Below are 57,436 nucleotides of genomic sequence, written 5' to 3' on the forward strand. Positions count from 1 at the left end.
ACCGGGCCGCGTTCGACGCGTACCTCGACCCCCGCATCACTATCTGGGAGAGCGACGCCGACCGGCTGCTGGACGGCCTGCCTTCGCTGGATGAGCTGCGCGACCGGCGGGCCGCGCGAGCGTCGGGTCCGTCGCCGGTGTCGGTCGCGCCCGAGGACATCCGGGCGGACGTCTGGGGCGACACCGCCGTCGCCCGGTACCTGCTGCGCGCCCGGTTCCCCGCGCCGTCGGCCGACCGCTGCTTCCGGGTCACCGACGTGCTGCGCCGCGACGACGAGCACGGCTGGCGGATCGTGCACCACCACGCCGAGGCGCTGTCGCTGCTCGACCGGTCGGTGCCCCCGCACGCCGGCGGGACGCTCACCTACGGCGGCTACCTGCGCCTGGACGAGCTGCTGGCCTGCCAGACCCCGCTCACCGACGCGCACGACGAACTGCTGTTCGTGGTGATCCACCAGGTCTACGAGCTCTGGTTCGCGCAGATCCTGCACGAGGCGGCGCTGCTGCAGCGGCGGCTGGAGGACGGCGACAGCACCGGCGCGCTGCACACCGCCCGCCGCATCGCCAAGATCCTCAAGACCATCGTCGGCCAGCTCGACGTGCTGGAGACGATGACCCCGCGCCAGTTCGCGTCCTTCCGCCCCGAGCTGGGCTCCTCCAGCGGCTTCCAGTCCCACCAGTTCCGCGAGCTGGAAGCGGTGCTCGGCCGGCGAGGGTTCGCCCGCGACGTGCTGGACGAACGACTGCGCGCGGCGACCACCCGCCGCTCGGTGTTCGACTCGCTGCTGCGCTACCTGGCCGGCACCGGGCTCGCCGTCCCGCCCGACGCGCTCGACCGCGACCCCGCCCAACCCTGGCGGCCTCGGGCCGACGTGCGCGCGGTCCTGGCCACCGCGTACGCCGACGAGCGCAACCCGGCGGCCGAGGTGTGCGAGGCGCTGGTGGACATCGACGAGGGCGTGCAGGAGTGGCGCTACCGCCACGTGAAGATGGTCGAACGGATCATCGGCAGCCGGACCGGGACCGGCGGCTCCTCCGGTGCGGACTACCTGCGCTCGACGCTGTTCCGCCCGGCGTTCCCCGAGCTGTGGGAGGTCCGGGGCGCCTGACCGGCCGCACCGGCCCATCGACGCAGGGTGGCGTCGAGGCCGGTGCCGTCGGGGATGTCGGTGGCCCAGGCGACCACACCGTCCGGGCGTACCAGCACCCCGGTCGGTGTCGCGGGCTCGTCCGTCACGCCGTGCACCCGCCCGGCCCAGGCCGAGGCGAGGCGGGCGAACGCGCCGTCCGGGGTGCGGTCGAGCAGCACGAACCCGCCGCCGTGAGCGTGGAAGGCCAGCCGCGAGCCGTCCGCCAGCCGCAGGTCGGGGACGAACCCGCCGACCAGCGGATGGTCGCCGGGCAGGTCGATGCGCTGGGTGACGCCGGAGATCTTCTTGACCGCGTGGGTCGTGCCGTCCCGGGTGCCCAGCAGGTCGGCGACGACCCCGCGCAGCGCCCCCGACTTGGCGTCCCCGCGCAGCACCCCGATCTGTGCCCGCGTCCAGTCCAGCACCCAGGCACCGATCGGACGGCGCTCGTCGTCGTAGGTGTCGAGCAGCCCTTCGGGCGCCCACCCGGCGACCACCGCGCCGAGCTTCCACCCGAGGTTCACCGCGTCGCCGACCCCCAGGTTGAGCCCCTGGCCGCCGAACGGCGAGTGCACGTGCGCGGCATCGCCGGCCAGCAGCACCCGCCCCGACCGGTAGTTCGCGGCCTGGCGGGCGTTGTCGGACCAGCGGGTCGCCGGGCCGCGCAGCGCGGTCAGCGTGACGTCCGTGCTCGACACCCGCCGCAGGCTGGCCTGCACCTCGTCCAGCGTGACCGGTGCCGACCGGTCGTTGACGCGGTCGAACTCCAGGGTGGTCACCCGCCCGGGCTGTGGCCCGCAGCGGTACACCCCCTGGGGAGACCACGTCCATCCGCTCGCGAGCTTCTCCGGATCGGCGATGTCGACGTTCGCCAGCAGCCCGGCGAACTCGGGGTCGGTGCCGGGGAACTCGATGCCCGCGAGGCGGCGCACCGCGCTGTGCCCACCGTCGCACCCGACCAGCCACCCGGAGCGCACCGTGCCGTCGGTGGTGCCGACCAGCACGCCGTCGCCGGTGTCGTCCAGCGCGGTGACCTCCACCCCGCGACGCACCGACACGCCGAGCCGCGCGGCATGGCCGGCCAGCAGCTTCTCCAGCTCACGCTGCGGCACCATCCGCGCCCCGGCGGCCTCGGTGTGCGCGGCCAGGTCGGGATCGGACCAGTCCACCAGGTCGGCGTCGAGGACCATGCCCGCGAAGTGCCCGGTGAACCGCCCGTCGGCCGCCCGGGAGAACGGCCCCAACCGCCCGAGCGTCTCCCGGTGCGCCCGTTCGGCGGCGGGCAGCAGGCCACGGCGGTCGAGCGCCTCGGCCGTCGGCACGTTGATCGACATGGCCTTCTCCGCCTCGTCCGGCTCGGCCCGCCGCTCGAGTACCCGCACGCTCGCCCCGCACAGCGCCAGCTCCGCCGCGAGCATCAGCCCCACCGGCCCGGCCCCGACCACCGTCACGTCCACGTCGTTCGACACGAACAGTGTTCTACGTACGAACGCTGTTCGTGTCAAGCTAGAGTGACCGGGTGGACCCGAGACAGCGCCGCGCCGCGCGCCACCGCCCGCCGGACCCGGAGGCCGAGCCCGACCCGAGGCCGCGGCGCCGCAAGGCCCCGATCACGCCCGAGCAGGTCGTCGACACCGCGCTCGACGTCGTTGCCAAAGAGGGCTACGAGGCGCTGACCATGCGACGGCTGGCCGCCGCGCTCGACACCGGACCCGCCTCGCTCTACGCCCACGTGGTCAACAAGGCCGACCTCGACGAGCTGCTCATCGGCCGCCTCTGCTCCGAGCTGGACCTGCCCACCCCCGACCCGTCCGCCTGGCGGGAGCAGGCCCGCGCCGTGTGCGCTCAGATCCGCGACCAGTACCTGAGGTACCCCGGTATCTCCCGCGCCGCGCTCGCGATGGCCCCCACCGACCTCGAGATCGTGCGCGTCAACGAGGGAATGCTGGCCATCCTGCTTGCCGGCGGCGTCCCCCCACGGGCCGCCGCCTGGACCGCCGACGCCCTCTTCCTCTACGTGGCCGCCTACTGCCTCGAGCTCTCGATCGCCCGCCGCCGAGCAGCCCATGACGACGCCGCCTGGGTGCACGACCGCGCCGAACTGCTCCGCCGCCTCACCGCCCTGCCCGCCGCCACTTTTCCCCACACCACCCGCCACGCCGCCGAGCTCACCGCCGGCGAGGGCCACGACCGCTTCGACTTCACCCTCACCCTGCTCATCGACGGCCTCGCACACCGCCAGCGGCCCGGTCGCCGGAGCAAAACCCCAGGTCACCACCCGTGAGTGGTTAGCGTTGCCATAGCAACGCTAACCACTCACGGCCTCTGACCAGGCGCGACGGTCGCCGGTCAGGTTGTCCGTGCCGATGGGGCCGGCGCAGGCCTGTGCGATGTGCGTCGATGCGGCCCGCAGTGCGTCGATGTGCTGGGTCAGCGTCGAGGCGCGGCTCATCGGGACCAGCGCGGCGACGCTGGCGATGACCCGGCCGGCGCGGGTGCGGACGGGCACGGCCAGGCCGTAGACGCCGTCCTGCAGCTCGTCGTGGGACAGCGCGTAGCCGAGCTCGCGCACGGCGTCCAGCTCGCGGCGCAGTGCGTCGGGGCGGCCGGTCCGCTCGGTGACGTGGGCGACCACGGCCGGGTCGAGGAAGGCGAGCAGCGCGCGGCCGCTGGCGCCGGTGCCGAGCGAGTGCCGCGAGCCGATCCGGTGCTCCACGCGCACCACGTGGTGGGTGGACACGACCTGCTGCAGGACGACGGCGTCCTCGCCCTCCGCGATGTGCAGGACGATCGTCTCGCCGACCGCCTCCACCACGTCCTTCATCACCGGGGTGGCGGCCACGCGCAGGCCGGGGCGGACGCGCTCGGCCATCCGCACCAGCAGCGCGCCGAGGGCGTACCGGTCGTCGTACCGGCTGACGAAACCGCGCCGCAGCAGCGTCGAGAGCAGCCGGTGCACCACCGTGCGGTTGAGATCCAGCGCTCGGGACAGCTCGGCGGGTTTCATCGGACCGCGGTCGGTCAGCATGACCAGCGCGGCGAGCGCCTGGTCCGCGGTCTTCGAGATCTCGGCCACCGGGTTCGTCCTATTGTGAGTCGAACGGGCCCGGCAAGCACCGGGAACAACAATTCTTTCTAGATCCGAACGTATTGTCCGAATAACGGACGTGACTTTCAGTGTTCCATGCGGCGCATCGCTTCCCGGTAGTACGGGCGGCGGTGCACGACGTGGCTGGCGGCGACGCGGAAGTCCTGGTAGAGCTGCTCCCACGGGCGGGCGGTGTGGATCGCGTCGGTGCCGACCAGCTCCAGAGCCTGGTCGACCGCGCGGCGGCACAGCTGGGCGAGCGCGACGCCGACCAGCGGGAGCTTCGCGTTGTGCTCGCGGGTCAGCGGCCGGTCCTGGAAGACGATCTCGTCGGTGGCGCGCGCGTACTCGTAGACGTAGGCCCGGGCGGCGCCCCACATCGCCTCGGCCTCGGGCACGCCGGTCAGCACCGGGTACTCCTCCTTGATCGGCTGGCGGGTCGAGGTGGACACCCTGGTGCGGGCGGCGGCGTTCAGCTCGTCGAGGATGTGCCTGGTCAGGCCGAGGATGACGCCGAACTGGCTGAGCACGAGGTGGTGGTGGTACCGCGACAGCGGCGGCCGGTCCTCGATCACGGCGGCCTTGTCCAGCCGGCACATGTGGCGGCTCGGCACCAGCAGGTTGTCCACCGAGTAGTCGGTGCTGCCGGTGCCCTGCAGGCCGATCGTGTGCCAGGTGTCGTGGATGGTGACCCGCTCGCGGGGGACGAAGAACAGCGCGAGCACGGGCTTGCCGTCCTCGTCGAGCAGCAGCCCGTCGCCGTCGGGCAGCATGGTCGGGCAGACGAACATGTCGGCGTTGTACGAGCCGCTGCCGAACTTGAACCGCCCGGTGACCCGGTAGTCCTCGCCGTCGCGCACCGCGCGCCCCGGCGGGTACTCGCTGACCGCCGTGGCCATGTCCATCGAAGGGTAGATCTCCTCGGCGATCTCCCTGGGGAACTGGCCGGCGAAGAACCCGCTGTCGAACAGGATCATGCAGGCCCAGCCGACGGACGCGTCGTGCCTGGCCAGGCCCTCGATCAGGGTGACCTGGTCGACGAAGCACATCTCCGGGCCGCCCCAGGCCGCCGGGAACGCCGCCCGGAACACGCCGGCCTCGCGCAGGCTCGCCATCAGTTCGTCGGGCAGCTTGCCGGCCTCCCGGATCGCCGGCACCTGCGCGTCGATCATCGGGTACAGCCGCTCGGCGGCGGCCAGGATGCCGGGGGCGCTCACCTCGCGGCCGGGGTATCCGACGGTAAGCGTTTCGAGGGCGGTCGAGCTCATGAGGTGTCCTCCGTGACGCACCAGAGAAATGGTCCGTTTATCGGACTTAAGTGTTCGAACTTCGATCTGAGACTAACTATGCGGTTCTGGAATGTCAAGGTTCTCGGTGATTTCGAATGATCAGGGAAACGGGAATTTCGAATCGTCCATAAGGCGATCCGGAATTGAGGCGGGGGTCGTGGTGGTGGTGTGTGCGGCGGCGTGCAGGCTCGGGGCGGCGGCCAGCAGCCGCTGGGTGTAGGCGTGCTCGGGCGCGTCGAGCACGGTGGCGGTGGGTCCGCGCTCGCGGATCCGCCCGTGCTCCAGGACGAGCACCTGGTCGGCGATGGTGGCCACCACGCCCAGGTCGTGGGTGATGAACAGCAGGCTCAGCCCGAGCTCGGCGCGCAGCTCGGCGAGCAGCTCCAGGATGGCCGCCTGCACGGAGACGTCCAGCGCCGAGGTGATCTCGTCGCAGACGATCAGGTCCGGGTTGGCGGCCAGGGCGCGGGCGATGCCGACGCGCTGGCGCTCGCCGCCGGACAGCTCGCCCGGGTAGCGGTCGGCGATCCGGCGGGGGAGCCGGACCTGGTCGAGCAGGCGCCCGACCTCGGCGTCGGTGCCGGCCCGGCCCAGGCCGCGCAGCTGGCGGATCGGGCGGGCGACGATGGCCCGCACGTCGTGGCGCGGGTTGAGCGCGTCGGCCGGGTTCTGGAACACGATCTGGATGCGTCGGCGCTGGTCCAGGGTGCGGTGGCGGGCACGGGCGGCCAGCGGGGCGTCGGCGAACCGCAGCGAGCCGCCGTGCGGCGGGTGCAGGCCGGCGATCACCCGGGCGATCGTCGTCTTGCCCGAGCCCGACTCGCCGACCAGCGCGACGCAGGCGCCCCGGTCCACGGCGAAGCTCACGTCCTCGGCGACCACGACCCGCTCGCGGCGGGACCTGTGCTCGGCCCGCAGGCCAGCGACCTCCAACAGCGCGCCGGCCCGGCCGTTGGCCACCGGCGCGGCCTTGAGCGCGGGCAGCTCCAGCGGCTTCAGGTCCCGCCAGCGGAAGCAGCGGGCGTCGTGTCCCGGTCCGACCGGCTCCAGCACGGGAACCGCGGTGGCGCACCGGTCCACCCTGGCCGCGCAGCGCGGCTCGAACGCGCAGCCCGACACGGCGTCGCCGGGGCCGGCGGCGACCCCGGGCATGGCCTGGAGCCGTCGCGGGGCCGTCAGGTCCGGGGTGGAGGTGATCAGCCCCCGGGTGTAGGGGTGCCGAGGCCGGGTCAGCACCGAGGCGACCGGCCCCTGCTCGATGATCCGGCCGCCGTACATCACCGCGACCCGGTCGGCGACCTGGGCGATGACCGCGAGGTCGTGGGTGACGTAGACCATGGCCACCCGGTGCCGGGCGCGCAGGTCCTCGATCTGGGCCAGGATGCGCTCCTGGGTGAGGACGTCCAGGCCGGTGGTGGGTTCGTCGAGCACCAGGACCCTCGGCCGGCAGGCCAGCGCGGCCGCGATGCAGACCCGTTGTTGCTGGCCGCCGGAGAGCTGGTGCGGGAAGCGGCGGGCGAACTCCGGCTCGGTGGGCAGCTCGGCGGCGCGCAGGGCGCTCTCGACCACCTCGGCGGGCGGCTCGCCGTCGCGGGCGTGCGCGCAGACCACGTCGGCGAGGGCGGCGCCGATGCGCGAGGACGGGTTGAGCGCGCCGCCGGGGTCTTGCGGGACGTAGGAGATGAGCCGGCCGCGCGGCGCGCGCAATGCCGCCTCGTCCCGGCCGTCGAGGCGCTCGCCGGCCACCGAGATCTCCTCGGCGCGGATGCGCGCGCCGGGGCGGGCGTAGCCGAGCAGGGCCAGCGCGGTGGTCGTCTTGCCGGAGCCGGACTCGCCGACCAGCCCGAGCACCTCGCCCGCGGCGACGTCCAACGACACCCCGTCCACGATCGGCGCCCCGTCGGTGAGGGAGACGGACAGTTCGCGCACGCGTAGCACCGGCGGCACGTTCATCCGATGACCTTCCGGGCCGAGCGGCCGAGGCCGCGGGCGTAGGCGTCGGCGACCAGGGTGACGCCGATGGTCAGCAGGCCGAGCATCAGCCCGGGCGCGAGCACCGCGTACGGGTTGAGGTCGATCACCTGCCGGTTCTCCGAGGCCATCAGGCCCCAGTCGGGCGTGGGCGGGCGCAGGCCCAGCCCGAGGAAGTTCACGCTGGCGATCAGGATGATGGCGTACGCGAACCGCAGCCCGAGCGTGGCGAGCATCGCCTCCACGATGTTGGGCAGCACCTCGCGGCGCACGATCGTCCACGGGCGCTCGCCGCGCGCGACCGCGGCCTCCACGTAGCCGCGCGCGACGACCTCCAGGGTGGCGGTGCGCACGATGCGGCTCATGCCCGGTACCAGGACGATGGCCACCCCGAGCACGAGCACCGGCACGCCGCTGCCCAGGCCGGTGACCAGCACCAGCAGCACGATCAGCGGCGGGAACACCACCAGCACGTCGACCGCGCGCATGAGCAGCGGGTCGAGCCAGGAGCGGGCGAAGCCGGCGGTGAGCCCGATCGCGGTGGCCGCGAGGTAGGCGAGCACGGTGGTCAGCGCGCCGAGGCCCAGCGCGGTGCGCCCGCCGTGCAGGGTGCGGCTGAGCACGTCGCGTCCGACCTGGTCCAGGCCCAGCAGCGCCTGCCCGGACGGGCCGTCGCCGGGGATGCCGATGCTCGCGGTCGGGGAGTGCGGCGCGAGCAGCGGCCCGAACACCGCGATGCCCACCACCACGAGCACGATCACCGGTCCGGCCACGCCCAGCCGGTGGCGGACCGCCGCCAGCGCCGCTGTCATGACAGCTCCGTGGTGCGTAGTTGGGGTACCAGGAACACGACGATCAGGTCGGCCACGATGTTGAGCGCGACGGCGAACGCGCCGATCAGCACGGTGATCGCCTGCACCTCGGTGAAGTCGCGGGCGGTGACGGCGTCGACGAGCAGCTTGCCGACGCCGGGGTAGGCGAAGACGACCTCCACCAGCACGATCCCGCCGAGCAGGTACTGGACGTTCTGGGCGATCATCTGCACGCTCGCGGCCAGGCTGTTGCGCACGATGTAGCGCCAGACCACCCGGCGTTCGGCGATCCCGTTCAGCCGGGCCATTGTGACGTACTGCCGCCGCGCGACCTCCGCGACGCCGGCGCGCACCTGCCGCATGCCGACCGCCACACCGATGATCAGCAGCGTCAGTACCGGCAGCACCAGCGCGGTCGGGTCGGCCAGCGGGCTCTCCCCGGGCGCGACCAGCGCGACCGGCGGCAGCACCTGCAGCCCGGTGAAGAACACCAGGATCAGCAGCGAGGCCAGCACGAACTCCGGGACCGACACCAGCGCCAGCGACACGGTGGTCAGCAGGTGGTCGGCGGTCCGCCCGGCGCGCAGTCCGGTGAACACGCCCAGCGCCAGGGTCAGCGGGATCGTCAGCACCAGCGTGATCAGGGCCAGCATGGCGCTGTTGAGCAGCGGGCCGGCGATGACCGCCGAGACCGGGGCGGACTCCGCGCCGCCGGCCAGCGCGACCGCCGAGTCGCCCAGGTCGCCGCGCACGAAGTGGGCCAGCCAGTCCGCGTACTGGGCGACGATCGAGCGGTCCAGGCCGAGCCGGTGCCGCAGCGCCGCCACCGCCTCCGGGCTGGCCGCCTTGCCCAGCACCGCGCTGGCGGTGTCGCCGGGCAGCAGCTGGGTGGCCACGAAGATCAGCATGGACGCGACGAGCAGCGTGGCCACCGCCCCGGCCAGCCGGCGGGCCAGGAACGCCAGCACCGGATGCGCGCGGCGGGCGGTCCTTTCGACGACAGCGCTGGTCACGTCGCGAGCCAAGCGTCTTTGAACGCCCAGTTGCCGGCGTTGGCGAACTTGTCGGGGGACAGGCCGTGCACGTTCTTCGCCATCGCGTCCAGGAAGTCGGGCTGGCCCCACATGATGTAGCCGCCTTCGGCGTGCTGCTGGCGTTGGATCTGGTTCCAGAGTTCCTGTGCTCGCGCGCCGGTGGACCCGATCGCCTCGTAGAGCATGGCGTCGGTGCCGGGGTTGTACCAGTGGGTGCCGTTGGCGGGCCCGTCCCGGGTCAGGTCGAGCATGCAGATGCTGGCCAGCGAGGAGATCGGGGCGTTCATCTCCTGGAAGAACGGCATCTTCCGGTAGAGCTGCGACGGGTCGTGGTAGGCGCTCGGGTTCTCCTGCTTGACCAGGATCGTGACGCCCGCGGCCTTCGCCTGTTCGGCGAGCAGCTGGGCGGACTCGACGAAACCCGGCGACGCCGTGTTGGTGTGCAGGGTGACCGTCAGGTTCTCTTTCCCGGCTTCCTTGAGCAGGGCCTTGGCGCGTTCGATGTCCCTGGTGCGTTGTGGCACCGAGGTGTCGTAGTGCGGCAGGCCGGGGCCGGGCAGGTCGTTGCCGATCTCGCCGAAGCCGAAGAAGACGGTGTCGACCAGCGCCTGGCGGTCCACGATCAGGCGCATCGCCTGGCGCACCCGGACGTCGTCGAACGGCGGCCGGTCGACGGCCATGGTGAAGATCGTCGACGCGGGCTGCTTGGTGACCATCAGCTTGAGCCGCGCGCTGCGCTGCTTGATCGCGCGCGCCTGCAGGAATGGCACCGCCGGCATCAGGTCGGTCTGGCCGCCCTGCAGCGCGTTGAACGCGGCGGTGGCGTCGGAGAAGGACAGGATGCGCAGCTCGTCGACGTACGGCTTGCCCTGCGCCCAGTAGTTCTCGTTGCGGACCATGGTGCTGCTCTGGCCGGGGGTGAACGCGGTGAGCTTGAACGGCCCCGTCCCGGCCGGCTTCGTGAAGTCCTTCTCGCCGTCCTGGTAGACCATGCACGGCGGCGAGGCCAGCGCGCCGTGCGGCTCGGCGAACGGGATGGTGAACGGCAGCTCCACGGTGTGGCTGTCGCGCTTGCGCAGCCGGGGCAGGTCGACGAACTTGCCGATCTGGGAGAAGGCGTCGTTGCCCGGGTCCGCCCAGCCCCGGATCGTGTAGAGCACGTCGTCGGCGGTCAGGTCCTTGCCGTTGTGGAACGTCACGCCCTGGCGCAGCCGCACCGTCCACACCCGGAACTCGGGGTCCGGGGTGAGCTCCTCGGCCAGCGCCGGCACCGGCGCGGTCATGTCCGGGTTGAAGCCGACCAGGCTGTCGAACAGCTGCCGCTGGCGGACGATGCTGATGTCGGAGGTGTAGTGGTTGACGTTGAGCGTCTCCACCTGGCCGCCGCCGACCATCCCCACCCGCAGCGCACCACCCCGGCGCGGTGGGCCGGCGTCCGCGTCGTCCCCGGAGCCAGAGCCAGAACCGGGCACGGAGCCCGCCGGGCCGCACCCCGCGACCGTCCCGACGCCCGCCGCCAGCACACCGACCGCGCAACCACCGAGGAATCCCCGCCGCGAGACGCCGACCGCCGCGCGTGACCGACCGAACAAGCCAACCACCTCACACCGCCCCTGCCGGACGAGCGGGGCCAGAACGCCGACTTTTCCGTATATCGGACATATAGTTCCGAAGTGAGTTGGGACACTACGGTCGCCGGAAAGCCCTGTCAACCGTGCTTGCGGGCGCCCTACCAGGGCCGTCACGCGCTATCAGGGTCATCGATACGGCCTGACGAGGGCAAAGTCGGTTCGATAGATCCGTTATTCGGAGGACCGCTGCCGGGGGTCGGCCCCACCCCGGGGTAGGGGCCGCACCGGGTGCCTCGGGGGTGCGCACCATCGTCATTCCGCGCCCGGATGGGCAGGCTGGGCGCCGGACGACGCGGTCGCTGACGAGGAGGCCCAGCCGTGGACGGTGGACACCCGACCCGCACCGCCGCACCCGCCCGGCACCGCGCGCCCCGGCTGGCCGGCGTCGACGTGGCCAGGGGGCTCGCGCTGCTCGGCATGATCGCGGTGCACGTCTTCGACCAGTTCACCAGGCGCGGCGAGCCGACGGTGGCCACCATGATCGCGGGCGGGCGGGCCGCGACCACGTTCGTGCTGCTCGCCGGGGTCGGCCTGGCGCTGCTCAGCGGCGGGCGCCACCCGGTCGAGGGGCGGGTGCGCGGCGCGGTCGCGGTGCGGGCGGTGCTGGTCGGGGCCATCGGCCTGGTGCTCGGCGGCCTGGTCGGCAAGGCCACCGAGGTGGAGGTGATCCTGCCGTACTACGGGCTGCTGTTCCTGCTCGCCATCCCGCTGCTCTACGCCCGCCCGCGTACCCTCGCGCTGGCCTGCGCCGCCCTGGTCGCGGTGTCCCCGGTGGTCATCCTGTGGGCGGTCGCGGACGGCGGCGGGGCCGACCTGTCCGCCGGCGGCAACCTCACGTTCGGTGCCCTTGCCGAGGACCCGGGCGGGTTCCTGGCCGCGCTGTTCGTCACCGGCTCCTACCCGGTGCTGGCCTACTTCGCGTTCCTCTGCGCCGGCATGGCCATCGGCCGGCTCGACCTGTCCTCGGCCAAGGTTGCCGGCGCGTTGCTGGGCGGCGGTCTCGCGCTCGCGGTCGGCGCCCGGCTGCTGTCCTACCTGTTGCTGGTGCGGGCCGGCGGGCTGGCCCGGCTGCTGGACCTCGACGACGGCGGCTCGGTCCGCCGGGCCACCAACAGGCTGTTGTGGAGCTCCGACGACCCGGTCGGGTCGTGGTGGTACCTGGCGGTGCCCGCGCCGCACTCGAACACCCAGATCGACCTGATGCACACGCTCGGCTCGGCGATGGCGGTGCTCGGCGCGGCGCTGCTGGTGTGCCGGGTCCCGGCGCTCGCCCGGCTGCTCGGGCCGCTGGCGGCGGCCGGCTCGATGACGCTGACCCTCTACGTCGGCCACCTGCTGGTCCTGGCCACCGGGCTGATCGACAACGAGCCGGCGCTGTTCGCGCTGCTCGCCGCCGGCGCGCTCACGTTCGGGCACCTCTGGCGCCGCCGCCTGGGCCAGGGACCGCTGGAGCGGATGGTGTCCACCGTCTCCGCGCGCTTCTAGAACGGGCCGTCCAGCGCGGCGTCCTTGTGGGTGTGCAGGTCGGTGGGGGTGAACACGTCCCGCTGGACGGTGGGCGGGATGCCGGTGCCTTCGAAGCTACGGCCGTCGGGCAGGTAGAACTCCTCGTTGCCCAGCCCGAAGGACAGGCCGTTGGGCAGCCCTCGGTGCATGTCGTCGGCGAACACGCCCTGGGTGGTGGTGCCGACCCGGGCCGGCGCCGGGGTGCGGCCCATCAGTGCCATGGTGAACGTCTCGCCGGCGCTGACGGTCAGGTCGCTGGTCAGCAGCCGCAGCGGCCCGGTGTACCTCGGCCCTTCGCTGGGGGTGACGGTGATCGTCAGCAACCGGCCGTGGCGGGTCTGGTCGTTCGGGTCGTTGCGCGCCTGCTTGGTGTACGCGGGGTAGGCGCGGTCGGTCAGGTGCCCGGCGATCTGGATGCCCAGCGCGTCGGAGCCGCCGGAGTTGTGCCGCAGGTCGATGGTGAGCCCGCGCCACTTCGCCACCCTGGCCTGGGTGAACACGGCGGCCAGCGCCCTGTCCAGCTCGGCCCTGTCCGCCAGGTACGCGGAGTCCTCGCCCTGCCAGTCCTGGAAGGAGGTGATCCGCAGGTAGCCCAGGTCGCCGGGCAGGTCCGCGTAGGCGATGTGCCCGCCGGCGAACCGCTGGATGTCGGACACGCCGAGGTCCGCGCGCAGGTGGGCGTCGATGGACGTGGTGACGGTCTTGAGCGGGACGGCGTCCTCGCCCCGGGTGCCGGCCCGCAGGCCTTCGAACTCGAGGTCGCCCTTCCCCTCGACGGAGGTGTGCGCGTCGCCGAGCGGGGCGAGCATCGCCGTGAAGATCGTGAACAGCTCCGCGCGCGAGGTGCGGGGGGTCACCTGTGGCCGGTACCGCTCGCGCACCGCCGCCCAGTCGACGTGCTTGCGTCCGAACGAGTTGTAGTGCTCGGCGAACGTGGTCCAGAAGATGTCGAAGTTGGTGACCGGATCGTTCGGCACCGGCCGCGAGCACGACTCGGGCAGCCCCGGCAGCGGCAGCAGGTCGATCTCGGAGACGGTGCCGAGCGGGTGCAGCACCGCCCGGCCGTCCGCCGTGCGACGCACCGTCCGGCGTGCCACGCCGTCGGTGCCGTACCGGACGGTGCCGTCCGCCCCCGGCGGCCCGATCTGGTCCAGGGTCTCGGCCGGCAGGCAGCTGATCGCGGTGGTCTCGAAGGTCCGCGCCCGCCCGCCGCCGACCGCGATGACCCAGCCGTAACCGTCGGAGCGCCACACCCCGTCCGGTGGGGCCGTCGCCTCGCCGGCGCCGTCGGGTGCGGCGCCGGCGCAGGCGGTCATCGCCGGCACCAGGACAGCCGTCAGTACCAACGCGACCGCCCGTGCACCCTTGATGATCATGTCGACCCCCCAGTCGTTCGTCCCCGACGCCCGCCGCAGCGAACCAGGGCCGAGGCGCGTCGCAGAACCCCCGAGGGGCGGAGAAGGCGCGGCCGAGGACGGGCACCAACCCCGCCGGAAGTACTTGCCGAGCGGGAAAGTGAGGCGTACTTTCCGTATTGGAAAGTACTTGAGCGGGGAGCAAACGATGGGCGAGAGGCCGAGGCCGGACGAGGCAGCCCGGGCGCTGGACGAGATCGACAGGCGCGCCGACCAGGTGATCACGCGATCGCTGATCCCCTGGTGGTACTGGTGGGCGGTGGCGGTGTTGACGGTCGGCCTGGTGGCGGCGGTCGAGTCGCGCGAGCCGCTGGTGATCGGCGTCGGCACGGGCGTGTTCGTGCTCGGCGTGCCGGCCGCGACCTGCGCGGTGGTCTTCGGCGCCCGCCGGCACGCCCAGCCGCGCGGCGACCTGCTCGGCCCCGGCGGTGCGCTGGCGATCGTCGGCTTCGTCGCGCTGGTGCTCGCGGTGACGCTGCCCGCCGCGTTCGCCCTGCAAGCCGCCGGCGTCCGCTATCCCGCCACGCTGGCCACCGCCCTGGGCGGGGTCGTCATGGTCGTGGGCGGGCCGGTGCTGCGGCGGCTGCTGCGCCAGATCATGTGGACCCACCGCGCCGGCACCCAGCGATGATCGAGCCACGCTTCGACGAGCTCATCCACGCGCCGACCCGGCTGTCCATCGTCGCGTTGCTGGCGTCCTCGGAGTGGGCGGCGTTCGCGTTCATCCGCGACAGCGTCGGGCTCTCCGACTCCGCCCTGTCCAAACAGCTCACCACGCTGGAGGACGCCGGCTACATCGAGCTGCGCAAGGCGTTCGTGGGCAAACGCCCGCGCACCTCGGCCCGGCTCACCACCGTCGGGCGCGCCGCGTTCGAACAGCACGTCGCCGCCCTGCAACGGATCGTCTCCTCCGCCGGCGTCTCGGTCCTGCCGGAATGAGCCGCTCAGGGCGCGGCGGCACCGACTCAGCGCACCGGCGTCCTCGTTCGGCGTCGAGATCAGCACCACGGGGGTCAGCGGTTGATGCTCCGCCAGAACCCACACCGGTGCTCGGCGCCGAGATCGACCGGTCGGATCCCCTCCGGTGACGGCGCGAGCGACAGCACGTCGCCCACGGACCTGTACGCCGGCCAGTTCGGCGTGGGGCCGCCGTTCGGGTCGCCGGCGCGCGCGAACCGGGTCCAGTAGTCGATCATCGCGTCGGACAGCTTCTGTTGGTCGGCCGAGAGCGGGCCGGGGAACTCGGGGTTGTTGAACAGGTACTGGATCTCGCCGATGTGCATCGCGCCGGTCGGGAAGTTGGCCTTGGGCATGTCCTTGCCCCACGGCGGGTTCCGGTCGGCGAACTCGTAGGCGTACGTCGGCACGTGCTTGCTGAGTTCGTCGGCGGTGGTGACGGCCGGGCAGCCCCAGCTGTAGTCGCTGAACAGCGTGGACAGCGCCAGGCTCGGCGAGCTGTAGTCCGTCAGCGGGTACTGCGCCAGCACCCGGTTCGCGTTCGGGCCGAAGAACTCGGTGATCAACTGGCGGTAGTCGTCGGCGTTGTAGGAATGGCGCGTGAACGTCTCGATGGCCCAGATGAACGTGCTGTGCTCGTCGCGGGTGATGCCATGCATGACCGGCACCCTGTTGAACGCGCCGGTCCGGATGGCCTCCGCCGGCCCGATGGGAAGCACGTCGCCACCCCCGCCGTACATCGGGCCGTAGCCGCCGCCGTCGGAGGCGGCCAGCACCTTCTCGGTCGGAACGGTGCGCAGGCACTCCACGGCGGTCTTCGCGTCCGCGCAGCCCAGCGTCTTCGCCAGCGCCAGGCCCTGGGCCTCGGCCCGGCCCCGGGGCCGGGCGAACCAGTAGCCGTCATCGTGCGGCCATTCCTTCGTCTCCGCGCACGGCCCGCTCTGCACGATCGCCCGGGCGAACAGGCCCTCGGCGGCCGGCGAGGCGACCTGGGCGCAGGTGCTGACCCCGCCGGCGGACTCCCCGAACACCGTGACGTTGTCCTCGTCACCGCCGAACCGCTCGATGTTGCGCCGCACCCAGCGCAGCGCGGCCTGCTGGTCCTGCATGCCGTAGTTGCCCTCGAGATCCTCTCCGAGCTTGCCGAACTCGGGATGGGCCAGGTAGCCCAGCGCCCCGAGCCGGTAGTTGAGCGTCACGACGACCACGCGCCCTCGGGTGGCCATGCGCAGGGCCTGGTAGGCGTGGCCGGAGCCGAAGTAGAACCCGCCGCCGTGAATCCAGAACATCACCGGAAGCTTCTCGTTCTCGGCATGGTCGGGCGTGGTGACGTTGAGGTACAGGCAGTCCTCGGTGTCGCTGGCGGGGTCGTCGAGCAGGCTGGCGCTCTGCGGACAGGTGTTGCCGGGCCTGGTCGCGTCCCGAGCCTGTTCCCACGGCGTGACAGGGGCCGGCGGCGCCCAGCGGAGCTTTCCGACCGGCGGCGCCGCATAGGGAATGCCCTGGAACGTCCGGTAGCCGTCGGCGACCGTCCCCCGAACCGGGCCGTCGTCGGTGCCGACGACGGCCGGCCCCCGCCGCGGTTCGCCGTTCCCGTCGGTGCCGGACGAACAGCCCGCCAGCGTGGTCGCGCCCAGACCGACGACCGCGGCGACAACCACCACGGCACGCCCCCATCTCCCCACGCCGGCCGCTACCCGATGACCCAACAACGCAACTCGCCTCGATTCCTCACACGGTTACTCGGCGACGGCCGCCGAACACCTCGCCGATCGACGAAAACGGGGCGTGGCGATCGCGCCGGTCCCGGCGCGGCAATGGTCGTCACCCCCCACGTCCCGGGACCGTACGTTTCGGCAACCGTGCGTCCCATCGGCCCGACGGGCGGGTACCGCTGGACATAAAGTGCCGGCGCCTGCGACTTTCGGTGGAGCCCGCCCATCAACCGCGGCGGTGGGGCCTACGGCGTCGCAGGCGAGGTGGCCGGGGCCGCGGAGTCCGGCAGCCCGGCGTAGTCGGGCAGGTCGACGCCGTTGATCGCGCGCTCGACCAGCTCGGTGACCCACTCGCCGTCGAGGTCCGGGCCCGGCTCGGCGTCCGGCGCGGAGGCGTCGAGACTCTGTACGTGCAGCCGGCCGATCTCCTGGTTGGCCTCCACGAACGGGCGCATCTGTCGCTCGTAGGCGGCGAACCCGGCCTTCGGGTCCCAGCCGGCGGCGGCCAGCTCGCCGGCCAGCAGGTAGGCGCCGACCAGGGCCAGCCCGGTGCCGCCCCCGGACATCGGCGACGAGCTGAACGCCGCGTCCCCGAGCAGCCCCACCCGGCCGCTCGACCAGCTGTCCATCACGACCTGGGCGACCTGGTCGAGGTAGAAGTCCGGGGTGTCGTCCAGGTGCGCGAGCAGGCGCGGGGTCAGCCAGCCCAGGCCGGCCATCCGATCGCGCAGCAGGCGTTTCTGGGCCTCGACATCGCGGTGGTCGACGTCGTGGTCGGGGGAGGGAAAGGAGAACATGGCCATCGCCCGGGTGGCGTCCTGGATGGGCCGCAGCATGGCGGAGCGCCCGGACGGCCGGTCCTGGTACTCGACCAGCCAGCGGTCCAGCCCGTACTCGTTGGGCACGCTGTAGAACGCCAGCACGAGCCCGAGGTGGCGGACGAACCGCTCGCGCGGGCCGAACACCATCGCCCGCACGCCCGAGTGCAGCCCGTCCGCGCCGATGACCAGGTCGAAGCGCCGCCGGTCGCCGCCCGCGAAGGCCACGTCGACCCCGTCCGCGTCCTGGGTGAGCTCGGCGATCTGGTCGCCGAAGCGGTACTCCACGCCGTCGCGGGTGTCGTCGTAGAGCACCTGGGCCAGGTCCCCACGCAGGATCTCGATCTCCGCGATGTACCCGTCGCCGCCGTGGTCGTCCGCGCGGTAGGTCTCCAGCACGTTCCCGTCCACGTCGACGGTGTGCGCGCCGGCGGTGTCCGTGCGGGCCGCGCGCACCGCCGCGTCCAGCCCCATCCGCCCGATGACCTCCTTGGCCACCCCGCGCGCGTCCACCGCCTGCCCACCGGGACGCAGCCCGGTGGCCCGCTCCACCACCGTCACCTCGGCGCCCCGCCGGCGCAGCCAGTGCGCCAGCGCGGGTCCGGCGATGCTCGCCCCCACCACCAGTACCTTCGGGTTGCCAGGACTCTGCGTGTTGCCGGTGAGGTTCATGGGATGCCTTTCCGTGGGGTGACCGACCGGGGAGCGTTGCTCTCTCACCGGGGCGTCGAACGCGAGTGGTCCCGATCGACAGGTCCGGCAAAAAATATCCGCGGGGTGGCCATACCCGCCGGTGAGGTCAGGGCAGGGTGCGGCGGTAGCGGGCGGTGAGCTGGTCGGCGGCCTCGTGCAGGGCGCGGGCGACCTGGGGGACGTCGAACATCGGCAGCCGCGACGCCGGGGCGCTCTGGCTGAGGGCGACGTCGAGGCCGATCGGCAGGGGCACCGCGACGCAGCGGCCGTCGGGTTCGTTCTCCATGTCGTCGATCGCGTACCCCTCGGCGCGGACCTTCTCCAGCTCGGCGAGGTAGTCCTCGGGCGAGGTGATCGTGTGGTCGGTGAGCCGGGGCAGCCGGGGGTCGAGCAGGGCGCGGACCTGGTCCTCGGGCAGCTGGCTGGCGATGGCCTTGCCCATGGCGGTGGAGTGGATCGGGTCGCGGGTGCCGGGGCGGGCGGAGAGCCGGACGCCGCTGCGGCTCTCCACGATGTCCAGGTAGATGACGTGCGAGCCCTCCAGCCGGCCGAGGTTGATCGTCTCGCCGAGCAGGTCGCGCAGCTTCTCCAGGTACGGCCGGGCCATGGCGATCAGCCGGTCGAGGTGGGAGGCCTGCAGCGGGGCGACGGCGCTGCCGAGCCGGTAGGTGCCGTCGTCGTGTTCCACGTAGCGGAAGGACTCCAGGGTGGCCATATAGCGGAACACCGAGCTCTTCGGCAGGCCGGTCAGCTGCGCGATCTCGCCGAGCGTGACCCCCTGCCGGGCGGCGGCGAGCCGGTTGAGGATCTCGCACACCCGGGCGACCGCCCTGATCTGGTACGCCGAGTCCTGTTCGCTGCCCATCGCGGTCCTTCTCTCGGTCATCACGGGTGGTCGGTCACAAGGATGCAGCTCGGGCTCGGTGACGGTGCCACCGCGGCGGCGGCCGGCTCGTCGAGCGCCACGGCGCAGACCGTGTCCGAGCGTTGGTTGGCGACGTAGAGGTGGCCGTGCGGGCCGAGGGCCAGGTGGCGCGGCCATCGCCCGTGGGCGGGCAGGTCGGCCACCGGGCGGACGACCGTGCCGACCGTGCCGACTGTGCCGTGGACGTCCAGCACCGTGATCCGGTCGGCGCCGCGGTGGGACGCGTAGAGCCGCCGCCCGTCCGGTGCGGCGACCAGCGCGGCGGCGAGGCTGCCGGGCGGGAGGGGGCCGGCGGCGGCTCGAAGCGACGCGGTGGTGCCCGGAGGCGGCCACGCGCCGGCCGTGATGGATCCGTCCAGCTCGCCCAGGACGTAGGCCGTCCGGCCGTCGGGGGAGAACACGACCTGGCGCGGTCCGCTGCCCGGCGGGGCGACGAGCGGGGGTCCGAGCGCGGAGAGCCGGCCCGTTTCCGCGTCGAGTGCCAGGCGCCAGACCCGGTCGGAGCCGAGGTCGGCGACGGCGACCTCCCGCCCGTCCGCGCCCGGCGTGACCATGTGCGCATGCGCCCGGTCCTGCCGCCTCGGGTGCGGTCCGGAGCCGGTCAGCTCGACGAGGTCGGTGAGCGCCCCGATCGCGCCGTCGGCGCCCAGGCGGTGCACGGCGACGCTGCCCGAGGTGTAGTTCGCGGTGAGCAGGTAGCGGCCCGACGGGTGAACCACCAGGTGGCAGGGGTGGGCGCCGCCGGTGGTGGCCCGGCCGAGCGGCGCGAGCACCGTGCCGTCCAGGCGGAACGCGCTGACCGCGCCGTGGTCGAGCTCGTTCACGGCGTACAGGGTGCGACCGTCGGGCGACAGGGTGAGGAACGACGGCGACGGCGTCTCGGCGACGGTGCCCAGCGGCGTCAGGCTCGCCCGGTCGGGGTCGTGCTCGACGATCGAGATCCCGGCGGCGGTGCCCTCCGGCGGACCGTAGGCACCGACGAACAGCCGAACCACCACCCTCACCACCCCCCGTGCCAGCCGCCGATGATCGCATCGGCTGAATCACCGGCCGGTTCCGCTCCGTCAAGGGCCATGAAGTCGAAGTCGCAGCCCTGGTCGGCCTGGGTCACATGACGCTGGTACAGGCCCTGGTACCCGCGCGCCGGCAGGGTGTCGCCGAGCGCGGGTGGGCGGCGGGCGAACTCCCGGTCCGGGATGTCGACGGCCAGCAGCCGGCGCGCCACGTCGAGGACGACGGGGTCACCGGTGCGCAGCCGCGCGAGCGGGCCGCCGGCCGCGGCCTCCGGGGCGACGTGCAGCGCGACAGTGCCGAACGCCGTGCCGCTCATCCGGGCGTCGGAGATGCGCACGATGTCCCGGACGCCCCGGCGCAGGAGCTTCTCCGGCACCGGAAGCTGAGCCCACTCGGGCATGCCGGGGCCGCCGACCGGCCCGACCCCGCGCAGCACCAGGACGGTGTCGGCGTCCACATCGAGATCCGGGTCGTCGACGCGATGCGCCAGCTCGTGGACGTCGTCGAAGACCAGCGCCGGCCCGCGGTGGCTCAGCAGGGAGGGGTCGGCGGCGCTGGTCTTGAGCAGCGCCCCGTCCGGCGCGAGGTTGCCGCGCAGCACGGCGATGCCACCGGTCGCCGCGAACGGCCGCTCCAGCGGCGCGACCACTGTCTCGTCCGCGGTCTCGGCCGCCGAACCGGCGCCGGCTCGGTGGACGAGGTCGGCGAGCGGCCGCCCGGTCACGCCGGTGGCCGACAGGTGCAGCAGCGGGGCGAGCCGCGCGAGGACCCCCGGGACACCGCCCACCGCGTCGAGGCGGGCGAACAGGTCCTCCCCGCTGGGGCGCAGGTTCGTGACGACGGGCGTGCGGGCGGACAGCTCGTCGAACCGGTCCAGGCCGAGCGCCACCCCTGCCCGGCGGGCGATCGCGAGCAGGTGGATCACCGCGTTCGTGGATCCGCCCAGCGCCATCAGCGTGGTGATCGCGTTGTCGAACGCCTCCCGGGTCAGCACGTCCGACGGACGAGGCCCGTTGCGCGCCAAGGCGACGGCGCGCTCACCGGTGGTCTCCCCGAGCGCGTAGCGGCGGGCGTCGGTGGCCGGGACCGTCGCGCTGCCCGGCAGGCTCATGCCGAGCACCTCGGTGAGCGCCGCCATGGTGGACGCGGTGCCCAGCTCCGGGCAGTGCCCGACCGACGGCATGGACGCCGCCTCCAGCTCGGCGAAGTCGTCGCGGCTCATCCGCCCGGCCCGCAGCTCGGCCACGTAGTGCCACAGGTCGGTGCCCACGCCCAGCTCGCGTCCCCGGAACACGGCCGGGTTGGCCGGGCCGCCGGTGAGCGCGATGGCCGGCACGTCCGCGCTGGCCGCGCCCATGAGCTGCGCCGGCACCGTCTTGTCGCAGCCGCCGAGGAGCACCACCGCGTCGAACGGGTACGCCCGGATGGACTCCTCGACCTCCATCGCGACCAGGTTGCGGTACAGCATGGCCGTCGGCTTCATGAGGTTCTCGCCGAGGCTCATGGTCGGGAACTCCAGCGCGAGGCCGCCGGCGCGGGTCACGCCCCGGCGCACCGCGTCGGCCACCCCGCGCAGGTGGAAGTTGCAGCTGACCAGGTCCGACCACGCGGTGCAGATGCCCACCACCGGCCGGCCGTCGAGCGCCTGCCTGCCGACCCCGGTCGCGGTGATCGTGGAGCGGTGCAGGAACCCGGCAAGGTCGTCGCGCGTGAACCACCGGGCGCTGCGCAAGGAGGGTGTGGCCATGATCAGTAGATCCTGGCCAGCAGGCCGCCGTCCACGACGACGTCGATCCCGCTGAGGTAGCTGGCCCGGTCCGAGGCCAGGAACACCGCGACCTCGGCGACGTCGCGGGGCGAGGCCAGCCGGCCGAGCGGGTACTTCCGCTCGACGTCGGCCCTGGCCTGGTCGGGATCGGGCTGGTAGTCGAAGAACTCCCGCACCATCGGGGTGTCGACGTCGCCGGGGCAGATCGTGTTGCACCGGATGTTGTCGCGGCCGTACGCGGCGGCGACCGAGCGGCACAGCGCGCGCAACGCGCCCTTCGTGGCGCCGTACATGGGCAGGTCCGCGTCGCCGGTGAGGGCCAGCAGCGACGCCGTGACCAGGATCGTCCCGCCGCCGCGCTCGCGCAGGTGGGGGACCACCTCGCGGATGCCCGCCGCGACGGCGCGCTGGTTGACCTCGTACATCCGGTCCCAGTCCGCGGCGGTGGTGTCGGCCAGCCCGCCCATCACCTGGACGGCGGCGTTGGCGTGGAACACGTCGACCCCGCCGAACGCGTCCCGCGCGGAGCCGAACGCGGCCGCCATGGCGTCCGGCGCGGCGATGTCGACCGCGAACGGGCGCACCCGCGAACCGGCCGGGAGCCCGGCGAGGACCCGGTCGAGCCCGCCCGCGTCCCGGTCCACGGCCAGGACGGCGGCTCCCTCCTCGGCGCACCGGCGCACGACCTCGGAGCCGATGCCACCGGCCGCGCCGGTCACGACGACGACCTTCCCTGTCAGCAGACCCTGCATGCGTGATCCCGTCTAGCGAAACGATCTGATTCAGTCAGTGAACCATAATCGCGAAGACTATCGGTTGACCAGTCGACGATGGCTGCCTATGGTGCCGCTAGTCAATGGAACGTTATATCTCGCTAGATGAAACGAGGTGACCGTGTCCGCCATCGAGGGTTCCGCAACGTCGCACCCGGCGGTCGCGTCAGCGCCCAGCACGTCCCTGCGCAAGGACGCCGTGGGCACCGGCGACATCGTGTTCTTCGTGGTCGCCGCGGCGGCCCCGCTGTCCGGCGTGGTGCTGGGCTTCCCCGTCATCGTGGCAACCGGCAACGGCGTCGGGGCGCCCGGTGCCTACCTGGTGGCCACCGCGGTCCTGCTGGTCTTCGCGGTGGGGTACACGGCGATGAGCCGGCGGGTGGTGAGCGCGGGCGGCTTCTTCGCCTACATCGCCCACGGGCTCGGGCTGCCGGCCGGGCTGGGCGCTGCCACCCTGGCGATCCTGTCCTACGGCCTGGTCCAGCTCGGCATGTACGGCGCGTTCGGCGTCTACGTGGCGGACGCGTCGGCCCGCTACCTCGGCGGTTCCCCGCCGTGGTGGGTGTGGGCGTTCCTGGCCATGGCGCTGTGCCTGTTCCTCGGCGTGCGCCGGGTCGAGGTCGGCGCGAAGCTGCTCGGGATCGCGCTGGTGCTGGAGACCTCGGTGATCGTCGTGCTCGACGTGGCGATCCTGGTCACCGGGGGTGCGAGCGGTGCCGGGCCGGGCGGCCTGTCGGCGCTGCCGTTCGCCCCGGCGGTGGTGTTCAGCGGCGCCGTGGGCATCGCGGTGATGTTCGCGCACGCGGCGTTCATCGGGTTCGAGGCCACCGCCATCTACGGGCAGGAGGCCCGCGACCCCCGGCGCACGGTGCCCAGGGCCACCTACATCGCGATCACGACGATGGGCGTGTTCTTCGCCGCCTCCACCGCGCTGATCATCAATGGTTTCGGCACGTCGGCCGCGACCGAGGTCGCGACGGCGTCCACCGAGCGGTTCGCGTTCCTGGCCATCGAGCGCTACCTCGGGCACCTGGTCTCCGACGCGGCGGCCGCCCTGATCATCACCAGCGTGTTCGCGGCGCTGCTCGCGTTCCACAACTCCGTCGCCCGCTACCTGCACGCGATGGGCCGCCACGGCGTTGCCTGGGGCTGGCTGGGCACCACCCACGGCACGCGCAAGTCCCCGTACGCGGCCTGCCTGGTGCAGACGCTGTTCGCGGCCGTCGGGGTCGCGGCGTTCGTGGTGTTCGACCGCGACCCGTTCCGCGAGCTGTTCGTCTGGGCCACCGGCCTCGGCGCGATCGGGATCATCGCGCTGCAGGCCATGACGTCGGTCGCGGTGGTCGCGTTCTTCCGCCGCGCGGGCGGCGGCGAGGGCGTGCTGCGCACCTGGGTGGCGCCGGTGCTCAGCGGGATCGGCCTGTTCGCCTTCCTCGCGCTGGCGCTGGTCAACTTCTCGGCGCTGGTCGGCACCGACGACCCGGCCATGGTCATCACGATGAACGTGCTGCTCTGGGGGACCGCCGCGGCCGGCGTCGCCAGGGCGGTGCACCTGCGGCGGGCTCGTCCGGCCGCCTACGAGTCGGCGCGGGTGGCCGTCACCCACCCCGTCGACGGACGGGAGAACTGATGTCCACCGTCGATGCCGTCGTCATCGGCTCCGGCCACAACGGCCTGATCGCGGCCAACTACCTCGCCGACGCCGGCCTGACGGTGCGGGTGCTGGAGCGCCGGCACATCGTCGGGGGCGCCACCGTCACCGAGGAGGTCTTCCCCGGGTACCGCGCGTCCACGGCGTCCTACCTGTCCGGGCTGCTGCACCCGAAGATCCTCGCCGACCTGAGGCTGGACGAGTGGGGCCTGCGGTTCCTGCAGGGCGACGCGGGCACCACGAACATCTGGCGCGACGGCCGGCACGTCACGCTCTTCAACGACCTCGGCGCGACCCTGCGCGAGCTGGAACGGGTCGGCCCGGGGGAGGGCGAGCGGTTCCTCGCCTTCGGCCTGCAACTGCAGAAGCTCTACCGCGTGCTGTCCCCGTTCCTGATCACCACCCGGCCGCCGTCGCTGGCCGAGGTGGTGGCGGCGTTCGCGGACGCCGGCGTGCCCGAGGTGTTCACCGACTTCTTCACGCTCAGCGTCGCGGAGATCCTGGACAGGCACTTCGGCTCGGACATCCTGAAGGGGCTGCTGGCGTTCACCGGCACGGTGAGTGTGTACGGCGGGCCGACGACCCCGGGCTGGGCCTACGTCTACGGCCACCACGCCATCGGCGAGTACGACGGCCACATGGGCCAGTTCGCGTTCCCGCGCGGCGGCATGGGCGCGATCTCCGGCGCGCTGGCCGACCGGGCACAGGCGCGCGGCGCGGTGATCAGCGTGGACAGCGAGGTCGCGCGGGTCCTCACCCGCAACGGCCGGGTCACCGGCGTCGTCACCACGTCCGGCGAGGAGGTCGCGAGCCGTGTCGTGCTGTCCAACGCCGATCCCCGCACCACCTATCTCGGCCTGGTCGCGCCGGAGGATCTCCCGGACGAGCTGCTCACCAGGATGCGGGGCTACGACGTGCGCGGCGCCATGGCGCGGTCGATCTTCGCGCTGGACCGGCCACCCACGTTCGTCGGCCTCGGCGGTGTGGGGCCTCGGCACAGTGGGTTGACCCTGTTGGGCGCGGACGTCGACCTGTTCACCCGGGTCGGCGAGGCGCAGGCGCGGGGCCGGATCGCCGAGGACTTCCCGATCGAGCTGATCATCCAGACGGTCCTGGACGACAGCCTCGCGCCGGCCGGCAAGCACATCCTCACCACCGGCATCCAGCAGGTGCCCTACGAGCTCGCCGGCTCGGACTGGGCCACCGAGAAGAAGGCGTTCGAGGAGCGCGTCGTCGCGGTGCTGGAGACCTACGCGCCGGGGATCCGGGACTCGATCATCGCGTCGAAGACGATCACGCCGGCCGAGTACGAGCGGGACTTCGGGCTCGCCGGGGCGAACATCTTCCACGGCGCGCTGACCCTCGGCCAGCTGTTCGACGCGCGGCCGGTGCCCGGCTACGGCGGGTACCGGGCGCCGCTGCACGGGCTGTACCTGGGCGGTTCGGGCACCCATCCCGGCGGTGGCGTCATGGGGGTGCCCGGCCACAACGCCGCGCACGCCGTGCTCGAGGACCGCTTCGCCACCGCCGCGCCACCCGATCGCCCCGCCCGGCCGATGCGCACCCCGCTGGTCGAGCGCGCGCTGGCCCACCCGGCGCTGCGCCGGATCGGGGCGCGGGCGGCGCGGGACCCCCGGCTGGCCCGCATCGTCAACTACCTGAGCTCGCACCGCTGACCTGGAGAGGACACCGCGTGAACCTGTCCGACGCCGGGCTGGACGGCTACCCCGTCCGGCTCGTCACGCTGGAGAACGAACACTGCACGGCCGTGCTCACCGACCTGGGCGCGCGGCTGCTGGAGCTGCACGTCCCCGACCGCGACGGCGTGCGCGCCGACGTCGTGCTCGGCCGCCCGGACCTCCGGGCGACCTTCTCCGACCCCCACTACATGGGCTCGACGGCCGGTCGCTACGCCGGCCGCATCCGGGGCGCGACGTTCACCCTCGACGGGCGGACGCACCACCTGGCGCGCAACGAGGGAGCCAACCACCTGCACGGCGGGGCTCGCGGGTTCGACAGGTACGCATGGAGCACGGCGGTGCACCCGGGCGAGGAGGCGGTGACCTTCTCGCGGGTGTCCCCGGACGGGGAGGAGGGCTTCCCCGGGGCACTGACCGCCGCCGTCACCTACCGCCTGGACGGTCCCGGCCTCGTGGTCGGCATGTCCGCGACCACCGACGCCGCCACCGCGGTCCGCCTGGTGCACCACTCGTACTGGAACCTGGCCGGGCACGACTCCGGCCACGTCCTCGACCACGTGCTGCGGCTGCGCTCCGGGCACTACGTCGCGCTCGACGACGAGCTGCTGCCCACCGGCGAGGTTCGCGCCGTCGACGCGACCCCGTTCGACTTCCGAGACCCCACACCGCTCGGGCGGGGCAACGCGCGCGTGCACAACCGAGGCGCCGGCAGGGTGTCGGGCGACGGCGGGGGCTACGACCACGTCTGGGTGCTCGACGGCACCGGCATGCGGGTCGTCGCGGAGTTGTCGGATCCGGCCAGCGGCCGCCGGCTGGAGCTGGCCACCGACCAGCCCGGCCTGTGCCTCTACGCCGGCGGCTACCTGGGCGGGACCAGCGCGAAGGGCGGCGGCGAGTACGGCGGCTTCGCCGGGGTCACCCTGGAGACCACCGGTTTCCCCGATGACGTCAACATCGCCCACTTCCCGTCCCCGGTGCTGCGCGCGGGCGAGACCTACGCGCACGAGATGCGGCTGACGTTCTCCACGACGTGATCGACGAAACAGGAGACATGGACATCATCGACACCCCGAACGACCTGTCCAGCGCGCTCGCCGCCGACGCACTGGACACCCTCGGCCACCGCGCCCAGTGCCTCGGCCCGGACGTCCGGCCGCTGACCCTGAGCCAGCGCGTGGTCGGCCGCGCGCACCCGGTTCGCGCGGTGCCCGCCGAGGACATCGCCCCCGCCCGGCCCTACGCGGGCCTGCTGGCCGCGCTCGACGTCGCCCCGCCCGGCTCGGTGTTCGTGTTCGCCACCGGCCGCTCGGACGCCGCCGGCGTCTGGGGCGAGCTGATCACCACCGCCTCGCGGGCCCGTGGCCTCGCCGGGGCGCTGACCGACGGGCTGATCAGGGACGTCACGTCGGTGGCCGGGTCCGGGTTCCCCGTCTTCAGCAGGGGCGCGACGCCGTACGACAGCAAGGGCCGCGTCGACGTCGTCGAGCACGGCCGCCCCGTCGTCGTCGACGGCGTCACGATCGGCCCCGGCGACCTCGTGGTGGGCGACGCCGACGGGGTGTGCATCGTCCCGGCGGCGCTGGTGGACGACGTGCTCGACATCGTGCGCCGCAAGCGTCTCGGCGAGAACGAGTTCCGGGAGGCGGTCGCGGGCGGCATGCCGGTCAGCGAGGCGTTCCGCGCGTTCGGGGTGCTCTGACTAGTGTCGTGTGAACGGGGTTCCTTGCCCGGATTCGGTGATCCAGGTGCTGTGTCCCCGCGGGACACCCGCACCCGGGCAACCGCAAGGCTGTGTCTGATTCGGAGTCCCCGATACCGGGTTTGTATCGGGGGCGACGACCTTCGGTCGACGACGCTGTGCCTTGCGGGGACACCCCGCACCCCGGGGACGGGGCGCCGCCTGGGCGCCGAAGACGGGTAAGACGACCTCGTTCACACGGCACTAGGTTCGGCGCATCCCGGTGACCTTCCAGATCTTGCCGTTCGCCTTGGCAAGGACGTACAGCTCGCCACGGGCATCGGAGCCGAACCGGAGGTCGACCTTGGGCTGGCCGGCCAGTTCGACGTTCGGGTTGCTCGCCAGTCCCTGCATGGTGACCGGCCGCCCCTGGCCGTCGAACAGCGCCAGCTCGTGAATCGGCGCCAGTTTCTCGTCGCGCCGCATGTCCTGGACGTTCGTGTAGAAGATCCGCCCGGTGACGCCGTCCCCGAACACGAACTTTCCTTGCAGTTCGGGGATGTCGTTGCCCCGGTAGACGAAACCGGCGATCACCGCGTATCCGCTGTCCTCGCAATGAGGCCAGCCGGTCGGCCGTTTGTTGTGCCCGTAGGCCGCCACCGGATAGGTGAAGCCGTTCTTCTCGTCGTCGGCGGGCACCGGCTGAATGTCGCAGGAGTTCGGTCCCTCGCCGAGCTTGACGACGAACGGGCCCTCGCGTTCGCTCCACCCGTAGTTGTCCCCGGGCCGGACCTCGTAGATGGACTCGACCTCTTCGTTGCCGATGTTGCCGAGGAACATCCGGTGGTCCTCGCCGGGGTCCCAGCTGAAGCGGTACGGGCCGCGCAGCCCGGAGGCGTAGATCTCGCCCAGTGCCCCGGCCTTGCCCACGAACGGGTTGGTCGCCGGGATCCCGTACCTTCCGCGCGGGCCGTTCGTGCCGGTCGGGTCGATCCGCAGGATCTTGCCCTGCGGAACCCCCTTGTCCTGCGGGACCGTCGTCTTCAGGCTGTGCTCCGCGTCGCCGGCCGCGCCACCGTCGCCGACGGCCAGGTAGAGCAGCCCGTAATCCTCGCCGCCGGGCCGCGCGGTCGGGTTGAACCCGATCTGCAGGATCCCGTGAATGTCGTTCACGAAACCGATCCTGAGCACCTCTCGGCGGGTGCCGGCGAAGGTGTTCGCGGCGGGGTTCGACGCCGTCCATTCGGTGACGACACCGTGGTTGTACGTTTCTTTCGGGAACGGCAGGTCGGGCGTCTGGGTCTTGAGCGCGTCACGGCCCTCGGTGTGGACCGTGTAGAACTTGCCGTTCCGCTTGAAATCCGGATGGAATGCCACGAAGCCGAACCCGGTCCCGATTCCTTCGTGGTTCCAGAAGTTCGGTCCGACCTGGGCGCCGACATCGAGATAGACGCCGGAGCCGCCGTCCTTGATGGTGTAGAGCTTGCCGTTGAGGTCCGGCACGTAGAGCCGCCCGGAGCCGTCCGGGATCTCGCCCAGGTAGTTGATCCGAGCCCACCTGTCGAGGTTGTCGCCCGACTCTGGCGGCGGGTTCGGCGTCGACTGGGGAAGCATCATGAAGTCCGAGAGGACCAGCCCCGACCCCGAGGGGACGGGATCCGGGAGCGGAGGCTGCACGATGACGCGCTCGCGCGGCGGAGGCGGCGGCGCGGCCGGCGGCGCCGGGGACGAACAGGCGGCCGCCGCCAGCACCACCGCGACCGTCAACAGACAACGCCCGTACCACCGCATGGACCCCCCCGGATCACGTCGACCGGACGTCGGATCGTAACGATGATCCACCCCGCGTCGCGCCCCTACGAAAGGACCCAATGATCTCCGGCAACCCGCGCGGCCTCAGATCTGTGCCGGATCGAGGTATTCCTCGGCGCGGGTGACCTGTCCGTTCGACACGGCGATGTGCAGGGCGGCGTGCGCGGCTATCTCGGTGCCGTCGCGCCGCCGGCCTCGCAGGACGTGCTGTTGGAAGACGCCATCCGGGACGGCGACGCGCCGCACGATCTCGTACCTGGGTTCGGACACCGTCCGATGCAGCTCGCGCAGCACGTCCAGGCTCTCCTGCGCGGTCAGCTCCCGGAGCAGGTGGTTGTGCCAGATCCGGAAGTCCGGGGCGTAGATGGCGGCCACGGTGTCGAGGTCGGCGTTCTCGATGGCCGCGAACAGCCGCTCGACCAGGCGCTCCGCCTCGCCGGTGGGTTCGATCTTCATACGACGGGACGTTAGGCGCCGGCGACGGGGGCGAGGAGTAGCTGAACTGCCAGGTTTCAGCGGGTTCTCGCCAGGCGTCGGCCGGGAGCCGCCGAACTGCGCGCGCGGGGACAACCGTGCTGCCGTGAAGGACAACGCGCCGGCTCGTCGGTTCGAGAACACTGGGCGCCGTGAGTGCCATCGGAACGGACCCGAACCGGCCTGTCGTGTTCCACCGCGCCAAGGTCATCACGATGGCGGACGACCCCGCCGTGCACGAGGCGGTCGTGGTGAGAAACGGCCGGATTGCGGCCGTGGGGTCGAACGAGGAGATGCTGGACCTGGCGGGCCCGGGCGCCGAGCGGGTCGACGTGGCCGGCCGGTCGATCATGCCCGGCATCGTGGACACCCACCCGCACCTGCTGAGCTGGGCCGCGTTCCGGCACGCCGTGGTGGACCTGTTCGACTGCGCGAGCCACGACGACATCGTCGAGCGCGTGCGCGAGGCGGCCGCCCGCACCCCGAAGGGGCAGTGGATCCGCTGTTCGCCGATCGGCGAACCGCACTACTTCTACCGGCGCTCCTGGCGCGACCTGGCGGAGGGCGAGCTGCCCACCCGCGAGGTCCTGGACGCGGCGGCCCCGGAGCATCCGGTGTGGATCCAGGCCTGGGCGCCGGTCAACCCGAACACCACGGTGTTCAACACGCGCGGGCTGTGGAACATCCAGGTCTCCCGCAACACCCCGAGCCAGGTCGGCCGGGTGCACATCGAGAAGGACGCGCACGGCGAGCCCACCGGCCGGCTGTCCGGGCCGGTCAACAACTACTACAACAACGAGCCCTGGTGGGACTCGGTGCTCGCGCGGATCGCGCACCTCGGACCGGAGGACTTCGTCGAGGGCGCGATCGAGGGGATGGCGGCGGCCAACCGCGTCGGGGTCACCAGCGTCTTCGAGGGCCACATGATGGACTTCGCGACGATCGACGTCTATCGGCAACACCGGGCCGCCGGAAACCTCACGCTGCGGGTCCTGTGCACCCCGGACGGGGAGCCGCACGGGCTGGCCGACTCGGTGACCCTCGGCGAGGATGAGCTGCGCGACCGGCTGGGCCGGCTGCACGACCTGCAGGAGCTGACCGACGACTACTTCCGGGTGGAGGGCCTGCTCGTCACCCGGGGCGGCCCGCTCGGCCCCGGCCAGCAGATCTTCTACCGCGGCTACCGGGACGCCTACGGCGGCTGGACGAACGGCCTGGAGTGGCTCCCCGAGTGGAAGGGGCAGCTCATGATCGACTTCGCGGTGGAGCGCGGGATGCGCCTCAACGTCATCTCCGTCGCCGACCGCGAGCACGACACGACGCTGCGCCAGCTGCGCGAGGCCGAGCGCAGGTTCGGGTCGACGGCTCGTTCACTGGGAGAGCGCGAGCCGATCCTGCAGCACGCCTACATCCTCGGCGAGGAGCACGGGCGGCGCTACCGCGACCACGGCTTCCAGGTGACCACCTCGATGTCGTTCTCCTACTTCAAGCAGCACACCTACTGGGAGCGGATTGGAAAGGACGTGCTGCGCGACCTCATCCCGCTGCGCCGCGAGCTGGACCTGGGCTTCGACGTGGCGTGCGGCTCGGACTGGGGGCCGGCGAACGTGTGGGAGCACATCGCGCTGGGGGAGACCCACGAGGGCGTCTTCGGCTCCTCGAACGCCGGGCCGGCGCAGGTCATCTCCCGGCGCGAGTCGCTGGCCACCTGGACGCGCAACGGCGGCAGGGTGATGCGCTGGGACGGCATCGGCACCCTCGAACCGGGCACCCACGCCGACCTCATCGTCGTCGACAGAGACCCGTTGACCTGCGGAAACGACGAGCTGAAGGACACATCGGTGAACCTCACCCTGGTCGGCGGGCGCGAAGTCCACAACGACGGCACCGTCGGCTGACTATGCTGCGGCCGTGCCGTCACCGTCATCCGCTCGGCGCGGCGAGTACGGCTTCGACGCGCCGTATGCCGTGTTCGGCCTGCTCATGGCGGCGCTGCCGCCGCTGGTAGCCGGAGTGATCTTCTGGCGCCAGCCGTGGGGGAAGCTGCTGCTGGCGGCGGGCGTGGCGGGCTCGATCAGCACGGCGCTGTACCTGCACGCCACCCGGCGCGGGAAGTTCGCGGTCTGGGCGCGGGAGCTGGCCGCCGTGGGGCTGGCCGGGTCGGAGCGGGTGGTCGACCTCGGCTGTGGCCGGGGCGCGGTGCTCACCATGGCCGCCGAGCTCGTGCCCGACGGCGCCGCGGTCGGGGTGGACCTGTGGCGCTCGGCCGACCAGTCGGGCAACCGGGCCGAGGTCACCCGGGCCAACGCCGCCGCCGAAGCGGTGGCCGACCGCGTCACGCTGGTCACCGCGGACCTGCGCGAGCTGCCGTTCGCCGACGGCGAGTTCGACCTGGCCGTGTCCAGCCTGGCGGTGCACAACATCAGCGACGCCGACGGCCGCGCGAGGGCCGTGCGCGAGGCGGCCCGCGTCCTCAGGCCCGGCGGCCGGCTGGTCATCGCCGACATGGCCAGGACCTCCGAGTACGCCGCGACCCTGCGCGCCCTCGGGTTCGCCGTCACCCACCGCCGCTCGGGCTGGCGCGGCTGGTTCGGCGGACCATGGACGGCCACCGCGTTCGTCACCGCTCGCAAGCCGTCCCGGAGGGTCCGCTGAACCTCGACCACGTCGACGCCAAGCTGCTCGCCGAGCTGGAGAGCGACGGGCGGGCGAGCTTCGAGGCGCTGGCTCGCCGGGTCGGGCTGTCGCGGGCGGCCACCAGGGCGCGCGTGCACAGGCTGATGGCGTCCGGGGCGATGCGGATCGCGGGGGTGATGCACCCGGAGGCCCGGGGGCTGCGCGCGTTCGGCCACGTCTCGGTCTATGTCGACGCGGCGGCGCGGCCGGTCGCCGAGACCATCGCGCGGATGGAGGCGGCCCCGCTGGTCACGGTGGTGGCCGCCCGGCACGGCGTGGTGGCCGAGCTGCGCACCTCGGACACGACCGCGCTGCAGGAGGCGGTCACGCGCATCCGGGGCCTGCCGGGGGTGCGCCACGTCGAGACCGCCGCGTACACCTCCCGGGTCAAGGATCCGCACGTGCCGCCGGGCCGGGTGGAGCCGATCGAGCTGGACGAGGTGGACCACCGGCTGCTCGCGGCCCTGCTGGAGGACGGCCGCGCGTCGTACGCCGACCTGGTGCCGGTGGTCGGGCTGTCGCCGAGCGCGATCCGGGACCGGGTGCTGCGGCTGCTGGACTCGCGGGTGGTGCACGTCGGCGCGATGGTCGCGCCCGGCGCGGTCGGCCTCGGGCACAGCTGCGGCATCGGGGTTCGCTTCCACGGCGCGGCGGAGGAGGCGCTGGCCGGGATCGCGGCGTTGCCGTCGGTGAACTACCTGGCCACCACGCTCGGGCGGTGGGACGCGGTCGGCACGGTGGTCGCCGAGTCCCCGGCCGCGATCGGCGCCGCGCTGGACGCGATCCGGGGTCTGCCCGGTGTCCGGCACCTGGAGGGCTGGGTCCACCTGGAGATCGTCAAGGAGGACTACACGGCTGAGCCGGCCGGGTACGGCTAGACCGGTTGGTCCTGGGTGGCGCAGTGGATGCCGCCGTCGCCGGTGGCCAGGGTGTCGATGTTGAGCTGGACCACGTCGCGGCCGGGGAAGTGCTCGCGCAGCAGGCCTGCGGCGCGGTCGTCGGCCTGCTTGTCGCCGAACTCGGGGAGCAACACCGCGCCGTTGCAGACGTAGTAGTTGGCGTAGCTGGCCACGAAGGTCTCGCCGCCGCCGCGGATCTTGCCGGGGTCCGCCTCGGGCAGCTCGACGACCGTGAACGGCTTGCCGCGCGCGTCGGTGGCGTCCCGCAGCACCGATCGGGCCTGGTCGGACACCTTGGACCAGACGTCGGGCGGCGTTCCGGGCGCGGGCCGGTTGAGCAGCACCACGCCGGGGGACGGGATGCGGGTCAGGGTGTCGACGTGGCAGTCGGTGATCTCCTCGCCCTTGACGCCCTCGAACCAGACCACGGTGCGGGCGCCGAACGTGTCGAGCAGTGCGCGCTCGATGTCCGCGCGGGTCCGGCCCGGGTTGCGGTTGTCGATGACGATCGAGCTCTCGGTGGCCAGCAGCGTGCCGAGCCCGTCGGTCTCGATGCTGCCGCCGTCGGATACCAGCGGCGCCTGCCGGCGCTCCAGCCCGAAGTGGGCTAGCAGCCCGGCGGCGGCGCGGGCGTCGTGAGCGTAGTTGATCCCGGGCTTGGCGCCCCAGCCGTTGAAGTTGAGGTCCACGCCCGCCACCGCGCCGCCACCGGCCACGAACTTCGGGAAGGAGTCACGCGCCCAGAGGTTGTCCACCGGCAGGTCGACCACCTCCACCGCGGACCCGCAGGCGCGGCCCGCGCCTGCCACGTCCTCCGGGCTCGCCACCATCACCACCGGCTCGTAGCGGGCGATCGCCTGGGAGATCCGTGCCAGGTCACCGCGCACCGCCTCCAGCGCCGGCCCCCAGTCCGACCTGACCGAGGGCCAGGACATGAAGGTGCGGACGTGCGGGCCCGACTCGTGCGGCATCAGCATGGGTTCGGCTCCGTTCCTCGCACCGCCGGGCGGTCCAGACGGTGTGGACTGGCACCCGGCGAGGACGCCCAGCGCCGCCGCGCCGACGACACCGCCGAGGACCGCGCGGCGGGACAGGCCCGTCATGACGACCTCCCTCGGACCTCGATCTTGGACGGGGACAACGTGACCACGGCCGATCCGGGCCGTCAACGCGGTATCGGACGACGCGATCACGCCGAAACTCGCGGGTCGACCGGCCGCCCACCGGTTCACCGGCCGCAGACGGCGGCGGTTCGGTAGCCGACCATCGAATCAGCGGCGCATGGATGAATTCGTTGGTTTCAAGTTTGTTTGTAACAATCTGACCAACGAATCATCTGTTGACGGAGATTCAGGCCACTCGTATGTTTCGCCCCGTTGCGTCGATCGCAAGGAGGCGCTCGAATGGCCGACGAGCCACGGCTGGAGGCCGGCACGATCGGGCTGCGGCACGCGCTGAGCCAGGGGTTCATCGCCAACGGGCCGCTGGCCTCGGTGACGGTGGCGGTGACCGGCGCGGCGGTGTTCGGCCTCGGCGCGCTGCCGTTGGCGTTCGTGCTCGGCTCGGTGCTGATCCTGTTCAGCGTCAACACGCTCTACCAGTTCTCCCGGCACGTGCTCAGCGCGGGCGGGATCTACGCGTTCACCCGGGCCGGGTTCGGCGAGCGGTCCGGGTTCGCCACCGGGATCACCTACGGGCTGTCCAACCTGCTGCTGGTCGTCGGCAACGCCATGATCGCGCCGAGGCTGGTGGAGTTCGCCATGGCCAGTGCCGGGGTGGCGGTGCCGGCGGGCGTTCCGGTCGCGGTCGCGCTGGTCACCGTCCTGGTGCCGTACGGCATCACCTGCCTGCGGCTGCGGCCGTCGCTGGACTACGGCATCGTCACCGCGCTGCTCGAGGTGCTCGCCGTGGTCGTGCTGTCGGTGGTGTTCGTCGTCGGGGCCGGGTCCGCGAACACGGTCGCGGTGTTCGACCCCGCCAACGCGCTGGACGGCTGGTCCGGGCTGGCCACCGGCATGGTGCTGGCCTCGGTGGCGCTGGGCGGCTCGGACAACGTGGTGGCGCTCGGCGAGGAGAGCAGGGCGCCGGCGCGCACCATCAAGCGCGGCGTGCTGGCCGTGCAGCTGTGGGTGATCGGGATCTACCTGCTCGCGTCGTATGCGCTGACCATCGGCTGGGGGCCGTCGAAGATGGCCTCGTTCGCGGAGTCCGGCAGCCCGCTGCTGGTGCTGGTGGAGCGGGCGGCCGGGCCGTGGCCGGTGGCCCTGATCATGCTCTTGGCGCTGAACAGCATCGTCGGCGTGAACGTAGCAGTGAACATCAGCACCGCGCGGCTGATCTTCGACACGGCCCGGCGGGGGCTCACGCCCGAGCGCCTGGCCGCCGTGCACGCCCGGCACCGCACGCCGGTCGCGGCGCTGACGGTGGCCGTCCTCGTGCAGCTGGCCGTGCTGCTCGTAGCGACCGCCGCCTGGGGGCTGACCACCGGGTTCGTCGTGGTGGTCGCCGCGGGGGGCGCCGGGTTCGTGCTCGTCCAACTGGTCAACACCGCGGCGCTGATCTCGTTCGCCCGCCGGCACGACCTGTTCGGAATCTGGTACCGGGGCGTGCCGGCCGCCGGCTGCGTGCTCACCGTCTACCTGCTCTACACCAGCGTGGTGCCGCTGGAGCTGCCGAGGAGCATCGGTGTGATCGCCATGCTCGCCGTGTTCGCCGGCTGCGCAGGGTGGGCCTCCTTGGTTGCACGTTCAAATCCGACGACCGAAAGGGACGGTGTGCATGGACGACCACGCCAAGCGTCACGCCTGGGACTGGATAGAGAACCACCGGCCTGACCTGTCGGGCTGGCACACCACCATCTGGGAGTTCGCCGAGCCGGCATGGCGCGAGTACCGCTCCGCCGCCTGGTACGTCGACCGGCTGCGCGGCGCCGGGTTCGACGTGGAGGTCGGCAGCGGCGGCATGCCCACGGCGTTCGCGGCGAGCTGGAGCAACGGGCCGGGGCCGACCGTGCTGACCTACGCCGAGTACGACGCCGTGCCCGGCAACTGCCAGGCCGCCGCGACCAGCCCCGGCCCGCGCCCCGGGCTGAGCCGGTTCGCGCCCGGGCACACCGACCCGCACTCCGCGCTGGGCATCAGCACCCTCGGCGGGCTGCTCGCCGCCCAGCACGCCATGCGCGAGCACGGCATCGGCGGCACGCTGCGCTACACCGGCGAGCCGGCGGAGAAGGTGCAGGGCTCGAAGGTGGTGCACGGCCTGCGCGGCTACTACGACGTGGACGCGATCGTCAGCTACCACCCGTACTACTCGCTGCCGATGTGCAACACCGCCCGCTGGGACACCCACTGCGGCGCGTACTACAGCAAGATCTTTACCTTCCGCAGCGACCACCCGGAGACCTGGGCCGACGCCGGCACCCCGATCCCGTCGGTGCACTCCTCGGCGCGGGCGCCGGGCGCTAACGCCGCGCTGTTCGCGATGTACTCGCTGACCAAGTCCACGCAGGACGCGATGGCGCCGACCGTCGGCGGCTGGTCGCTGAGCGAGGCGATCCTCACCGCCGGCAACGCCACCGCCGACCACCTGCCCGCCGGCCTGGCCCAGATCCAGTACTCCTGGCGGGCGCCCACGCTGGACATCGCGGAGCGGATCCTGGCGGTGCTGGACGCGAACGCCGAGGCCGCCGCCCGCACCGCGCACTGCGACCTGCACGCCCGGTGGGTGGCGCGCAACCGCCCCGGCCTGGCCAACCACGCCATGGCCGCGCTCACCTACCGCAACCTGGCCGCCGTCGGCCCGCCCGGCTACGACGAAGCGGCCGTGGCGGTGGGCAGGGACATGCAGCGCGCGCTCGGCGTCCCGGTCACGGATAAGCCGTTCCTGCCCGACGCCGAGCGGCTGGTCGAACCGCGCGAGGCGGAGCGCCGGCTGCGCGAGCTGCTGCCGCCCTGGCAGGCCAACTCCACCTCCGACGACTACGTGGAGATGACCTGGTACGCGCCGACCGCCCGGTTCTACGTGGCCGGCCCCGAGCTGGCCCCGACCGGTACGTCGTGCCCGGCCTGGGTCTACAACGCGCTGGGCGGCATCCCGGCCACCATCGACCCGAGCATCGTGTGCGCGGCCAAGACCACCGCCGGCGCCCTGCTCGACCTGCTGCGCGACCGGCCGGCGCTGCACGCGGCCCAGGAGGAGTTCGAGCGCCGCCGCGCGGGCGGCCCGAAGCCGCTGCTGCCGCCCGAGTTCACCGCGCCGGTGGACTACCCGTGGCCGGAGTACGTGACCACCGAGCGCGGCCGCGACTGGTCGGTGCCGCTGAACGCGGAGGTCTGATGTACCTGAGCCCGACCGACCAGGCCCGCCTCGACGTGTTCACCGTCGCCTCGCTGGCCCGCGAGCTGCTGCGGCGCGGGCTGCGGCTCAACGCCCCGGAGGCCACCGCGCTGGTCTGCGACGAGATGCACCTGGCCGCCCGCGCCGGCGCCGGCTACGACGAGACGCTGGTGGCCGGCCGCCGGGCGGTGCGCCGCGAGCAACTGCTCGACGGGGTGCCCGACCTGGTCGACGAGATACGCCTGGAAGTGCTGTTCGAGGAGGGCAGCCGGCTGCTGGTGCTGCACCGGCCGTGGTCGGGGCCTGGTGGCAGCCGTGTGGAGGGCGCCCCCGTCACGCTGAACGGCGAGCGTCCCCGGCGGCGGCTGGCCGTCACGAACACCTCGACACGCGTGGTCAGGGTGTCCTCGCACTACCCGTTCTGGCGGACCAACCGCCGGCTGGAGTTCGACAGGGCGGCCGCGCACGGCTTCCGGCTGGACGTGCCGGCCGGGGTGTCGGTGCGCTGGACGCCCGGCCAGACCCGCGAGGTCGACCTGGTCGCGTTGGGGACGAAGTAGATGGCCGTCGAGCTGCCGCGCGACGAGTACGGGCTGCGCTACGGGCCGACCACCGGCGACCTGGTGCGCCTCGGCGACACGAACCTGTGGGTGCGGGTGGAGGACGACCACGTCGGCTACGGCGACGAGCCGATCTGGGGGTACGCCAAGAACCTGCGCTCCCGGATGGCCCAGCACGACAACGCCACCTCGGCCAGCGAGCTGGACGTGCTGGTCGCCGGGGTGCTGTTGATCGACCCGCTGCTCGGCGTGGTCAAGACGAACATCGGCGTCAAGGACGGCCGGGTGGTCGGGATCGGGCGGGCCGGCAACCCCGACGTGCTGTCCGGCGTCGAGCTGGTCGTCGGCCCGAACACCATGCCGATCATGGGCTACGGCCTGGTCGCCACCGCCGGCGGCGTGGACAGCCACGTGCACCTGATGTCGCCCCGGCTGCTCCCGGTGGCGCTCGGCGCGGGGGTGACCACCCTGGTCACGGCCGGGTTCGAGGAGCCGCCGGCGGCGATGTCCGCGACCCTGCGCGCGTTCGAGCACCTCCCGGTCAACATCGGCCTGCAGGCCAGCTCGCGCTCCGAGGTGGCCGGCGCCACCGAGCGGGTCGTCGAGGCCGGCGCGATCGGGCTGAAGATCCACGAGGACTGGGGCGCCTACCCCGAGATCATCGACGCCACCCTGCGGCTGGCCGACCAGCACGACGTGGCCGTCGCCCTGCACACCGACGGCCTGCACGAGTCCGCCGAGCTGGAGGACACCGTCGAGGCAATCGCCGGCCGGGCCGTGCACGCCTACCACGTCGAAGGCGCCGGCGGGCACGTGCCGGACCTGATCGCGCTGGTCCGGGAGCCGAACATCATCTGCTCGTCCACCACCCCGACCATCCCGTACGGCAGCCTCGCCCCGGTCGAGGGCACCCCGATGGTGCTGCGGGTGCACGGCGGCTGCGCGGACGCGCCCGAGGACCTGGAGCTGGCCGCCGAACGGATCCACCCCGCGACGATGGCCGCCGAGGGCCCGCTGCACGACCTCGGCGCGATCAGCATCATCAACAGCGACTCCCAGGGCATGGGCCGCATCGGCGAGACGATCCGCCGCACCTGGCAGCTCGCGCACCTGATGAAGGCCTGGCGGGCCACCGAGGCCGGGCGCGGCTGGCCGACCCCGCCGCGCTGCCCGCGCCCGTACGCCCCGGCCGGGGCCGACGACAACGACCGGGTGCTGCGGTACCTGGCCAAGTACACCGTCGAGGCCGCGCACACCCACGGCATCGGGCACGAGGTGGGCAGCCTCGCGCCCGGCCGGCTGGCCGACGTGGTGCTCTGGCGGCCCAGCCACTTCGGGGTACGCCCCGAGCTGGTGCTCAAGGCCGGCTACCCGGCGTGGGGCGCGATCGGCGAAGGCAACGCCTCGGTCACCGCCGTCGAACCCCGCCGCTACGGCCCGCACTGGGGCGGCCACGGCCTGGCACCCGCCGCGCTGTCGGTCACGTTCGTGTCCCAGGCCGCCATGGCCGCCGGCATCCAACGCCGCCTCGGCAGCCGCCGCCGCTTCGTGACCGTCCGCGACACCCGCACCGTGCGCCGCGACCACCTCACCGCCAACCCGGCCACCGCCCCCATCGCCGTGGACCCCCTCGACGGCACCGTCACCCTCCACGACCGCCTGTTGGCCGCCCCGCCCACCACCCACGTCCCGCTCAACCGCAACTACCTGCTGGGCTGACCCCGAACGGGGTACCGTTCCGGAGCGTGGTGGACATCGACCCCGCCGAGGAGCTCGGGTCGGACAGGTCGCATCCGGCGCGGGTGTGGAACTACTGGCTCGGCGGGACCGACAACTACCCGGCGGACCGGGCCGTCGCGGACGCCGGCGCCGAGGTGAACCCGGGGCTCCCGCTGATGGCCAGGCAGTGCCGGCGGTTCCTGGTCCGCTCGGTGCGATACCTGGCGGGAGAGGCCGGCATCCGGCAGTTCCTGGACATCGGCGCGGGCCTGCCGACGATGCGGAACACGCACGAGGTCGCCCAGGCCGTCGCGCCCGATTCGATGATCGTCTACGTGGACAACGACCCGCTGGTGCTCGCGCACGCGCGGGACCTGCTGACCAACACCACCGACGAGGGCGTCACCACCTACCTCCACGCCGACGTCCGCGACCCCGAGCCGCTGCTCGACGACGCGCGCAACGTGCTGAACTTCGACCGGCCGGTCGCGGTGATGCTGCTGGGCATCCTCGGCCACGCCGCGCCCGAGTACGACACGATGCGGTCCCTGATCTCCCGGCTGATGGCCGCCACCTGCCCCGGCAGCCACCTGGTGCTCGTGGACGGCGTCGAGACCGACGACCAGACGTACCTGGCCGGCGTGGAGCGGCTCCACGAGGTCGGCCACATGTACCAGCTGCGCACCGTCGGGCAGTTCCGGGCGTGCTTCGCGGGGATGGAGCTGGTGGCGCCCGGGCTGGTGCCGGTCACCCGGTGGCGGCCGGACGACGACGAGGAGGGCGCGGACGCCCCGTGCAGCGTCTACGGCGCCGTCGGCGTCAGGCGGTGACCGCGAGCTCCAGCACGGTGCGCCCGTCCGACACCGGGGCGGAGCCTCGGGGCGTGAGCCCGAGGTCGGCGGCCAGGTCGGTCAGCTCCGCGATGGTCCGTTCCCGGCCGCCGAAGCACATCAGCATGAACAGGTCCACCGTGGTGTCGACGCCCTGTCCGCGCACGGCCTCGATCACCAGCACCGTGCCGTCCGGCGCGGCGGCCCGGCGGCACTCGGCGAGGATCGCGCGGGCGTGCTCGTCGTCCCAGTCGTGCAGGATGTCGCACAGCAGGTAGGCATCCGCGCCGGCGGGCAGGGGCTCGAAGAAGCTGCCGGCGACGGCGCCGGCCCGGTCGCCGAGCCCGGCCGCCGCGAACCTGTCGGCGGCGGCCTCGGCCGAGGGCGGCAGGTCCAGCACCCGTCCGCGCACGCCGGGGTGGGCGCGCAGGATCGCCTCCAGCACCATCCCGTTGCCCCCGCCGACGTCGAGGATCTCCGGGAAGCGGCCCCAGTCGAAGCGCTCGGCGATCTGCGACGCCTGCGTCTCGAACCGCCAGTTCATCTGGGCGTCGAAGGTGCGCCGCAGCTCCGGCTCGGCGTCCAGGTCGGCCCAGAACTCGCGCCCGTAGCGGCGCGGGTAGGCGGGGGCGCCGGTGGTGACCGTGCCGAGCAGCTCGACGAACGCGAGCTCGGCGCGCCCGCCGGCGGCGTTGATGTCGAGCAGGAGCCTGACCTCGTCCATCTGGGTGCCGAGGCTGGTGGGGCGGAAGCGGCCGGACCGCGCGTCGTGCTCGAACACGCCGACCGTGACCAGGTGGTCGAGCAGCCGTCCCAGCGCCGGCGCCGAGGTCCCGGTCAGGGCCGCGAGCCGCTCCGCCGTCGCCCCCGCGTTCCCCGCGTGCTCCACCAGGCCGAGCGTCGCGGCGACCCGGATGGACATGGGGGTGGCCAGGTCGGCCATGGCTCGAATCGACGGTGTTGCCGCTACAAGATCCATGGTCTCAACTTATCCACGTCGATGAGCCCGCAAGAGATCGAGGAGACCGATGTCCTTCCTGGCAGACGACTACCCGGAGATCCGCTACGACCGCGAGGAAGGAGAGGTCAACGCGACGTTCCGCCCGGCAGGGACCCCGCCGGACCTCACCATGCCCGGCGGCGGCGAGTACCACTACCTGTCCACGCGGCTGACCACCGACGGCCTCTTCGGGCTGTACCAGACCCGGATGGGTCCGGCGGTCGGCGGCACCAGCGTGCACTTCCACAAGACGATGTCCGAGGCGTTCTACGTGCTCGCCGGGGAGATCCACGTCTTCGACGGCGAGCGCTGGATGGACGCCGGCAAGGGCGACTACCTCTACGTCCCGCCCGGCGGCCTGCACTCGTTCGGCAACGTCTCCGGCGAACCGGCCGAGTTCCTGATGCTGTTCGCCCCCGGCGCCGCGCGCGAGGGCTACTTCGAGGGCCTGGGCACGCTCGGGACCATGACCGAGCAGGAGCGCACGCGGTTCCTGGTCCGCCACGACAGCTGGTTCGCCGACATGGTCAAGGGCCCGGGCACGGACTCCTGGGAGGACCGCGCCGCCGCCCGCGCGTTCAAGACCCGGTAAAACCGCCCGCGAGTCGGGCGTGTCAGCACACTGAGTCGCGCGTCTGAGCACACGGACGGTGTGCTGAAACGCGCGACTCAGTGTGCCCAGACGCCCGACTCGCGTATGAGGGACGGGTGGGCGCGCGGCGGCGGTCGGGCGAGCGTGGGTTGCGGTGGACGTACGATCGGTCGTATTGTTTGTTTATGGACGTCGATCGGATGGTTGAGTTGGTGACGGGGCTTGCCGTCGCCAAGAGCCGGCAGGACGTGCCGGCCGCGTTGAAGGTGATGCATCCGCGGATGCTGCTGGAGAACCGCGCGTTCGGGACGGCGGCGCGGGGCCTGGCCGAGAACGAGAAGGTGTTGACGCGGTTCTTCCGGTCCTTTCCCGACTATCACGTGGACCTGGAGGGCCATGCCTCCGACGGGGAGAACCTGGTCTGCTGGGGGACCGTGCGGATGACCTGGACCGGTGACCGGTTCGGGGTGACACCGAACGGGAAGACCGCCGAGCTGCCGGTTCACATCAGGTTCACCTTCGAGGACGACCTGATCGCCAGCGAACGGTTCTTCTTCGACCTGTCCGAACTGTGCGCGCGGTCCGGCGTGTCGACCGATGCCGTACGGCGCTCGCTCAGGGGCGAAGGATGACACTCGAGACGGAGTTCCTGTTCGAGATGGTCGACGACCTGCAGGCGCCGCTCGCGATCGGCCCCGGCCCGTTCGGCCGGCGGGTGTTCTTCGGTTCCGCCGGCGGCACCTTCGACGGGCCGAAGCTGCGCGGCGAGGTGCTGACGGTGGGCGGGGACTGGGGGCTGTTCCGGCCCGACGGCGGGCTGACCCTCGACGTGCGGCTGACGCTGCGGACGCACGACGGCGCACTGGTGCACATGACCTACGGCGGCCGGTGGGTCACGCCGCCGGAGCTGCGGGCCGACATGGCCGACCCGGTGAAGCGGTACCGGGTCGATCCCGACCGATACTACTTCCGGACGAACCCGCTGTTCGAGACCGGTTCGGAGGAGTACGCCTGGCTCAACGACATCGTCTGCGTCGGCGTCGGGCGCCTCGTCGAGGGCGGCGTCGCGTACCGGGTCTTCCAGGTGCTCTGACTCAGGGCAGCTCGGCGGGGCCCTCGACCACCCGCATGCCGAGCTGGTCGGCGATCTCGGCCAGCACGTCCTGGACGGCGACCGTGTCGGCCAGCGGCATGATCTCGCTCTCGGTGTGCCCGCCGGCGATGCGGTCGGTGACCTCGGCCAACTCGTGGGTGTAGCCGGCGCCGATGAGCGGGGTGTCGATGGTCTCCGGGTCGCGGCCGCGGCGGTGCAGCACGATCCGGGCGGGGTAGTGGAACCTCGGCGGCACCTGGATCCAGCCGCCGGTGCCGAGCACCCTGGCCTCGCCGGGCGCCGGGCTGCGCAGCGAGGCGAACAGCAGCGCGGAGCGGCCGCCCGGGTAGCGCAGCAGCACCGACTCCTCCACGTCGACGCCGGACTCGTGCACGACGCCGTGCGCGACGACCGCCTCCGGGGTGCCCAGCAGCATCTGGGCGAACGAGACCGGGTAGACGCCCATGTGGAACAGCAGGCCGTCGCCGTCCTCGGGGCGGTAGGCCTGGGTCGCCGGATCGACCGGGTGGCGCACCCCGAGGTCCGCGGTCACCGTGCACACCTCGCCGATCGCCCCGTCGGCCACCAGCTCGCGCAACCGGGCCACGGCCGGGCAGAACCGCGTCCACATCGCCTCCATGGCGAAGCGACCGGCCGTACCCGCCGCCGCGACGACCTCCCGGGTGGCCGCCGGGGTGACCGTGAACGACTTCTCCACCAGCACCGCCTTGCCGGCGCCCAGCGCGGCCAGGGCCAGCGCGCGATGGGTGGGATGCGGGGTGGCCAGGTAGACCACGTCCACCTCCGGGTCGTCGAGCAGCGCCCGGTACGAGCCGTGCGCCCTCGGGGTCCGCGCCCGGCCGGTGGCGGCGGCATGCGCGGCGGCGAACGCCTCCGCCCGACGGGCCGAGCGCGAGCCGACGGCGGTGAGCTCCGCGTCCGGCACGTGGATCAGGTCCCCGAGCACCTTGGCCGCGATCGGTCCCGGCCCGGCCACACCCCACCGCACGGTCATGCCCCGATCATGGCTCATCCGTCGTGAAGGGATTAGATACGGAACATAAGTAGGCCCACGACCTCCTGTGGAAATGGTACGGTGCCGGATATACGGACCGTATGTTTGGAGGGCACGCTGAGCGGGGTCGAGGTGCGAGCGCTCGTCGAGCCGGCCGAGATGCGGGAGGCGGTGCGGCTGTACCGGGACGTCTTCAAGCTGGCGTCGACCGACCCGGCGGTGAGCCCCCGGCTGCTGGCCTCGCTGGCGCGCCACGGCGGTTCGGTGATCGGGGCGTTCCTGGGCGCCGAGCTGGTCGGCTTCGCCTACGGCTTCCCGGGGGTCGACGGGTCCGGGGACGTCTACCACTACTCGCAGTCCGCGGTGGTGCGGGACGACCAGCAGGGGCGGGGGATCGGCCGGGCGCTCAAGCTCGGGCAGCGAGAGCGGGTGCTCGCCACCGGGGTCACCAGCATGCGTTGGGCGTTCGACCCGGTCCGCACCCACAACGCGCACTTCAACCTGGACGTGCTGGGCGCGGTGGCCAGGTGGTTCGAGCCGAACATGCTCGGGATCGAGGACGTCGGGCGCGACCGGGGCATGCGCACCGACCGGCTGGTGGTTTCCTGGGACCTGACCGGCGGCGCCCGGGTGAGAGCACCGGAGGCGCCGGCGGGGAAGCGGCCGGGGTGGGGGAGCGTCGTCGCGGACGGCGACGCGACGCTGCTCGGGATGCCCCGGGACTGGGATGCGCTGGTCGCCTCGGACCGGGCCGGGGCCGTGGAGCTGCGCGAACGCGTCGCCGAGGTGCTCGGCGGGCTGTTCGCGGACGGCCATGTGGCCGTCTCCTGCCGGGTAGTCGACGCGGACACCGCCGTCTACCGGATCGAGGCGGGCCGATGACCAGGATCGTCGAGGTGGAGGCGTTCCGGCTGGGCCTGCCGCTGGTGCACACCTTCCAGACCAGCTCGCACCGCAAGTCCCAGCTGGAGCACATCCTGGTCAGGGTCCGTGACGGCGAGGGCCGGCACGGCTGGGGCGAGATCGCCTCGCCGAGCGACCCGTACTACGGCCCGGAGACCGTCGACACCTGCTGGCTGATGCTGTGCCGCTACCTGGCGCCCGCGCTGCTCGGCACCGAGTGGGAGCACCCGGGCGGGGCGTCGCGGGCCTGGGCGAAGGTCCGGGGCCAGCACTTCGCGAAGGCCGGGCTGGACGTCGCCTGCTGGGACCTCTGGGCGCGCGCCCACGACCGGCCGCTCGCGCACGCGCTCGGCGGCACCCGCGAGCGCATCGCCGCCGGCGTCAGCCTGGGCATCGAGCCGACCATCGACGACCTGCTCGCCCAGGTCGCGCGGCACGCCGGGGACGGCTACCGCAGGGTGAAGCTCAAGATCGCGCCGGGCTGGGACGTCGAGCCGGTGCGGGCGGTGCGGGCGGCGTTCCCGGACCTGGCGGTGCAGGTGGACGCGAACGGCGGCTACCCGGAGGAGCCCGAGGCGCTCGCCGTGTTCCGGGACCTGGATCACCTCGGGCTGCTCATGATCGAGCAGCCGTTCCCGCCCGGCGCGCTGGCCGCGCACGCCCGCCTCGCCGAGGGCCTCCAGACGCCGGTGTGCCTGGACGAGTCGGTCGCCGACCTGGACCAGCTGGACTCGGCGATCGCGCTGCGGGCCGGCACGGTGCTGAACATCAAGGTGTCCCGGATGGGCGGGCTCACCCCGGCCAGGGAGGCGCACCAGCGCGCGGTGGATGCGGGCTGGCGGGTGTGGTGCGGCGGCATGCATGAGTTCGGCGTGGGCCGCGCCGCGAACGTGGCGCTGGCCGCGCTGCCCGGCTTCGACCTGCCCAGCGACGTCTCCGGCTCGGACAAGTACTACGCGCGCGACGTGGTCGACCCGCCGATCCGCGCGGTCGCCGGCCAGGTGGCGGTGCCGACGACGCCCGGGCTCGGCCACGAGGTCGACGAGCCGTTCATCCGCGCGACCGCCACCGCCCACCACGTCGCGACCCCCTGACCGGCCACCTCAGCCGCGGCTGGCGATGCGCCAGTGCCGGGACCGCTCGTACTGCCGTTGCATCCGCGCGAACGCCCCGCCGGTGTGCATCAGCTCCGACGGGGTGCCGGACTCGGCGACGCGGCCGTCGTCGAGCGAGACCACGTGGTCGGCCGCGGCCAGGGTGGCCGGGCGGTGCGCGATCACGATCACCGTGCGGTCCGGGTCGCTGCCGAGGTTGGCGATGGCCTGGGTGATCGCCGCCTCGTTCTCCGGGTCGAGCGCGGAGCTGGCCTCGTCGACGAGCACGATGCGCGCCCGCTTGAGCATCGCCCTGGCGATCGCCACCCGCTGGCGTTCGCCGCCGGAGAGCTGGGCGCCGGCCTCGCCCACGCGGGTCCGCCAGCCGTCGGGCAGCCGCTCGATCACCTCGTCGAGCCGCGCCGAGGCGGCCGCCTTCTCCAGCTCGTCGCGGGTCGCCTCCGGGTGCGCCAGGCGCAGGTTGTCCTCGATGGTGTCGTCGAACAGGTAGACGTCCTGGAAGACGATGGCGATCTCGTCGAGCAGCACGGCAGGGTCGAGCTCGCGGACGTCGACGCCGCCGACGAGCACCCGCCCGGAGTCGACGTCGAAGAACCGGGCGATGAGCCGGGTGACCGTCGTCTTCCCCGACCCCGACGGCCCGACCAGCGCGGTCGTGGTGCCCGGGCGGCAGCGCATCGACACCTCGCGCAGCGCGGCGGCCCGGGTGTCGGAACCGCCCGGGTAGGTGAAGCTGACGCCCAGGAGCTCGACGTCGGCCCGGTCGATGGAACGCACCGGGCCGGGCGGCACCGGCAGCGTGGGGGTGGCCAGCAGCAGCTCGATGCGCGCGATCTTGTTCGTCATCGCCCGCAGCGCCCCGATCAGCTCGATGAGGTTGCCCAGCGGCTCCAGGAACCGGGCGGCCAGCACCAGCAGCACGACCGCCTCGGCGACCGCGACGCGCTCGACCAGCACCAGCTCGGCGACCAGCGCGAGCACCGCGACGAACCCGCCCATGATCACGGCGGTGTAGGTGAAGAACGGCCGCCGCGCGCGGCGCATGCCGTCCCGGTAGGTCTCGCGGTGGTCGACCAGCGCGTCCCACATCCGGGGGGTGCCGTCGGCGAGGCCCGAGGCGCGCAGCACCGGCTGGGCCTGGCCGAGCTCGATCGCCCGCCCGGCGACCCCGGCCGAGGCGCGCTCCAGCTCGATCTCGGCGAGCTCGGCGATGCGCCCGGCGCGCCGCAGCGCCCACGAGGCGACCAGCGCGATCACGCACAGCAGCAGGCCCATCCGCCAGTCCACCGCGAACGTCACGGCGACGACGGTCGCGGGCAGCAGCGTCGAGGTGATCGCGGGTCCGGCGACGGTCACGGCCAGGTGCGCGGCGTCGCCCACGTCCGCGGTGACCCCTCGCGCCAGCCTGGCCTTGTGCTCGGCGGTGAACCAGCCAAGCGGCAGCGTGCTCACGTGGCGCATCAACGTCCGCCGCAGCTGCGCCGCGAGCACCCCGGAGGCCTTGAACCCGACGGGGGTGGCGACGATGCACAGCACCGCGTACGCGGCCGCGCCGATCCCGCCGAGCACCAGCCACGGCGTGGCCTCGGCCAGCGCTTCGGCGCGGTCGGGTCCGGGTCGGATCACGGCGTCCAGGATCGGGACCAGCAGGCCGAGCAGGAGCCCCTGCAGGACGGCCTGCGCCGCCGTGAGCGACCACAGCCGGCCCAGCAGCGCCGGCTCCGGCCACAACCGGTAGAGCCTGCGGATCATGCCGGCACCCCTTCCTGCGCGGCCCACATCCGGGCGTACAGCCCGCCGCGCGCGAGCAGCTCGTCGTGGCCGCCGCGCTCGACCAGCCGCCCGTTGTCGAGCACCAGGATCTGGTCGGCGCCGGCGATGGTGTGCAGCCGGTGGGCGATCACCAGCACCGTCTTGCCCACGGCCAGGGTGGCTAGCGCGTCCTGGACCGCCGCCTCGCTGTCCGGGTCCAGCGCGGCCGTCGCCTCGTCCAGCACGACGATCGGCGCCCCGGACAGGATCGCCCGCGCGATCGTGAGCCGCTGGCGCTCACCGCCGGACAGGCTGCCCCCGCCCGCGTCGAGCGGCGTGTCGTACCCCTCGGGCAGCCGTTCGATCACGTCGTGGATGTGCGCGGCGGCGGCCGCCGCGCGGACCTCGGCGTCGCCCGCGTCGGGCCGGCCGATGCGGATGTTCTCCGCCACGCTGTCGCGCAGCAGCGCGACGTCCTGGAACACCAGCGACATCGACGCCAGCAGCTCGGCGGACGGGATCGAGCGCACGTCGACGCCACCGATGCGCACCGCCCCGTCCGACACGTCGTAGAACCGGGGCAGCAGGCTGGCCAGCGTCGTCTTGCCGGCGCCCGACGGCCCCACGATCGCCGTCACCCGCCCGGGCGGGCAGACGGCGCTGACGTCGGTGACCGCGTTGGTCACCCCGTCGTAGGAGAACGTCACGCGGTCGAACTCGACGCCGTGACCGGCCGGCCGGTGCGGGCGCTCGGGCTCGGGCAGCGGCGCGCGGGACAGCAGCCGCTCGATGTTGGCCGCGCCCATCCGGCCCTTGCGCACGCCCTGCATGGCGGACACGGCCGGCATGACCGAGTTCGGCAGGCCGATCGCGACGACCAGGAACGCCACCAGGTCCGCGACCGCGAGCGACCCGCCGGCGAGGAGGAGCAGCCCGGCGACGGTCACGGCGACCAGCACAGCCATCTCCGAGCCCAGCACGCGCGTGACCGCCGAGCTGTAGCGCACCTCGGCCACCCACGCCGCGAACGCGTTGGTGTGCTCGTCCACCGCCTCGTCGAAGCGGCGCAGCACGCGGCCCCCGGTGCCGAAGGTCTTGACCACCTGGATGCCGTCGGCGTACTCGACGCTCGCGGCGCTGATCCGCGCCTCGGCGGCGACCAGCCGGTTCATGTGGGTCGTCATGGACCGCATCGAGATCCGGAACGAGAGCGCCATCAGCCCCAGCAGGCCGAGCGTGACCAGCGCCAGCGGGACGTCCACGACCAGCAGGTACGCCGCCCCGACGACCATCACCGTGACGGCCCCGGTCAACTGCCCAAGGGCGTGCGCGATGACCTCGTGCATCTCCTCCAGGTCGCCCGTCATGGCCCGCTTGACCTTGCCCGAGCCCGAGGCGCGGAACCAGCCCAGCGGCAGCGCGCCGAGGTGGCGCACGATCCGCGCGCGCAGCTCGTAGAGGATCTTCGCGTCCGCGTAGTGGCCCACCCGGGAGGACTGGACGAGCAGCAGCAGCCACAGGCTCGCGGCCGCGGCGCCGACGCCTACCCACGTCCAGATCCTCGCGGGCTCCGCCTCGGGGCCGTCGAGCATGGCCCGCGCGATCTCCGCGAACGCGATGTACGGCACGATCCCGGCCGCCGCGCCCAGCGTCGAGAGGATCGCGCAGGCCACGAGGTGGGTCCTGATCGGAGCGAGCAGCCGCGCCAGCGCTCCGGTCTTCGCCAGCCCGGGCGGGGGGTCGGGCTCCGATGCGGCGACCGTGCGGGTGTCCGTCGTGGTGCTCACGTCTGTCGTTCCTCCTGGGGAGCTACGAAGGCATGCCTAACCTGACTTCAATCTTGTTTCTTCAAGGGAACTTGATGTCAAATCGACACATGTGGGAGACACGTGGTGTCACGATCGCCCAGGCGGCGGCGCTCTACGGCCTTGCCCCGTCGACGCTGCGGTGGTGGGAGTCGCAGCGGGTGCTTCCCGAGCCGCCGAGGGTCGGCGGTCGCCGGGTCTACACCGAGACCGAGCTGCGTCGCATCGGCCTGGCCTACCTGTGCTGTGTCGTGGGCGCGATGCCCCTCGACCAGGCGTCGGTCGTGACCGAGGGCAGCCGCAGCCGGCACTGGCACAGCACCGTCCGGCGCCACGCCGGGCTGGTCGAGGAGAAGATCAAGCAGCTGCGGAGCGCCCACGAGTACCTGCTGCACCTGCTGCTCTGCCCGGACGAGGACATCGTGGCCGACTGCCCGTATCTGGATGACGAGTTGGTGAAGCGCACGCCGCGCGGGCTGGTCGGGACGCCGAACCTCGTCGCCGCTGCGCGGTCGGCGCGCCGGAAGCGTGATGAAAAACGTCCACGGCGTGACGAAAATGCCGGGGCGGCGGCCGGCCGCTGTGCCGTGTGCGCGAGTCCGTTCACCCAGCCGGCGCGCGGCCGCCGCCGCACGTACTGCTCGCGCGCGTGCCAGCAACGGCGGTACCGACAGCGCCGTGGGCTGCCGCACAGCTAGGTGGGCCGCCGCACACGCCGCACCGTGCGCGACGGCCCAGCAAGGTGTGCGACGCGGGGGTTAGTAGGCCAGGCGGCCAACTTCCGCGATGAGGTCGCAGGCGGTTGCGGCGGAGTTGATGGCTTCGGTGAGGGCGACCACGACGATCGTGGGTTTGCCCTTGTCCAGGACTATGCCGGCGTCGTGGCGGATGCCGTCCAGCTCGCCGGTCTTGTGCGCCAGGCGCAGGCCGTCGGGCAGGTGGCGGGGCAGGCGGTCGTTCACCCGCTGGCGGGCGAGCACGTCGAGCGCGAAGTCGGTGGCGGGCGGGTCGAGCAGCCGGCCCCGCGCCAGGTCGGCCAGCAGCGTCGCGACGTCGCGGGCCGTGGTGAGGTTCTCCTCGCCTCGGGCGCGCGCTTCGGCGTCGAACATTCGCCGCGCGAGCACCGTGCCGGTCAGGCCGTGCCCGGCGCACCAGGCGTTGACCGCGTCGATGCCGACCAGGTCGATCAGGACGTTGGTCGCGGTGTTGTCGCTGATCGTGATCATCAACGTGAGCAGGTCCCGCACGCTCAGCGCGGGCACCTCCAGGTCGCGCAGGATGCCGCTGCCACCGGCCCGGGCGGCCGCCCTGACCATCACCTGCCGATCCAGCGGCAGCTCGCCCGCCAGCACGGTCATCGCGATCGGCAACTTGATCACCGACGCCGAGGTGAACGCCCGCTGGGCGCCGACCTCGGCGCGCCGGCCGGTGCGCAGGTCCTCGATCACCGCGCCCAGCGCACCGCCCAGCTTGGTAGCCCGCGCGGCCAGCTCGTCCAGGCCCGTCACAGCAGCACCGCGAACAGGATCAGGAAGCCGACGGTGTTGACCACCATGATCGCCCAGCCGTTGAACAGCATCATCCGCAGGTCACGGGACCGGGCCAGGCCCATCTGCCCCATCATGTCCGCCGTTGGATACGGGCCGAGCTGGTCGATCTGCGCGGTGCCCAGCAGCGACACCGCCCACGCCCCGGGCGGCACCCCGAGCGCGGTGACCAGCGGCCCGAACAGCTTGTTGATCAGCACGATCTGCGCGACCGCCGCGCCCGGCACCGCGTGCACGTAGCCGAGCAGCACCACCAGCAGCAGGAACCAGTACGGCCCGACCTTCGGCATCACGGGTTCGAGCGCGCCGAAGATCGACTCGAAGGCGCCGGTCTTCTCCACCAGCGTGAGCAGCGGGTCGAGCATCCAGAACAGGAAGAACAGCCAGATCAGCCGGGACGCGCCGGCGTACACCGCCTGGGCGATCTCCAGCGGCCGCCGCCCTCCCGCCAGCCCGGTGGCCGCCGCGGTGACCACCAGCACCACCAGCGCGTACGAGTAGCCGGCCTTGGCGAACACGCCGTAGGCGGCGAGCGCCACCAGTACGCCGGCGAACGCGGCCGCCGCCCGGCGGCTGTGCGCGTCGGGTTCCTGGTCGGACTCGGTGCTCGCGGCGTCCTCGGCGGTGTACTCCACCTCGGTGCGCCGCTGGATCCAGCGCGCCATGAAGAACCCGGTCACCATCGTGATCAGGCCGACCGGCAACCCGGCCTGCAGCAGGTACGTGCCGTAGGAGAGCTTCGCCGCGGCCATGATGGTCACCACCGGCGGGGTGAACGGCCCCAGCATCAGCCCGGCGGCGCCGGCGGAGTGGAACATGGCGGCGACGGCGGCCGGGCGCCAGCCCACCCGCGCCGCGATCGGGATGACGATCGGCGCCAGGATCGCGTTGCCGCCGGCCAGCGTGCCCAGCGCGCCCACGATGACCAGCGAGGACAGCATCAGCCCTAGCTGGACGCGGGTCGGCGTGCGCAGCCCGACCCGGCGCATCACGGTCCGCACCAGCGCCTGCGCCGCCCCGGTCACCTGCGCCACGTGGCCAAGGCCCGCGCCCAGGATGATGATCAGGCCGATCACCGCGACCAGGGAGCCCATCGAGGTCGCCAGCTGGGCGCCCAGCGGTATCGGCCCGGTGCGGGTCAGGATCGCCGCGACCAGCAGCGCGCCCACCGTGGCCAGCACCACGTCCACCCCGACCAGCGCGAGCACCGCGTACAGGATGATCGGCAGCAGGCCCCAGAACCCGGCCTTCGGGGTCGCGATCGCCAGCACCACGCTGGCCAGCAGCGCCACCCCGAAGCACACCATCCCGGCGGTGTTCCGCCGGGCACGGGGCTCCTCGGTCGTCGTGTGCGTCGTGCCGGACTCTTCGGACGTCATCGCCTCAGGCCCCTCGTCGTAGTACCCGACCGGGGCGCGCGCCGGTCGCGGCCCCGTCACGCAGCACCGCGACGCCGCGCACCAGCACGTGCCGCACCCCGGTGGCCAGCCGCCACGGGTCGGTGAAGTCCGCGTTGTCGATCACGGTGTCCGGGTCGAACACCGCCAGGTCCGCCACCGAGCCCGGGCGGACCTCGCCCCGGTCGGCCAGCCCGAGCCGCGCGGCCGGCAGCGAGGTCATCTTCCGCACCGCCTCGGCCAGGCCGATCAGCCGCTGCTCGCGCACGTACCGGCCGAGCACCCTGACGAACGTGCCGAAGCTGCGCGGGTGCGGGCGCCCCGGCCCGGTGGGACGCAGCGTCCAGCCGTCGCTGGCCACGCTGACCAGCGGGTGGGCCAGCACGGTGGCCACGTCCTCCGGGGCCATCGCGTGGTTGATCACCGCCACCTTGCCGTGGTGCGCTTCGAGCAGCTCCAGCGTGGCGTCCGCCGGGTCGCCTCCCAGCTCGGCCAGGCTGTGTCCGACGAACCTGTCGAACGGCCCCGGTGGCAGCTCGGCGATGACCACGTCGGCCGGCCACAGGCGCTCGGCCAGCTCGGCCGCGATCCGGGCCCGGGTGGCCCGGTCGGCCAGCCGCTCCAGCAGGCGGGGGACGCCGCCGTCCATCGCCCAGCCGGGCAGCCGCGAGGTCAGCGTGGTCGACGACGCCGAGTACGGGTAGACGTCCGCGGTGACGTCGACGCCCTCGGCCCGCGCCGCCTCGATCTCCGCCAGCGCCGCGCGCACCAGTCCGTGGTTGGGCCGCTCCATCGCCTTGAGGTGCGAGATCTCCAGCCGGACGCCCGAGGCGCGCGCCGTGTCCAGCGCCTCGCGCACCGCGTCGAGCAGCCCGGAGCGCTCGTCGCGCATGTGCGTCGAGTAGAGCATCCCGTGCCGCGCCGCCTCGGCCGCCAGCTCGGTGACCTCGGCGGGGTCGGCGAAGCTGCCGGGCGCGTAGATCAGGCCGGTGGAGAAGCCGAACGCGCCCTGCTCCGCCGCCTCGGCCAGCAGCCCGCGCATCCGGGACAGCTCGCCCGAACCGGCAGGGCGCCGGTCGGTGCCGATGGCGGCGATCCGCAGCGCCTGGTGGCCGACCTGGGTGGCCAGGTTGACCGCCGGCGGGTCCGCCTCCACCATCGCCGCGTAGCCGTCCAGGTCCGACCAGGAGTAGTCCAGCCCGGCGCCGAGGAACCCGGCCGTCGCGGCCAGCGCCGACCTGTCGACCACCGGGAACGGCGAGAACCCGCAGTTGCCGCCGAGCAGCGTGGTCACGCCCTGGTGGACGGCGGTGTCGGCGGCCGGGTGGTCGGACAGCGAGAAGTCGGTGTGCGAGTGCAGGTCGATGAACCCCGGGCACACCACCATCCCGTCCACCCGGATCGTCTCGCCCCCGGACGGACCCGGCTCGCGGACCTCGGCGACCCGGCCGTCGCGCACCAGGACGTCGGCCCGGCGCGGCGGTGCGCCGGTCCCGTCCACCAGCAGGCCGCCGGCGAGCGTCGTCGTCTCACCCATCGGCGTAGATCGCCAACCGGTGCGCGAGCTCCTCCCGCCGGGCCAGCCGCCGCCGCGCCCCCTTCGCGCTCGCGGCGGTGAGCGTGGCCAGCGCGTGCGCCACGGCGGCGATCGCGGTGGGGGAGTCGCTGTACGAGGCGCTGCCGGTGCCGACGACGATCGTGGTCGCCGCCGTGTCGGCCAGCGGGCCGCGGGCGTCGTCGGTGACCGCCACGACGTGCCCGCCGGCGGCGGCGAACTCCCCGGCCACCGTCACCGTGTCGCGGGCGTAGCGGCGGAACGCGAACGCGACCAGCACGTCGGTCGGCCGCACGTCGCTGAGCACGTCGATGGCCCGCACGGTGGCCTCGTCGATCAGGCTGACCCCGGCCATGCTGGCGGACAGCTCCAGGTGCAGCAGCGTGGCGTGCGCCCTGCTCTTCGCGTTGCCAAGGACGAACCGCCTGCGGGCGGCGACGATCTCCCCGGCGGCCCGCTCCAGCGAGCCGTCGGCCTCCAGCTGGGCCATGGTGTGTTCCAGGTTCTCCCGCTCCGCCCTGATCACCGCGCGGAGCAGCGCGGACGCCGACGAGCGGGAGCGCAGCCGCGCACCGTACCGGGCGCCCGGGCTGCTCAGCCGCCGGTTCTCGGCGTCCGTCTCCTGGCTCAACACCCTCACCTTTCGCACATACGAGTCGTATCCTTAGGCGATTTCTTACAGGGGCAGCGGACGTGAGTCAATATCCTGGGACAACCGAGGACGAGGTAGGCAAACCCGTGAAGGATACGTCGCATATTTCAAGCATCACCGCGTTGCGCGACTGGATCGCCGGGCACCGGGAGCAGATGCTGGCCGACCTCGGCGACTACGTCCGCCGCGAGACGCCCAGCACCGACAAGGCGCTGCTGGACGCCGGGCTGGCCTGGGTGGAGGCGTCGTTGCTGGCGCCGCTGGGCGCCGCGGAGCGGGTGGCGCGCGTCGAGGGCGGGGAGCACGGCGACGCCCGGGTGTTCGACTACCCCGGCCGGTCCGGCGCGGCGCCGGTGCTGGCGCTGTGCCACTACGACACGGTGTGGCCGGCCGGCACGCTCGCCGAGCTGCCGTTCGCGGTCGACGGCGACCGGGTCACCGGGCCGGGCGTGTTCGACATGAAGGCCGGGCTGGTGCAGCTGGTCTGGGCGTTGCGGGCGTTGGACGCCGCCGAGCTGCCCCGCCCGCCGGTGCGGCTGGTGCTCAACGGCGACGAGGAGCTGGGCAGCCCGGCGTCCCGGCCGGTGATCGAGTCCGCCGCGCGGGGGGCCCGCGCCGCGCTGGTGTTCGAGGCCAGCCAGGCGGGGGCGGTCAAGACCGCGCGCAAGGGCGTTGGGATCTTCCGGGTCGAGGCGCGCGGGGTGCAGGCGCACGCCGGGCTGGACCCGGAGGGCGGGGTGAGCGCGGTGGACGAGCTGGCCAGGGTCGTGCTCGCGCTGCACGCGCTGGCCGACCTCGCGGCGGGGACCAGCGTGAACGTGGGCATCATCGGCGGCGGCACCGCGCGCAACGTCATCGCCGGGCACGCGCACGCCGAGGTCGACGTCCGGGTCAGCAGCGCCGCCGAGGCGGCCAGGGTGGACGCGGCGCTGGCCGCCCTGCGCCCCGCCGACCCGAGGGCGGCGATCACGGTCACCGGCGGCTGGAACCGCCCGGTGATGGAACGCGGCGAGGGGACCGCCGCGCTGTTCGCCACCGCCGCCGAGGTCGCCGCCGGGATGGGAGTGACCCTGGAGGAGTGCTCGGTGGGCGGCGCGAGCGACGGCAACTTCGTCGCGGCGCTCGGCGTCCCGGTGCTGGACGGCCTCGGCGCGGTCGGCGACGGCGCGCACGCCCGGCACGAGCACATCTCGATCGCCGGCATGCTCGAACGCGCCGCCCTGACCGCCGGCCTGCTCACCGCGCTCGCCGAGGTCGACACCGCCGACACTGCCGACACGCCCAGCATGTAGTGGTGCGGCGTCTGGCGTACCGCTAGATGTAGTGTTGCGCTCGTCGATGGTTCGGGGCTCACCGGAACGGGTGGGTCTCGTGGCAACAGGGAACCCGGTGGGAGTCCGGGACTGCCCCGCAGCGGTGAGTGGGAACGACAGCCGTCAGGAGCACTGGGTGCGCGCGCACCTGGGAAGCGACGGCCGGTAGGTGGCGCATGCGCGCCGGGCCCACGAGTCCGAAGACCTGCCATCGGCGGGCACGCCGCCGGCGTGCTCGGCTCGGTGTCTTCGCGGGACGGATGCGTGAGTGGGCGTGGTGCTGGGTTGTGCCCTGCTCGCCGTGCCGTCTCGGTGTGGTCACCGGCCGTTCTGAGACAGCGAACTCGCGAGGAGTAGCTCTCTGATGACGGTCACCGAGGTGACTCCGGTGATCCGCCGCAACGGCGAGATCACCCCGTTCGACCCTTCCAAGATCTCCTCCGCGCTCACCAGGGCGTTCCTGGACGTGGAGGGCACCGACGCCGGCGCGTCCAGCCGGGTGCGCGCGGTGGTCGCCGGGCTCACCGAGGCGGTGGAGCTCGCGCTGATGCGCCACGCCGGGCCGGACCGGGCGGTGCACATCGAGCAGATCCAGGACCAGGTCGAGCTCGCGCTGATGCGCGGCGGGCACCACGCGGTGGCCCGTTCCTACGTGCTCTACCGGGAGGAACACGCCCGCGCCCGGGCGGCGGACACCCCTGCGCCGATGCCGTCCGAGCCGAGGGTGCGCCTCGCCGACGGCACCACCGCCCCGATCGACACCGGCCGGCTCGCCAGGGTCGTCGAGGAGGCGTGCGCCGGGCTGGCCGGCGCGGACGTCGACA

50 protein-coding genes, 1 pseudogene and 1 riboswitch (2 of these 52 running past the window's edge) are annotated in these 57,436 nt (G+C 72.9%); of the genes and pseudogenes, 26 read left to right on the plus strand and 25 right to left on the minus strand.

Annotated features, from left to right (window positions below):
- Both N912_RS65730 and N912_RS0115955 read left to right on the plus strand, forming a co-directional pair.
- Nucleotides 1–296: pseudogene (locus N912_RS65730) on the plus strand (DUF4440 domain-containing protein) (its annotated part extends 49 nt beyond the left edge of the window); the annotation flags it as partial.
- Nucleotides 297–335: 39 nt separating this feature from the next.
- The gene (locus N912_RS0115955) at nucleotides 336–1,109 is read left to right on the plus strand and encodes a tryptophan 2,3-dioxygenase (RefSeq protein WP_028923224.1); all 774 of its coding nucleotides are present in this window, start codon (nucleotides 336–338) and stop codon (nucleotides 1,107–1,109) included.
- Here N912_RS0115955 and N912_RS52215 read toward each other — a convergent pair.
- Nucleotides 1,046–2,599: an FAD-dependent monooxygenase gene (locus N912_RS52215; protein ID WP_245645292.1), complete on the minus strand. Its 1,554-nt coding sequence runs from the start codon at nucleotides 2,597–2,599 to the stop codon at nucleotides 1,046–1,048. The two genes, N912_RS0115955 and N912_RS52215, sit on opposite strands and share 64 nt — an antisense overlap.
- 50 nt (nucleotides 2,600–2,649) lie before the next feature.
- On the opposite strand from N912_RS52215, the gene N912_RS52220 reads away from it, so the two are divergent.
- Entirely contained in the window at nucleotides 2,650–3,414 is a 765-nt protein-coding gene (locus N912_RS52220) for a TetR/AcrR family transcriptional regulator (RefSeq protein ID WP_051580221.1), read from the plus strand.
- A 24-nt stretch (nucleotides 3,415–3,438) separates the two neighbouring features.
- On the opposite strand, the gene N912_RS52225 is transcribed toward N912_RS52220, so the two are convergent.
- The 6 genes from N912_RS52225 to N912_RS0115995 form a co-directional block, all read right to left on the minus strand.
- A complete protein-coding gene (locus N912_RS52225; RefSeq protein WP_051580222.1) occupies nucleotides 3,439–4,206 on the minus strand; it encodes an IclR family transcriptional regulator in 768 nt (255 codons plus the stop codon).
- Between the two features lie 98 nt (nucleotides 4,207–4,304).
- Nucleotides 4,305–5,486, minus strand: coding sequence for an acyl-CoA dehydrogenase family protein (locus N912_RS60370; RefSeq protein ID WP_051580223.1), 1,182 nt, complete (start codon nucleotides 5,484–5,486; stop codon nucleotides 4,305–4,307).
- A 120-nt stretch (nucleotides 5,487–5,606) separates the two neighbouring features.
- Complete coding sequence (locus N912_RS52235; protein WP_064745261.1) at nucleotides 5,607–7,460, minus strand: ABC transporter ATP-binding protein; 1,854 nt, start codon at nucleotides 7,458–7,460, stop codon at nucleotides 5,607–5,609.
- Entirely contained in the window at nucleotides 7,457–8,290 is an 834-nt protein-coding gene (locus N912_RS52240; protein ID WP_037064472.1) for an ABC transporter permease, read from the minus strand. The genes N912_RS52235 and N912_RS52240 overlap by 4 nt, the downstream gene beginning before the upstream one ends.
- Entirely contained in the window at nucleotides 8,287–9,303 is a 1,017-nt protein-coding gene (locus tag N912_RS0115990; RefSeq protein WP_156993605.1) for an ABC transporter permease, read from the minus strand. Before N912_RS0115990 ends, N912_RS52240 begins: the two co-directional genes overlap by 4 nt.
- On the minus strand, nucleotides 9,300–10,916 hold the full coding sequence (locus N912_RS0115995; protein WP_028923226.1) for an ABC transporter substrate-binding protein: 1,617 nt from the start codon (nucleotides 10,914–10,916) through the stop codon (nucleotides 9,300–9,302). Before N912_RS0115995 ends, N912_RS0115990 begins: the two co-directional genes overlap by 4 nt.
- 357 nt (nucleotides 10,917–11,273) lie before the next feature.
- On the opposite strand from N912_RS0115995, the gene N912_RS52245 reads away from it, so the two are divergent.
- Nucleotides 11,274–12,440: a heparan-alpha-glucosaminide N-acetyltransferase domain-containing protein gene (locus N912_RS52245; RefSeq protein ID WP_051580225.1), complete on the plus strand. Its 1,167-nt coding sequence runs from the start codon at nucleotides 11,274–11,276 to the stop codon at nucleotides 12,438–12,440.
- Here the strand turns inward: N912_RS52245 and N912_RS0116005 are convergent.
- Nucleotides 12,437–13,837 (minus strand): S41 family peptidase, encoded by a 1,401-nt coding sequence (locus N912_RS0116005; RefSeq protein ID WP_028923227.1) that lies wholly within the window; start codon nucleotides 13,835–13,837, stop codon nucleotides 12,437–12,439. The two genes, N912_RS52245 and N912_RS0116005, sit on opposite strands and share 4 nt — an antisense overlap.
- A 187-nt stretch (nucleotides 13,838–14,024) precedes the next feature.
- Here N912_RS0116005 and N912_RS0116010 point away from each other — a divergent pair, with 187 nt between their 5' ends.
- Together N912_RS0116010 and N912_RS0116015 are read left to right on the plus strand one after the other, a co-directional pair.
- Nucleotides 14,025–14,507 carry a hypothetical protein gene (locus tag N912_RS0116010; protein ID WP_028923228.1) on the plus strand — a complete coding sequence of 161 codons (483 nt, stop codon included), beginning with the start codon at nucleotides 14,025–14,027 and terminating at the stop codon, nucleotides 14,505–14,507.
- Complete coding sequence (locus tag N912_RS0116015; RefSeq protein ID WP_028923229.1) at nucleotides 14,504–14,815, plus strand: winged helix-turn-helix domain-containing protein; 312 nt, start codon at nucleotides 14,504–14,506, stop codon at nucleotides 14,813–14,815. Before N912_RS0116010 ends, N912_RS0116015 begins: the two co-directional genes overlap by 4 nt.
- A gap of 74 nt (nucleotides 14,816–14,889) precedes the next feature.
- Here the strand turns inward: N912_RS0116015 and N912_RS0116020 are convergent, their stop codons facing one another.
- From N912_RS0116020 to N912_RS0116045, 6 genes are all read right to left on the minus strand, one after another.
- A complete protein-coding gene (locus tag N912_RS0116020) occupies nucleotides 14,890–16,497 on the minus strand; it encodes a carboxylesterase/lipase family protein (protein ID WP_245645293.1) in 1,608 nt (535 codons plus the stop codon).
- A 296-nt stretch (nucleotides 16,498–16,793) separates the two neighbouring features.
- Nucleotides 16,794–18,038, minus strand: coding sequence for an FAD-dependent monooxygenase (locus tag N912_RS0116025; protein WP_051580226.1), 1,245 nt, complete (start codon nucleotides 18,036–18,038; stop codon nucleotides 16,794–16,796).
- 127 nt (nucleotides 18,039–18,165) lie between these two features.
- A complete protein-coding gene (locus tag N912_RS0116030) occupies nucleotides 18,166–18,945 on the minus strand; it encodes an IclR family transcriptional regulator (protein WP_028923232.1) in 780 nt (259 codons plus the stop codon).
- On the minus strand, nucleotides 18,945–19,982 hold the full coding sequence (locus N912_RS0116035) for a lactonase family protein (RefSeq protein ID WP_028923233.1): 1,038 nt from the start codon (nucleotides 19,980–19,982) through the stop codon (nucleotides 18,945–18,947). Before N912_RS0116035 ends, N912_RS0116030 begins: the two co-directional genes overlap by 1 nt.
- A 2-nt stretch (nucleotides 19,983–19,984) precedes the next feature.
- On the minus strand, nucleotides 19,985–21,745 hold the full coding sequence (locus N912_RS0116040; protein ID WP_028923234.1) for a dihydroxy-acid dehydratase: 1,761 nt from the start codon (nucleotides 21,743–21,745) through the stop codon (nucleotides 19,985–19,987).
- Nucleotides 21,746–21,747: 2 nt separating this feature from the next.
- Complete coding sequence (locus N912_RS0116045) at nucleotides 21,748–22,518, minus strand: SDR family NAD(P)-dependent oxidoreductase (RefSeq protein WP_028923235.1); 771 nt, start codon at nucleotides 22,516–22,518, stop codon at nucleotides 21,748–21,750.
- Between the two features lie 142 nt (nucleotides 22,519–22,660).
- Between N912_RS0116045 and N912_RS52250 the strand changes: the two genes are divergently transcribed.
- From N912_RS52250 to N912_RS0116065, 4 genes are read left to right on the plus strand one after another with little or no spacing between them, the layout of a single operon-like run.
- Nucleotides 22,661–24,169 (plus strand): APC family permease, encoded by a 1,509-nt coding sequence (locus tag N912_RS52250; RefSeq protein WP_169747883.1) that lies wholly within the window; start codon nucleotides 22,661–22,663, stop codon nucleotides 24,167–24,169.
- Nucleotides 24,169–25,866 (plus strand): phytoene desaturase family protein, encoded by a 1,698-nt coding sequence (locus tag N912_RS52255; RefSeq protein ID WP_051580229.1) that lies wholly within the window; start codon nucleotides 24,169–24,171, stop codon nucleotides 25,864–25,866. Before N912_RS52250 ends, N912_RS52255 begins: the two co-directional genes overlap by 1 nt.
- 17 nt (nucleotides 25,867–25,883) lie before the next feature.
- The gene (locus N912_RS0116060; protein WP_028923236.1) at nucleotides 25,884–26,924 is read left to right on the plus strand and encodes an aldose epimerase family protein; all 1,041 of its coding nucleotides are present in this window, start codon (nucleotides 25,884–25,886) and stop codon (nucleotides 26,922–26,924) included.
- A 17-nt stretch (nucleotides 26,925–26,941) separates the two neighbouring features.
- Nucleotides 26,942–27,589, plus strand: coding sequence for an RraA family protein (locus N912_RS0116065; protein WP_028923237.1), 648 nt, complete (start codon nucleotides 26,942–26,944; stop codon nucleotides 27,587–27,589).
- 243 nt (nucleotides 27,590–27,832) lie between these two features.
- On the opposite strand, the gene N912_RS52260 is transcribed toward N912_RS0116065, so the two are convergent.
- On the minus strand, nucleotides 27,833–29,335 hold the full coding sequence (locus N912_RS52260) for a PQQ-dependent sugar dehydrogenase (RefSeq protein ID WP_245645294.1): 1,503 nt from the start codon (nucleotides 29,333–29,335) through the stop codon (nucleotides 27,833–27,835).
- A 129-nt stretch (nucleotides 29,336–29,464) separates the two neighbouring features.
- Nucleotides 29,465–29,836, minus strand: coding sequence for a nuclear transport factor 2 family protein (locus tag N912_RS0116075; RefSeq protein WP_028923238.1), 372 nt, complete (start codon nucleotides 29,834–29,836; stop codon nucleotides 29,465–29,467).
- A gap of 170 nt (nucleotides 29,837–30,006) precedes the next feature.
- On the opposite strand from N912_RS0116075, the gene N912_RS0116080 reads away from it, so the two are divergent.
- The 3 genes from N912_RS0116080 to N912_RS0116090 are packed head-to-tail and all read left to right on the plus strand — an operon-like array spanning nucleotide 30,007 to nucleotide 33,408.
- Nucleotides 30,007–31,752, plus strand: coding sequence for an amidohydrolase (locus N912_RS0116080; RefSeq protein ID WP_156993607.1), 1,746 nt, complete (start codon nucleotides 30,007–30,009; stop codon nucleotides 31,750–31,752).
- Between the two features lie 13 nt (nucleotides 31,753–31,765).
- Nucleotides 31,766–32,509, plus strand: a complete 744-nt coding sequence (locus tag N912_RS0116085) for a class I SAM-dependent methyltransferase (protein ID WP_028923240.1) — start codon at nucleotides 31,766–31,768, stop codon at nucleotides 32,507–32,509.
- Nucleotides 32,455–33,408 (plus strand): Lrp/AsnC family transcriptional regulator, encoded by a 954-nt coding sequence (locus N912_RS0116090; RefSeq protein WP_051580231.1) that lies wholly within the window; start codon nucleotides 32,455–32,457, stop codon nucleotides 33,406–33,408. Before N912_RS0116085 ends, N912_RS0116090 begins: the two co-directional genes overlap by 55 nt.
- Here N912_RS0116090 and N912_RS0116095 read toward each other — a convergent pair.
- Nucleotides 33,405–34,532, minus strand: a complete 1,128-nt coding sequence (locus N912_RS0116095; protein ID WP_028923242.1) for an agmatine deiminase family protein — start codon at nucleotides 34,530–34,532, stop codon at nucleotides 33,405–33,407. The two genes, N912_RS0116090 and N912_RS0116095, sit on opposite strands and share 4 nt — an antisense overlap.
- Nucleotides 34,533–34,832: 300 nt before the next feature.
- Here N912_RS0116095 and N912_RS62070 point away from each other — a divergent pair, with 300 nt between their 5' ends.
- Genes N912_RS62070 through N912_RS0116130 form a run of 5 tightly spaced genes read left to right on the plus strand, consistent with a single transcriptional unit; the run spans nucleotide 34,833 to nucleotide 40,873 of the window.
- Nucleotides 34,833–36,263 carry an APC family permease gene (locus N912_RS62070; RefSeq protein WP_084210955.1) on the plus strand — a complete coding sequence of 477 codons (1,431 nt, stop codon included), beginning with the start codon at nucleotides 34,833–34,835 and terminating at the stop codon, nucleotides 36,261–36,263.
- Nucleotides 36,208–37,764, plus strand: coding sequence for a zinc-binding metallopeptidase family protein (locus N912_RS52265; RefSeq protein WP_037064474.1), 1,557 nt, complete (start codon nucleotides 36,208–36,210; stop codon nucleotides 37,762–37,764). The genes N912_RS62070 and N912_RS52265 overlap by 56 nt, the downstream gene beginning before the upstream one ends.
- Nucleotides 37,764–38,324: an urease subunit beta gene (locus N912_RS66765; RefSeq protein ID WP_037064475.1), complete on the plus strand. Its 561-nt coding sequence runs from the start codon at nucleotides 37,764–37,766 to the stop codon at nucleotides 38,322–38,324. Before N912_RS52265 ends, N912_RS66765 begins: the two co-directional genes overlap by 1 nt.
- Nucleotides 38,325–40,043 (plus strand): urease subunit alpha, encoded by a 1,719-nt coding sequence (locus N912_RS0116125; protein ID WP_028923245.1) that lies wholly within the window; start codon nucleotides 38,325–38,327, stop codon nucleotides 40,041–40,043.
- A 26-nt stretch (nucleotides 40,044–40,069) separates the two neighbouring features.
- Entirely contained in the window at nucleotides 40,070–40,873 is an 804-nt protein-coding gene (locus N912_RS0116130; RefSeq protein WP_028923246.1) for an SAM-dependent methyltransferase, read from the plus strand.
- On the opposite strand, the gene N912_RS0116135 is transcribed toward N912_RS0116130, so the two are convergent.
- Complete coding sequence (locus N912_RS0116135) at nucleotides 40,863–41,852, minus strand: methyltransferase (protein WP_037064476.1); 990 nt, start codon at nucleotides 41,850–41,852, stop codon at nucleotides 40,863–40,865. The genes N912_RS0116130 and N912_RS0116135 overlap by 11 nt on opposite strands.
- Nucleotides 41,853–41,901: 49 nt before the next feature.
- On the opposite strand from N912_RS0116135, the gene N912_RS52275 reads away from it, so the two are divergent.
- The 3 genes from N912_RS52275 to N912_RS0116150 all read left to right on the plus strand — a co-directional run bounded on the left by N912_RS52275 (nucleotide 41,902) and on the right by N912_RS0116150 (nucleotide 43,558).
- Nucleotides 41,902–42,465 carry a cupin domain-containing protein gene (locus N912_RS52275; protein WP_037064478.1) on the plus strand — a complete coding sequence of 188 codons (564 nt, stop codon included), beginning with the start codon at nucleotides 41,902–41,904 and terminating at the stop codon, nucleotides 42,463–42,465.
- A gap of 212 nt (nucleotides 42,466–42,677) precedes the next feature.
- Entirely contained in the window at nucleotides 42,678–43,097 is a 420-nt protein-coding gene (locus N912_RS0116145; protein WP_245645295.1) for an ester cyclase, read from the plus strand.
- On the plus strand, nucleotides 43,094–43,558 hold the full coding sequence (locus N912_RS0116150; protein ID WP_028923249.1) for a DUF3237 domain-containing protein: 465 nt from the start codon (nucleotides 43,094–43,096) through the stop codon (nucleotides 43,556–43,558). The genes N912_RS0116145 and N912_RS0116150 overlap by 4 nt, the downstream gene beginning before the upstream one ends.
- Nucleotide 43,559: 1 nt before the next feature.
- Here N912_RS0116150 and N912_RS0116155 read toward each other — a convergent pair whose 3' ends face one another.
- Complete coding sequence (locus N912_RS0116155) at nucleotides 43,560–44,573, minus strand: Gfo/Idh/MocA family protein (protein WP_028923250.1); 1,014 nt, start codon at nucleotides 44,571–44,573, stop codon at nucleotides 43,560–43,562.
- A gap of 105 nt (nucleotides 44,574–44,678) precedes the next feature.
- Between N912_RS0116155 and N912_RS60375 the strand changes: the two genes are divergently transcribed.
- Together N912_RS60375 and menC are read left to right on the plus strand one after the other, a co-directional pair.
- A complete protein-coding gene (locus N912_RS60375) occupies nucleotides 44,679–45,455 on the plus strand; it encodes a hypothetical protein (protein WP_051580232.1) in 777 nt (258 codons plus the stop codon).
- On the plus strand, nucleotides 45,452–46,570 hold the full coding sequence (gene menC / locus N912_RS52285) for an o-succinylbenzoate synthase (protein ID WP_037064479.1): 1,119 nt from the start codon (nucleotides 45,452–45,454) through the stop codon (nucleotides 46,568–46,570). The genes N912_RS60375 and menC overlap by 4 nt, the downstream gene beginning before the upstream one ends.
- Before the next feature lie 9 nt (nucleotides 46,571–46,579).
- Here menC and N912_RS0116170 read toward each other — a convergent pair whose 3' ends face one another.
- A complete protein-coding gene (locus tag N912_RS0116170) occupies nucleotides 46,580–48,343 on the minus strand; it encodes an ABC transporter ATP-binding protein (protein WP_028923251.1) in 1,764 nt (587 codons plus the stop codon).
- On the minus strand, nucleotides 48,340–50,130 hold the full coding sequence (locus tag N912_RS0116175; protein WP_028923252.1) for an ABC transporter ATP-binding protein: 1,791 nt from the start codon (nucleotides 50,128–50,130) through the stop codon (nucleotides 48,340–48,342). The genes N912_RS0116170 and N912_RS0116175 overlap by 4 nt, the downstream gene beginning before the upstream one ends.
- Nucleotides 50,131–50,219: 89 nt before the next feature.
- On the opposite strand from N912_RS0116175, the gene N912_RS0116180 reads away from it, so the two are divergent.
- Nucleotides 50,220–50,846, plus strand: coding sequence for a MerR family transcriptional regulator (locus N912_RS0116180; RefSeq protein WP_211261246.1), 627 nt, complete (start codon nucleotides 50,220–50,222; stop codon nucleotides 50,844–50,846).
- Nucleotides 50,847–50,906: 60 nt separating this feature from the next.
- On the opposite strand, the gene N912_RS52290 is transcribed toward N912_RS0116180, so the two are convergent.
- Genes N912_RS52290 through N912_RS0116200 form a run of 4 tightly spaced genes read right to left on the minus strand, consistent with a single transcriptional unit; the run spans nucleotide 50,907 to nucleotide 55,278 of the window.
- Complete coding sequence (locus N912_RS52290) at nucleotides 50,907–51,656, minus strand: serine hydrolase (RefSeq protein WP_051580233.1); 750 nt, start codon at nucleotides 51,654–51,656, stop codon at nucleotides 50,907–50,909.
- Nucleotides 51,653–53,134 carry an SLC13 family permease gene (locus N912_RS0116190; RefSeq protein WP_051580234.1) on the minus strand — a complete coding sequence of 494 codons (1,482 nt, stop codon included), beginning with the start codon at nucleotides 53,132–53,134 and terminating at the stop codon, nucleotides 51,653–51,655. Before N912_RS0116190 ends, N912_RS52290 begins: the two co-directional genes overlap by 4 nt.
- Nucleotides 53,079–54,629 (minus strand): N-acyl-D-amino-acid deacylase family protein, encoded by a 1,551-nt coding sequence (locus N912_RS0116195; RefSeq protein WP_028923255.1) that lies wholly within the window; start codon nucleotides 54,627–54,629, stop codon nucleotides 53,079–53,081. Before N912_RS0116195 ends, N912_RS0116190 begins: the two co-directional genes overlap by 56 nt.
- Nucleotides 54,622–55,278: a MurR/RpiR family transcriptional regulator gene (locus N912_RS0116200; RefSeq protein WP_028923256.1), complete on the minus strand. Its 657-nt coding sequence runs from the start codon at nucleotides 55,276–55,278 to the stop codon at nucleotides 54,622–54,624. The genes N912_RS0116195 and N912_RS0116200 overlap by 8 nt, the downstream gene beginning before the upstream one ends.
- Nucleotides 55,279–55,421: 143 nt before the next feature.
- Here N912_RS0116200 and N912_RS52295 point away from each other — a divergent pair, with 143 nt between their 5' ends.
- Nucleotides 55,422–56,591: a M20 family metallopeptidase gene (locus tag N912_RS52295; protein WP_245645296.1), complete on the plus strand. Its 1,170-nt coding sequence runs from the start codon at nucleotides 55,422–55,424 to the stop codon at nucleotides 56,589–56,591.
- 30 nt (nucleotides 56,592–56,621) lie between these two features.
- Nucleotides 56,622–56,839, plus strand: a riboswitch (cobalamin riboswitch).
- A 137-nt stretch (nucleotides 56,840–56,976) separates the two neighbouring features.
- On the plus strand, nucleotides 56,977–57,436 hold the beginning of the coding sequence (locus N912_RS52300; protein WP_051580235.1) for a ribonucleoside-diphosphate reductase subunit alpha. It continues 2,315 nt past the right edge of the window; only the first 460 of its 2,775 coding nucleotides appear in the window; the start codon lies at nucleotides 56,977–56,979; its stop codon lies off the right edge, out of view.

Source organism: Actinospineispora acaciae DSM 45401, from assembly GCF_000620785.1.
Taxonomy (GTDB): domain Bacteria; phylum Actinomycetota; class Actinomycetes; order Mycobacteriales; family Pseudonocardiaceae; genus Pseudonocardia; species Pseudonocardia acaciae.

Coding starts and splice junctions, on each gene's coding strand:
- N912_RS60370 (WP_051580223.1), bottom strand. CDS start 5,486: ATGAGCTCGACCGCCCTCGAAACGCTTACCGTCGGATACCCCGGCCGC.
- N912_RS52235 (WP_064745261.1), bottom strand. CDS start 7,460: ATGAACGTGCCGCCGGTGCTACGCGTGCGCGAACTGTCCGTCTCCCTC.
- N912_RS52240 (WP_037064472.1), bottom strand. CDS start 8,290: ATGACAGCGGCGCTGGCGGCGGTCCGCCACCGGCTGGGCGTGGCCGGA.
- N912_RS0116005 (WP_028923227.1), bottom strand. CDS start 13,837: ATGATCATCAAGGGTGCACGGGCGGTCGCGTTGGTACTGACGGCTGTC.
- N912_RS0116010 (WP_028923228.1), top strand. CDS start 14,025: ATGGGCGAGAGGCCGAGGCCGGACGAGGCAGCCCGGGCGCTGGACGAG.
- N912_RS0116015 (WP_028923229.1), top strand. CDS start 14,504: ATGATCGAGCCACGCTTCGACGAGCTCATCCACGCGCCGACCCGGCTG.
- N912_RS0116025 (WP_051580226.1), bottom strand. CDS start 18,038: ATGAACCTCACCGGCAACACGCAGAGTCCTGGCAACCCGAAGGTACTG.
- N912_RS0116030 (WP_028923232.1), bottom strand. CDS start 18,945: ATGACCGAGAGAAGGACCGCGATGGGCAGCGAACAGGACTCGGCGTAC.
- N912_RS0116040 (WP_028923234.1), bottom strand. CDS start 21,745: ATGGCCACACCCTCCTTGCGCAGCGCCCGGTGGTTCACGCGCGACGAC.
- N912_RS0116045 (WP_028923235.1), bottom strand. CDS start 22,518: ATGCAGGGTCTGCTGACAGGGAAGGTCGTCGTCGTGACCGGCGCGGCC.
- N912_RS52255 (WP_051580229.1), top strand. CDS start 24,169: ATGTCCACCGTCGATGCCGTCGTCATCGGCTCCGGCCACAACGGCCTG.
- N912_RS0116065 (WP_028923237.1), top strand. CDS start 26,942: ATGGACATCATCGACACCCCGAACGACCTGTCCAGCGCGCTCGCCGCC.
- N912_RS0116075 (WP_028923238.1), bottom strand. CDS start 29,836: ATGAAGATCGAACCCACCGGCGAGGCGGAGCGCCTGGTCGAGCGGCTG.
- N912_RS0116090 (WP_051580231.1), top strand. CDS start 32,455: ATGGACGGCCACCGCGTTCGTCACCGCTCGCAAGCCGTCCCGGAGGGT.
- N912_RS0116095 (WP_028923242.1), bottom strand. CDS start 34,532: ATGACGGGCCTGTCCCGCCGCGCGGTCCTCGGCGGTGTCGTCGGCGCG.
- N912_RS62070 (WP_084210955.1), top strand. CDS start 34,833: ATGGCCGACGAGCCACGGCTGGAGGCCGGCACGATCGGGCTGCGGCAC.
- N912_RS52265 (WP_037064474.1), top strand. CDS start 36,208: ATGGACGACCACGCCAAGCGTCACGCCTGGGACTGGATAGAGAACCAC.
- N912_RS66765 (WP_037064475.1), top strand. CDS start 37,764: ATGTACCTGAGCCCGACCGACCAGGCCCGCCTCGACGTGTTCACCGTC.
- N912_RS0116125 (WP_028923245.1), top strand. CDS start 38,325: ATGGCCGTCGAGCTGCCGCGCGACGAGTACGGGCTGCGCTACGGGCCG.
- N912_RS0116135 (WP_037064476.1), bottom strand. CDS start 41,852: ATGGATCTTGTAGCGGCAACACCGTCGATTCGAGCCATGGCCGACCTG.
- N912_RS52275 (WP_037064478.1), top strand. CDS start 41,902: ATGTCCTTCCTGGCAGACGACTACCCGGAGATCCGCTACGACCGCGAG.
- N912_RS0116150 (WP_028923249.1), top strand. CDS start 43,094: ATGACACTCGAGACGGAGTTCCTGTTCGAGATGGTCGACGACCTGCAG.
- N912_RS0116155 (WP_028923250.1), bottom strand. CDS start 44,573: ATGACCGTGCGGTGGGGTGTGGCCGGGCCGGGACCGATCGCGGCCAAG.
- menC (WP_037064479.1), top strand. CDS start 45,452: ATGACCAGGATCGTCGAGGTGGAGGCGTTCCGGCTGGGCCTGCCGCTG.
- N912_RS0116170 (WP_028923251.1), bottom strand. CDS start 48,343: ATGATCCGCAGGCTCTACCGGTTGTGGCCGGAGCCGGCGCTGCTGGGC.
- N912_RS0116180 (WP_211261246.1), top strand. CDS start 50,220: ATGTGGGAGACACGTGGTGTCACGATCGCCCAGGCGGCGGCGCTCTAC.
- N912_RS0116195 (WP_028923255.1), bottom strand. CDS start 54,629: ATGGGTGAGACGACGACGCTCGCCGGCGGCCTGCTGGTGGACGGGACC.